Source organism: Pseudoalteromonas sp. C12FD-1, from assembly GCF_037414265.1.
Lineage (GTDB): Bacteria > Pseudomonadota > Gammaproteobacteria > Enterobacterales > Alteromonadaceae > Pseudoalteromonas.
The window spans coordinates 113428-171098 of the sequence record NZ_JBBEVD010000063.1 but is presented as its reverse complement, the minus strand read 5'-3'; the positions used below and the strand labels follow the sequence as shown (position 1 = coordinate 171098).

The 57671-nt window shown below is 40.4% G+C and carries 46 protein-coding genes and 1 pseudogene (1 of these 47 running past the window's edge); 32 read left to right on the top strand and 15 right to left on the bottom strand.

Translation table 11 applies throughout. The features are described 5' to 3' along the window. The first annotated feature begins 295 nt into the window (after nucleotides 1-295). The 3 genes from WDB87_RS09280 (at nucleotide 296) to WDB87_RS09270 (ending at nucleotide 7342) form a co-directional block, all read left to right on the top strand. Entirely contained in the window at nucleotides 296-3184 is a 2889-nt protein-coding gene (locus WDB87_RS09280) for a two-component regulator propeller domain-containing protein (RefSeq protein ID WP_337849721.1), read from the top strand. 59 nt (nucleotides 3185-3243) lie between these two features. Beyond that, the gene (locus tag WDB87_RS09275; RefSeq protein WP_337849720.1) at nucleotides 3244-4068 is read left to right on the top strand and encodes a M90 family metallopeptidase; all 825 of its coding nucleotides are present in this window, start codon (nucleotides 3244-3246) and stop codon (nucleotides 4066-4068) included. Between the two features lie 97 nt (nucleotides 4069-4165). Beyond that, nucleotides 4166-7342, top strand: a complete 3177-nt coding sequence (locus tag WDB87_RS09270) for an amidohydrolase family protein (RefSeq protein WP_337849719.1) — start codon at nucleotides 4166-4168, stop codon at nucleotides 7340-7342. A 38-nt stretch (nucleotides 7343-7380) separates the two neighbouring features. Here WDB87_RS09270 and WDB87_RS09265 read toward each other — a convergent pair whose 3' ends face one another. Continuing rightward, nucleotides 7381-7953 carry a TetR/AcrR family transcriptional regulator gene (locus WDB87_RS09265; protein WP_286244729.1) on the bottom strand — a complete coding sequence of 191 codons (573 nt, stop codon included), beginning with the start codon at nucleotides 7951-7953 and terminating at the stop codon, nucleotides 7381-7383. A 310-nt stretch (nucleotides 7954-8263) separates the two neighbouring features. On the opposite strand from WDB87_RS09265, the gene WDB87_RS09260 reads away from it, so the two are divergent. Continuing rightward, the gene (locus tag WDB87_RS09260; protein WP_337849718.1) at nucleotides 8264-8740 is read left to right on the top strand and encodes an HPP family protein; all 477 of its coding nucleotides are present in this window, start codon (nucleotides 8264-8266) and stop codon (nucleotides 8738-8740) included. A gap of 28 nt (nucleotides 8741-8768) precedes the next feature. On the opposite strand, the gene WDB87_RS09255 is transcribed toward WDB87_RS09260, so the two are convergent. Next, complete coding sequence (locus tag WDB87_RS09255; RefSeq protein ID WP_337849717.1) at nucleotides 8769-9137, bottom strand: hypothetical protein; 369 nt, start codon at nucleotides 9135-9137, stop codon at nucleotides 8769-8771. A 150-nt stretch (nucleotides 9138-9287) separates the two neighbouring features. Between WDB87_RS09255 and WDB87_RS09250 the strand changes: the two genes are divergently transcribed. Further along, nucleotides 9288-10040: a Nif3-like dinuclear metal center hexameric protein gene (locus WDB87_RS09250; protein WP_337849716.1), complete on the top strand. Its 753-nt coding sequence runs from the start codon at nucleotides 9288-9290 to the stop codon at nucleotides 10038-10040. 17 nt (nucleotides 10041-10057) lie between these two features. Here WDB87_RS09250 and WDB87_RS09245 read toward each other — a convergent pair whose 3' ends face one another. The 3 genes from WDB87_RS09245 to WDB87_RS09235 form a co-directional block, all read right to left on the bottom strand. Then, the gene (locus tag WDB87_RS09245) at nucleotides 10058-10822 is read right to left on the bottom strand and encodes a YdcF family protein (protein ID WP_337849715.1); all 765 of its coding nucleotides are present in this window, start codon (nucleotides 10820-10822) and stop codon (nucleotides 10058-10060) included. Nucleotides 10823-10873: 51 nt separating this feature from the next. Beyond that, the gene (locus tag WDB87_RS09240) at nucleotides 10874-11761 is read right to left on the bottom strand and encodes a LysR substrate-binding domain-containing protein (RefSeq protein WP_089348014.1); all 888 of its coding nucleotides are present in this window, start codon (nucleotides 11759-11761) and stop codon (nucleotides 10874-10876) included. A gap of 455 nt (nucleotides 11762-12216) precedes the next feature. Continuing rightward, entirely contained in the window at nucleotides 12217-14586 is a 2370-nt protein-coding gene (locus WDB87_RS09235; RefSeq protein ID WP_337849714.1) for an EAL domain-containing protein, read from the bottom strand. A 214-nt stretch (nucleotides 14587-14800) separates the two neighbouring features. Between WDB87_RS09235 and pyrC the strand changes: the two genes are divergently transcribed. The 9 genes from pyrC to WDB87_RS09190 all read left to right on the top strand — a co-directional run bounded on the left by pyrC (nucleotide 14801) and on the right by WDB87_RS09190 (nucleotide 23485). Further along, nucleotides 14801-15850: a dihydroorotase gene (gene pyrC, locus WDB87_RS09230; RefSeq protein ID WP_337849713.1), complete on the top strand. Its 1050-nt coding sequence runs from the start codon at nucleotides 14801-14803 to the stop codon at nucleotides 15848-15850. 464 nt (nucleotides 15851-16314) lie between these two features. Further along, nucleotides 16315-16518 carry a cold-shock protein gene (locus tag WDB87_RS09225; RefSeq protein ID WP_286244722.1) on the top strand — a complete coding sequence of 68 codons (204 nt, stop codon included), beginning with the start codon at nucleotides 16315-16317 and terminating at the stop codon, nucleotides 16516-16518. Nucleotides 16519-17407: 889 nt separating this feature from the next. Beyond that, nucleotides 17408-18178 (top strand): DUF3450 domain-containing protein, encoded by a 771-nt coding sequence (locus WDB87_RS09220; protein ID WP_286244721.1) that lies wholly within the window; start codon nucleotides 17408-17410, stop codon nucleotides 18176-18178. A gap of 7 nt (nucleotides 18179-18185) precedes the next feature. After that, complete coding sequence (locus WDB87_RS09215; protein ID WP_286244720.1) at nucleotides 18186-19550, top strand: MotA/TolQ/ExbB proton channel family protein; 1365 nt, start codon at nucleotides 18186-18188, stop codon at nucleotides 19548-19550. After that, a complete protein-coding gene (locus tag WDB87_RS09210; RefSeq protein ID WP_004588135.1) occupies nucleotides 19550-20074 on the top strand; it encodes a MotA/TolQ/ExbB proton channel family protein in 525 nt (174 codons plus the stop codon). Before WDB87_RS09215 ends, WDB87_RS09210 begins: the two co-directional genes overlap by 1 nt. Nucleotides 20075-20088: 14 nt before the next feature. Further along, nucleotides 20089-20493, top strand: a complete 405-nt coding sequence (locus WDB87_RS09205) for an ExbD/TolR family protein (protein WP_004588134.1) — start codon at nucleotides 20089-20091, stop codon at nucleotides 20491-20493. Beyond that, nucleotides 20493-21107, top strand: a complete 615-nt coding sequence (locus tag WDB87_RS09200) for an energy transducer TonB (RefSeq protein ID WP_126007517.1) — start codon at nucleotides 20493-20495, stop codon at nucleotides 21105-21107. Before WDB87_RS09205 ends, WDB87_RS09200 begins: the two co-directional genes overlap by 1 nt. 11 nt (nucleotides 21108-21118) lie before the next feature. Continuing rightward, nucleotides 21119-22378: a tetratricopeptide repeat protein gene (locus tag WDB87_RS09195; protein WP_337849712.1), complete on the top strand. Its 1260-nt coding sequence runs from the start codon at nucleotides 21119-21121 to the stop codon at nucleotides 22376-22378. 63 nt (nucleotides 22379-22441) lie between these two features. Continuing rightward, on the top strand, nucleotides 22442-23485 hold the full coding sequence (locus WDB87_RS09190) for a hypothetical protein (RefSeq protein WP_337849711.1): 1044 nt from the start codon (nucleotides 22442-22444) through the stop codon (nucleotides 23483-23485). Between the two features lie 4 nt (nucleotides 23486-23489). On the opposite strand, the gene WDB87_RS09185 is transcribed toward WDB87_RS09190, so the two are convergent. After that, nucleotides 23490-23822, bottom strand: a complete 333-nt coding sequence (locus WDB87_RS09185; protein WP_286244716.1) for a TraR/DksA C4-type zinc finger protein — start codon at nucleotides 23820-23822, stop codon at nucleotides 23490-23492. A 57-nt stretch (nucleotides 23823-23879) separates the two neighbouring features. Next, nucleotides 23880-24860: a tRNA-dihydrouridine synthase gene (locus WDB87_RS09180; RefSeq protein ID WP_337849710.1), complete on the bottom strand. Its 981-nt coding sequence runs from the start codon at nucleotides 24858-24860 to the stop codon at nucleotides 23880-23882. A gap of 222 nt (nucleotides 24861-25082) precedes the next feature. Here WDB87_RS09180 and WDB87_RS09175 point away from each other — a divergent pair. The 11 genes and pseudogenes from WDB87_RS09175 to adk all read left to right on the top strand — a co-directional run. Beyond that, nucleotides 25083-25409 (top strand): annotated as a pseudogene (locus WDB87_RS09175) (HvfA family oxazolone/thioamide-modified RiPP metallophore); the annotation flags it as partial. A gap of 88 nt (nucleotides 25410-25497) precedes the next feature. After that, on the top strand, nucleotides 25498-26355 hold the full coding sequence (locus WDB87_RS09170; protein WP_443197906.1) for an HvfB family MNIO-type RiPP peptide maturase: 858 nt from the start codon (nucleotides 25498-25500) through the stop codon (nucleotides 26353-26355). A 13-nt stretch (nucleotides 26356-26368) separates the two neighbouring features. Further along, entirely contained in the window at nucleotides 26369-27121 is a 753-nt protein-coding gene (locus WDB87_RS09165) for an HvfC family RiPP maturation protein (RefSeq protein ID WP_286244714.1), read from the top strand. Between the two features lie 71 nt (nucleotides 27122-27192). Further along, entirely contained in the window at nucleotides 27193-27315 is a 123-nt protein-coding gene (locus WDB87_RS09160; protein WP_004588125.1) for a hypothetical protein, read from the top strand. Between the two features lie 172 nt (nucleotides 27316-27487). Beyond that, the gene (apt, locus tag WDB87_RS09155) at nucleotides 27488-28033 is read left to right on the top strand and encodes an adenine phosphoribosyltransferase (RefSeq protein ID WP_286244713.1); all 546 of its coding nucleotides are present in this window, start codon (nucleotides 27488-27490) and stop codon (nucleotides 28031-28033) included. Nucleotides 28034-28036: 3 nt separating this feature from the next. Continuing rightward, nucleotides 28037-30457, top strand: a complete 2421-nt coding sequence (gene dnaX / locus WDB87_RS09150) for a DNA polymerase III subunit gamma/tau (protein WP_337849709.1) — start codon at nucleotides 28037-28039, stop codon at nucleotides 30455-30457. A gap of 59 nt (nucleotides 30458-30516) precedes the next feature. After that, nucleotides 30517-30843 (top strand): YbaB/EbfC family nucleoid-associated protein, encoded by a 327-nt coding sequence (locus tag WDB87_RS09145; protein WP_286244711.1) that lies wholly within the window; start codon nucleotides 30517-30519, stop codon nucleotides 30841-30843. A 5-nt stretch (nucleotides 30844-30848) separates the two neighbouring features. Next, nucleotides 30849-31457: a recombination mediator RecR gene (gene recR, locus WDB87_RS09140; protein WP_286244710.1), complete on the top strand. Its 609-nt coding sequence runs from the start codon at nucleotides 30849-30851 to the stop codon at nucleotides 31455-31457. A gap of 266 nt (nucleotides 31458-31723) precedes the next feature. Next, nucleotides 31724-33628: an MFS transporter gene (locus WDB87_RS09135; protein WP_337849708.1), complete on the top strand. Its 1905-nt coding sequence runs from the start codon at nucleotides 31724-31726 to the stop codon at nucleotides 33626-33628. A gap of 145 nt (nucleotides 33629-33773) precedes the next feature. Continuing rightward, the gene (gene htpG, locus WDB87_RS09130; protein WP_286244708.1) at nucleotides 33774-35687 is read left to right on the top strand and encodes a molecular chaperone HtpG; all 1914 of its coding nucleotides are present in this window, start codon (nucleotides 33774-33776) and stop codon (nucleotides 35685-35687) included. Between the two features lie 182 nt (nucleotides 35688-35869). After that, nucleotides 35870-36514, top strand: a complete 645-nt coding sequence (adk, locus tag WDB87_RS09125) for an adenylate kinase (protein ID WP_286244707.1) — start codon at nucleotides 35870-35872, stop codon at nucleotides 36512-36514. A 242-nt stretch (nucleotides 36515-36756) separates the two neighbouring features. On the opposite strand, the gene tpx is transcribed toward adk, so the two are convergent. Next, nucleotides 36757-37344 (bottom strand): thiol peroxidase, encoded by a 588-nt coding sequence (gene tpx / locus WDB87_RS09120; RefSeq protein ID WP_337849707.1) that lies wholly within the window; start codon nucleotides 37342-37344, stop codon nucleotides 36757-36759. Nucleotides 37345-37560: 216 nt separating this feature from the next. Here tpx and WDB87_RS09115 point away from each other — a divergent pair, with 216 nt between their 5' ends. After that, on the top strand, nucleotides 37561-38565 hold the full coding sequence (locus WDB87_RS09115) for a response regulator (protein WP_286244705.1): 1005 nt from the start codon (nucleotides 37561-37563) through the stop codon (nucleotides 38563-38565). A 3-nt stretch (nucleotides 38566-38568) separates the two neighbouring features. After that, a complete protein-coding gene (locus tag WDB87_RS09110) occupies nucleotides 38569-39540 on the top strand; it encodes a sensor domain-containing diguanylate cyclase (protein WP_337849706.1) in 972 nt (323 codons plus the stop codon). Nucleotides 39541-39692: 152 nt separating this feature from the next. On the opposite strand, the gene WDB87_RS09105 is transcribed toward WDB87_RS09110, so the two are convergent. From WDB87_RS09105 to WDB87_RS09090, 4 genes are all read right to left on the bottom strand, one after another. Then, nucleotides 39693-41207, bottom strand: coding sequence for a SpoVR family protein (locus tag WDB87_RS09105; protein ID WP_337849705.1), 1515 nt, complete (start codon nucleotides 41205-41207; stop codon nucleotides 39693-39695). A gap of 17 nt (nucleotides 41208-41224) precedes the next feature. Then, the gene (locus tag WDB87_RS09100) at nucleotides 41225-42508 is read right to left on the bottom strand and encodes a YeaH/YhbH family protein (RefSeq protein WP_286244702.1); all 1284 of its coding nucleotides are present in this window, start codon (nucleotides 42506-42508) and stop codon (nucleotides 41225-41227) included. A gap of 26 nt (nucleotides 42509-42534) precedes the next feature. Then, complete coding sequence (locus tag WDB87_RS09095; protein WP_286244701.1) at nucleotides 42535-44457, bottom strand: PrkA family serine protein kinase; 1923 nt, start codon at nucleotides 44455-44457, stop codon at nucleotides 42535-42537. A gap of 209 nt (nucleotides 44458-44666) precedes the next feature. Further along, the gene (locus WDB87_RS09090; RefSeq protein WP_286244700.1) at nucleotides 44667-45248 is read right to left on the bottom strand and encodes a superoxide dismutase; all 582 of its coding nucleotides are present in this window, start codon (nucleotides 45246-45248) and stop codon (nucleotides 44667-44669) included. A 266-nt stretch (nucleotides 45249-45514) separates the two neighbouring features. On the opposite strand from WDB87_RS09090, the gene WDB87_RS09085 reads away from it, so the two are divergent. From WDB87_RS09085 to WDB87_RS09070, 4 genes are all read left to right on the top strand, one after another. Then, the gene (locus WDB87_RS09085) at nucleotides 45515-45853 is read left to right on the top strand and encodes a Grx4 family monothiol glutaredoxin (protein WP_004588110.1); all 339 of its coding nucleotides are present in this window, start codon (nucleotides 45515-45517) and stop codon (nucleotides 45851-45853) included. 637 nt (nucleotides 45854-46490) lie between these two features. Continuing rightward, nucleotides 46491-50948 (top strand): glutamate synthase large subunit, encoded by a 4458-nt coding sequence (gene gltB, locus WDB87_RS09080; RefSeq protein ID WP_286244699.1) that lies wholly within the window; start codon nucleotides 46491-46493, stop codon nucleotides 50946-50948. Nucleotides 50949-50957: 9 nt separating this feature from the next. After that, nucleotides 50958-52373 (top strand): FAD-dependent oxidoreductase, encoded by a 1416-nt coding sequence (locus tag WDB87_RS09075; RefSeq protein WP_286244698.1) that lies wholly within the window; start codon nucleotides 50958-50960, stop codon nucleotides 52371-52373. 217 nt (nucleotides 52374-52590) lie between these two features. After that, nucleotides 52591-53610 (top strand): GGDEF domain-containing protein, encoded by a 1020-nt coding sequence (locus WDB87_RS09070; protein WP_286244697.1) that lies wholly within the window; start codon nucleotides 52591-52593, stop codon nucleotides 53608-53610. 361 nt (nucleotides 53611-53971) lie between these two features. Here WDB87_RS09070 and recN read toward each other — a convergent pair whose 3' ends face one another. From recN to nadK, 3 genes are all read right to left on the bottom strand, one after another. Beyond that, a complete protein-coding gene (recN, locus tag WDB87_RS09065; protein ID WP_337849704.1) occupies nucleotides 53972-55645 on the bottom strand; it encodes a DNA repair protein RecN in 1674 nt (557 codons plus the stop codon). Between the two features lie 75 nt (nucleotides 55646-55720). After that, nucleotides 55721-56287 carry a hypothetical protein gene (locus WDB87_RS09060; RefSeq protein WP_337849703.1) on the bottom strand — a complete coding sequence of 189 codons (567 nt, stop codon included), beginning with the start codon at nucleotides 56285-56287 and terminating at the stop codon, nucleotides 55721-55723. 75 nt (nucleotides 56288-56362) lie between these two features. After that, the gene (nadK, locus tag WDB87_RS09055) at nucleotides 56363-57247 is read right to left on the bottom strand and encodes an NAD(+) kinase (RefSeq protein ID WP_286244693.1); all 885 of its coding nucleotides are present in this window, start codon (nucleotides 57245-57247) and stop codon (nucleotides 56363-56365) included. A 279-nt stretch (nucleotides 57248-57526) separates the two neighbouring features. Here nadK and WDB87_RS09050 point away from each other — a divergent pair, with 279 nt between their 5' ends. Next, nucleotides 57527-57671 carry the 5' end (the start) of an HrcA family transcriptional regulator gene (locus WDB87_RS09050; protein WP_286244692.1) on the top strand. Its footprint extends 821 nt past the window's final position, so the window shows 145 of its 966 coding nt (coding positions 1-145); it begins with the start codon at nucleotides 57527-57529; its stop codon lies off the right edge, out of view.

Genomic DNA, 57671 nt, shown 5'->3' with positions numbered 1-57671 from the left:
GGGTATAAGTTAATTTGTAACGATTAGCTGATACGTTTAAAGCATAACGTTTTAATAACTTATTATAAGGTGTGTTTAGCACGTATTATTTGTTGTTGCCGCTATTGTTTAGTTTAAATTAAAGCGCTTGTTAGCGCTTAAACAAACCATAGTGTATTCACCCCGTGCGTATAGGGATTTTAACACTTTGTTGGACGCACAGTTTAGATGTGCCCAGTGCCGAGTAAATTCTTTCCTGCTACGTTTAAATAACGATAAAACGCTTACACAAGTAAAAGAATAACTAAGGCAGTTGATGATGAGACAATTAAGCATTATATGTTCTTTTTTCGTCATGTTTTTATGTGAAGCTCAAGAGCAAACCCGTTTACCGTTAAGCGATTATTTTTCTGAAACATGGAATACTCGCTCTGGATTACCGCACAACAGTATTAACAGTGTTACGCAAACTAAAGATGGCTACTTATGGGTCGCTACGTGGGAAGGTTTGGCGCGTTTTAATGGGCAAGAGTTTACAATACTAACCCGTGCCCACATTAATAACTTACCCGACTCAGGTTTAAGGGCGCTAACACCGACTAATAGTGGAGGGTTATATATAGCGGGCGCGCGCGGAGGAATTAGCTTATATCAACATAGGCAGTGGGATACTAAGCGTTCAGCGCCTACTATGGTTAATCATTTAATTGAAAGTGCTGATAAAAGCTTATGGTTAGCCCTTGAAAACGATGGAGTGTTTTATCGTGCGCACAACAGCGATACCGACCTTGCAATAATTAAAAATGCCAGCGCTTATCGCGTAATAGAAGATAGCGATGGGATCATTTGGGCAGCAACCAGTGCGGGCCTTTATAAAATTCACAATAAAATACCTACCTTAATGACACCACATTTTGGTTTACCTAATGCGCCCGTATATAACTTATTAATTACCCGTGGCGGCTCGCTGATTGTGGGAAGCGAAAAAGGCGCGTGGATCAAAACCAATGCACAGTTTCAGCCGGTACATGAACAGCTTGCAAATGAGTCTATTTCTAGCCTACTAGAAGATAATCATGGTGATTTATGGTTTGGCACAATTAATAAAGGGGTATTTAGGTTATCGCCTGATGGTGTAGAGCAATTAGATGCCAATAACGGATTACCCACCAACCGAATTTTATCTTTGTTACAAGATAGAGAAAATAGTATCTGGATAGGCACTAATGCAGGTCTCTTTAGGCTACGTGAATCACCGTTTTCATCGTGGACCCAAAAAAGAGGTTTAGCAGGGGATTATACCCGCACAGTGCTTTCTCACTCAGATGGTAGTTTATGGGTGGGGGGAAGCTCTGGCTTAAATATAATAAAAAATAACCGCGCGACGGTAGTGTCGGGCTCTAAACAAAGTAGTCCTTATTCAGTTCTCAGTTTGCATGAGGCACCCGATGGCACCGTGTGGGCTGGTACATATACCTCAGGCGTTTTAAAAATAGTTAATAATACCTTTACCCCGTTTATTAATCGTAGCACTGGCCTTGGAAGTAACGAAGTAAGGGCTTTACTATTTGATTCTAAAAACCGTTTGTGGATAGGCTCTGCTATGGGGCTAACGCGCATCAATGAAGATGGTAGTTTAGATCAATTTACAAATAAAAAAGACTTACCCAGTGGGTTTATACTTGCGCTGAGTGAAGATAATACAGGCAATATTTGGGTAGGTACCGGCAATGGGGTGGTGGTATTTGATATTGTTAGTGAGCAATTTACAACCGTTGAATTTCCACGTGCGTTTTCTGCTCAATATGCATTTGGTTTTTATATTGATGATACCTATACCTGGATGGCCACAGATAGAGGCTTAGTGCGCTATGAGCTAACAAGCGCAAAAATGGCAATGCTTGGTTTAGAGCAAGGTTTACCTATCGACAAGCTATTTCAAGTGGTGCCGCACAATGGCTCATTTTGGCTCTCGAGCAATCGGGGCATTATTCAAATTGATAAAAATCATATACAGCAAATCCTCGATGCTCCTGCCTCCGCTAAAGCACCCGTGCTTAACTATCAACTTTACGATGAAGGCGATGGCATGTTAAGTGCGCAGGCTAATGGAGGATCAACCCCTTCGGCTGTAACACATAACGATGGGAGTATTTGGTTTGCAACCGCAAAGGGGGTGAGTACCGTACAACCTGCGCGCTTACAAGCATCAACTCAAATTGCCTTGCCGACGATAATTGAAAATATTTTTGTAGACGGTAAGCCTATTGCTCTTCCGCTTAAAGGGGAGTCGGTATTTTTACCGCCAGGGGTTTCTCGTTTATCATTTCATTATGCAGGGCTGAGCTTTATTATGCCGCAGCGATTAAATTTTCAAACCCAATTAAAGGGCTTTAACGATAAATGGGTTAACCGTCAAAATATGACCAGTGCTGAGTACACCAATTTACCGCCTGGGGAGTATACCTTTATGGTACGAGCAAGTTACCCTAACGCACATTGGCAAGATAATCAGCAAGCTGTAAATATTGTTATTCAGTCATTTTTTTGGCAAAAAGCGCAGTTTAAGTTTGCAGTATTTGTTTTATTTTTAATGATTATTTTTGCCATATACAAATACCGTTTATACCACTATAAAAAAATAGAAATAGAGCTTACAAACCGAGTAGAGAAACAAACGCAAGACTTACAAACGCAGGCCAATGCGTTTGCGTATCAAGCAACACACGACCAACTTACCGATATGCCTAATAGGCGTGCTTTTGATAGCTGGCTTGCCCATAACTTTGCCAGTTACAAACAACAAAACCGACCGTTAGCCATAGCTATACTAGATATTGATCACTTTAAGCGGATCAATGATAACTGGTCGCATATTATTGGCGACAAAGTGATTTGTACAATTGCAGAGCTGCTTAAAAATGGCTGCCAAGAAAACCAACACATAGCACGATGGGGCGGTGAAGAGTTTACGATAGTTTTTGCTGACAAAACCGCTATTGAAGCAAAAATAATATGTGAAGCACTGCGCGAGAGCATTGCACAATATGACTTTTCGGCCATTGGTGAGGGGTTAAGTGTAACAGCAAGCTTTGGCTTGTCTGATTCAACCAACGTAGGTGATTACGACCGCCTTTTATCGCGAGCAGATCAAGCCTTATACAAAGCTAAAAATAGTGGGCGAAATTGTACAGAAATTATCTGATTGAAAATAAGCCCATGCGCACATATTAATAAGGGACTAACTTATTTTGGATGTCCTTAATGATAAATGGGCTACTAATTACCGTATTAGCTGTTTTTGTTATTACCTATTGGCGCTGGCCAATAATACAAAACTGGCTTTGGAATAAAAAATATAAGAATGTTGTATTAAATTCTCAACAAAAAGATATTTTACTGCGCTGTATGCCCATTTATAAAAAGATGACGGATAGCGACAGAGCCAAGCTTGAGCGCCACATAATATGGTTTCTCAATGAAAAGCGCTTTTTAGGCCGCGATGCTCTAAAGCTAACCCCCGCCATGAAGCTGATAGTTGCAGCCGATGCCTGTGTGTTAGTGCTTAATAAACCTTGGCCACTTTATAAAAACGTGAAAGAAATTTTACTCTACCCTAGTGCGTATTATGCGCCGCAATCAACACGCGATAGTGCTGGGCTGGTCAGTTACCACAACGCAGTGCGCTTAGGTGAGTCATGGCCCGGTGGTACATTAGTGCTGAGTTGGCATGATGTACTAGAAGGCAACCGTTTACCAAGCGATGGCCATAATTTAGTATTTCATGAATTTGCCCACCAGTTAGACCAAGAAACTGGCCAAACTAGCGGTACACCATTATTAAAAACCCCCAATGCTTATAAAGAGTGGGCCCGTGTGTTTAGCCGTGCGTTTACTCAATTAAAAAGCCATGTTGCGTATAATATGCCCCATGTTATTCATAGTTATGGAGCAACAAATGAAGCTGAATTTTTTGCTGTGATCACCGAGACTTTTTTAGAAAAGCCAAGCGAGCTGCGCCAATACGACCCTGAAATTTACCGCTTGCTGGTGGAGTATTATCAATTTGATCCTATTGTTTGGCATTAATTTTCGGCACTTGGTCTGATAACACTGGCATGTTAGTGCTGTTTTTGTTGCAATCGTGTTAGAGAATTTAACTGTAATAATAACAAGCGAGAAATGCATGAAAAAAATGCTTCACACTGCACTGGCATTATCAGTGTCATTGGCAATCGGTCACGCGCATGCAAGCGAAGAGCAAGCTAAGTGGCAGGTTGATTCACCTAAAGGCAAATTTGCAGACGCAACAATTAGCGTGCAGCAAGGCACATGGATGAATATTGATGTGAGCCCTGATGGTAAAACATTGGTGTTTGATTTACTTGGCGATATATACGCTATGCCCATTAGTGGCGGTGAAGCAACTAAACTTACATCCGATATTGCTTGGCAAATGCAACCTCGCTTTAGCCCAGATGGTAAACACATTGCGTTTACCTCGGATCAAGGCGGTGGCGATAATATATGGGTAATGGATATTGATGGTAGTAATCAGCGAGCGGTGACTGATGAAACCTTTAGGCTTTTAAACAGCCCCGCATGGAGCCCTGATGGCGATTATATAGTTGCCCGTAAACACTTTACCGCTAGTCGCTCTCTAGGGGCTGGAGAAGTTTGGCTTTATCACAAAGCGGGTGGGAAAGGCGTACAATTAACTAAGCGTGAAAACGACCAAAAAGATTTAGGTGAACCCATGTTTTCGCCTGATGGTCGCTATGTTTATTTTTCTCATGATGCGACACCAGGTAAAACCTTTCATTATTCTAAAGATTCTGTTGCCGGAATTTATAAAATTAAGCGCTTTGACCGACAAACCGGTGAAATAGAAACAATTATTGAAGGCATGGGCGGTGCCATCAGGCCGACCCCTTCACCTGATGGTAAAAAGCTTGCTTATATAAAACGTGATGATTTTCAAACCAGCTTGTACTTATATGACTTAACCAGTGGCGAGCACACTAAGCTCTACGACAAGCTTGAACGCGATATGCAAGAAACCTGGGCTATTCATGGCGTGTATCCGACAATTGCTTGGACTCCAGATAACGAAGAGCTTGTGTTTTGGGCTGGCGGTACAATTCATAAATTAGCCGTTGATGATAAAACAGTCGCCCCAATTGAATTTAAAGTACAAACCACTAAAAAGATTCAAAAGGCAGTACGCTTTACACAAGATTTAGATACCGATGAGTTTGACGTAAAAATGCTGCGTAATGTACAGGTTAGCCCAGATGGCGAAACCGCTATTTTTGAAGCATTAGGGTATATTTATAAACGCGATTTAGACTCAGGTAAAATTAAACGCTTAACCAAACAAACCGATCATTATGAGCTGTTCCCGCAGTACTCCCGCGATGGTAAAAAGATTGTTTACACCACCTGGAATGACAGCAAGCAAGGCACTGTACGTGTTGTCTCTGCGCGCAGTGGTCGTGGTGATACAATTACAACGCAGCCTGGTAAATATGTAGAGCCTACGTTTAGCCCTGACGGCAAAATGGTAGTTTATCGTAAAGCCACCGGCGGAAGTATTTTAAACCCTAAGTGGTCGCTTAACCCAGGTATTTATAAAGTAAGTACAAAGGGGGGAGAGAGCGAGCTTATTTCTAAAAGTGGTTATCAACCTCAGTTTGGTAGCGACAATGACCGTGTATTTATCATGAGCCCTTGGCCTAAGCCTACTTTAAGTGTTGTGGAGCTTGAAAGTAAAAAGGTACGCAAGCTTTATGAGTCGGAGCATGCCACTGAATTTAGAGTCTCACCAGATGGTAAATACTTAGCGTTTGCAGAGCGTTTTAAAGTATTTGTTACCCCGCTGGTACAAAGCGGTTCACCTATCACAATAAGCCCTAAAGATAACCAGTTTCCTATTGAGCAGCTGTCTGTACGCGCGGGTGAAAACATAAGTTGGAGTGCTAATAGCAATAAACTGTACTGGAGCTTAGGGCCAGAGCTATACCATGCAAGCCTTGATGGTATGTTTGCTATAAACAATGCAGACGAGGCCGACTTTAAAGTTAAAAGTGGCGAAAACATTAGCTTTAGTAAAAAAATGGCCGAGCCAAAAGGTATGATTGCTTTAAAAGGTGCAAACATTATTACCATGAATGGCGAACAGGTCATTGAAAACGGCGTTATAATTACCGATGGTAAACACATTAAATCGATTGGCAAAGTGGGTGAGGTTACTATTCCTAAAAATGCCGATGTTATTGATGTTACAGGTAAAACAATTATGCCTGGCATCGTTGATGCACATGCCCATGGCTCTCAGGCAAGTGATGAAATAATTCCACAGCAAAACTGGAAAAACTTTGCAGGTTTAGCGCTCGGTGTTACCACAATTCATGACCCATCAAACGATACATCAGAGATTTTTACCGCCAGTGAAATGCAAAAGGCCGGCATGATTGTAGGGCCGCGAATTTTCTCTACAGGCACGATTTTGTACGGCGCCAATATGCCAGGTTACACCTCGCATATTGACTCCTTAGACGATGCTAAATTTCATTTAGAGCGCCTTAAAAAAGTGGGCGCATTTAGCGTCAAATCGTATAACCAGCCGCGCCGCGAGCAACGCCAACAAGTTATTGAGGCAGGGCGAGAGCTTGAAATGATGATAGTGCCAGAGGGCGGCTCACTGTTACAACATAATTTAAGCATGGTTGTAGATGGTCATACTGGCATTGAACACTCAATTCCGGTTGAACATATTTACGATGATATAAAACAATTATGGTCGCAAAGTAATGTAGGTTACACTCCAACATTAGTGGTTGCTTACGGTGGGATTTGGGGAGAAAACTATTGGTATGACAAAACCGACGTGTGGAATCATCCGCGTTTAAGTAAATTTGTGCCTAAAAATCAATTATTACCGCGTTCAATGCGTCGTGTAAAAGCGCCCGAACATCACTATAACCACTTTAATAACGCCCGTGTTGCTAAAGAGCTGCAAGATTTAGGTGTACTGGTAAATTTAGGTGCGCATGGGCAACGTGAGGGCTTAGGCGCCCACTGGGAAATGTGGATGTTTGCTCAAGGTGGTATGAGTTCACTGGAAGCAATTAGAGCCTCTACGCTTGACCCTGCTAAATATTTAGGGCTTGATAAAAATATAGGCTCGTTAGAAGTCGGTAAGCTTGCCGATTTAATGGTTATTGATGGCGATCCGCTGAAAAATATTCGTGATTCAGATAAAGTCGATTACACTATGATTAATGGTCGTTTATTTGATGCAAGTACCATGAATGAAGTGGGTAAAAAGCAGCGTAAAGCGCTTTATTTTGAAAAGCTATAATTGCTTACACTTACTTAAAGCGGCTATTAGCCGCTTTTTTAGTTTTGTAACAAGTGTTGTATCAGCGATGAACTTGGCATTTTAAGAGTAGTTGTATGCATTACACGAGCTTGACATATAAGCCCTTCTTTTATGGTAAATAGCAAATGCGCAATATATAGGGCTTTGTTTTTATCATTTTTTAGCTCTTCAGTGGTAAGCAGAGCATTAAAAACGATATTCAGTGCTTCTTGTTTATGGGTTTTGCACTGAATTGCAATAGGGTGTGAGTCGTTGGGGTATTCAGCCGCAGCATTTATAAAAAAGCATCCGTTGAAATTGCCCAATTCTGATACTTCATTATTAAACCATTGGTTTAAACCGTCAAAAAGCGCACTGGCAACACCAATAGCATTTGGTTTGTCACATATTTGCTCTAACCATTGATTAAAAGTGGCATCACGCTGTTTTAAACAAGCAACAATTAGCTCATCTTTACTTTCAAAATGATTATAAAGCGTTTTTTTAGCTATCCCCGACACCGTTAAAATCTCATTAATCCCTACGGCGTGAATTCCTTTGTTATAAAAAAGCGTAAGTGCTGTATTTATAATTTTTTCTCGTTTGCTCACACGTCACCTTATTTTTATTCGCAATAATACTTAATCATTTTTATGGGCTAAACGTGTCGCTACCTGCGTTAAAAAATTCTCATTTACAACTGCATGGATGCAGAAGGTAGAGCAATGCAGGAGCAATTGCCGAGAACAACTAAATAGCGAAATTTTTGCCTTGCTATCAACACGCTTTTCCATCCTCAAAATAGATCACTTAATTAGGCGGATTGGTATTGTTTGACTCGTTAAGTATATATTGACAGAGGTAGACCAAGTTGTCTATATTACGAGTGTAGACAAGTCGGTCTACTTTTATGGAGGTTTTATGAAGTGTGAAGATATTCGTTTTGCTTGCATCGCAGGAGTCTTTTCTATGTTAGTGATAGGGTTTCTAGCATGGCTTAATCATTTAGGTGATTACGGTATTTGGCTAATGGCACCGTTTGGCGCAACGGCTGTGCTTGTATTTGGTATTCCAGATAGCCCACTTGCACAGCCTAGGAACGTAATTATAGGGCATTTAATAACAGCCTTAGTTGGTGTTGTGTTTGTAACTTATGTGGGAGATAGCAGTACGTCGATTGCGATAGCTGTAGGCCTTGCAATTACGCTAATGATGTTGACTAAAACAGTTCATCCTGCAGCTGGTGCAAACCCTATTCTAATTATTGTATCTGGACAAAGCTGGGGGTTTTTAGTGATGCCGGTTTTGCTAGGCACAGTATTTATTGTATTGTGCGGATTTTTAGCTAAATGGTTAGATGTCCAATTACTAAATAGCAGGCATAAAAAAACCGCTTAACGCGGCTTTTTTATTTATCACATGATGTTTAAACAACACCGCGTGGTAAACGACAATCGTGATCTTTGCTTGCAAGCTCAACAATCCAAAGCTCTTCAGCTGTGTAGCCGTCTTCGCTTTGTGTTACAACAGTAAACGGCGCTGTTTTATTTGCTTTAACAGGCGCAGCAGTTTTTGTTTTAGTTTTTTTCGCAGGCGCTTTTTGTTCAGCTTGTGCAGCTGGTTTGCCAGAGGCTAATTCTTTCGTTAGCTCCGCTACATCAGCTAGGCGTAAGTTTTTGCCGCCATCGATGCTGTACCAGCCAGGTTTTGTAGTGATTTCAGGTTTTTTACCATTAGCAGCTTCATATGCAGCTTCAAAGGCAGATAAAACTTCTGTTTTGTCTAGTTTGCTCATCAGAGACCCTATACGTTGTGAACACAGATAAAGAAGCCGTATTTATACCTATTTTCCAACTGTTTTTCAATTTTTTGCGATTTTCCTTCCATTTTAGCCCCATAAACGCCAAAATTTGCACAAAATTCAGTGCTGAGTAAGGTAACAATAATGCAACGAAGAGAATTTAACCAACTGTTAAACGACATTTTAAAACCTCACACAATTAAAGATTTTTGCCCTAATGGGTTGCAAGTCGAAGGTAGAGATGACATCACCACTATTGTAACAGGGGTGACAGCAAGCCAAGCACTCATAGATGCAGCGATAGAAAAAAAAGCCGATGCTATTTTGGTTCATCATGGTTATTTTTGGAAAGGTGAATCACAACCTATTACAGGCATGAAAAAACGTCGTATAGGGGCTTTGTTAACGCATGATATTAATTTATTTGCTTATCATTTACCGCTTGATATTCACCCCGTTGTAGGTAATAACGCCCAGCTTGCTAATTTACTTGATATTGAAATAGAAGCAGGGCTTGAACCTGTTGCTAACAGCGTTGCTATGAAAGGGCGGTTAAAAACCCCGCTAACAGGTAGTGAGTTTGCAAATAAAATTGCCAAGGTTTTAAATCGTAAGCCTTTAAGTAGCGTTGTACGTGATGAGAAAATTCACACCATTGCGCTGTGTACTGGAGGCGGGCAAGGTTATATCGATTTAGCAGCAGAGCAAGGAATTGATGCATACTTAACAGGCGAGGCCTCTGAGCAAACTATTCATAGCTCGCGTGAGCAAAATATAGACTTTTTTGCGGCAGGGCACCATGCAACCGAGCGTTACGGAATTAAAGCGCTTGGTGAACTACTTGCCAAAGAGCATGGCTTTGACGTGAGCTTTATAGATATAGATAACCCAGTATAAATAAACTTATTTATAGCCTAAAGCGCCTCTGGGTTTATCCGGCGGCGCATGCTTATCCAAGCACTCCCAATCACTTCATGCATGTATTGCGTTACTACACGTAATGCCTCAGCATTTGGTATAAATTGTTTATACAAAGGTAAAGCCGCAAAATTGTGATAATCCGTAGCGGCAGGAATTACCTCAATGCCTTGGGCATTAAACAAGTTTTTTGCGCGAGGCATGTGCAGTACAGACGTAACCAGTGCAACCTTAAAATCAACGAGTTTAGGCGCGAGGAGTTTGGCTTCTGCGGCGGTATCCATTGCCTGTGGGTTTTGTTTTATACGGCTTTTACTCACCCCTAAATTTATTGCTGTTTGGCTCATTAATGCGCTATTTGTTACTTTGTTATAGCCACCGCCAGATACGAAAAGCGTTGCATTAGGGTATTTTTTTGCAAGTTTGACCCCTTCTACCAAGCGAGTAAGCGCACAGTTTCCTAGCTGATTATTAGCGCTTAAAGCGGGGTTTGGGTTTATATCGCAACCCAGCACAACAATTTTATCAAGGGTTGGGTGTTTTAAGGCATTAAATGCCAATGAAACGGGCTCATTGTTTTTAATAAGTTGATGCGCAGCAAACGGTGTACTTAACACTAAAAGTGCCAATATACTCAAACTTGCGAGCACTAAAGCAGGTTTACGTCCACGAAACGCCAAAGCTAGCATTACAAAGGTAAGTAAACCAAATAGCGGTAGCGGCATAATCAAGCCACCTAATAATTTTTTTAATTCAAACATAATAAGTAACATAAAGCACAATAGGCCTTATGTTACTTATTCGTCTGTAATTTATCGACCGTTATTTTGCTTACAGGTATTTAAAAAGTGGCGATAAACGGGGTTGTCTTTCATGTCTTTTTTCATTGCTAGGTACATAGGGCGGGTTAGGCCAAGTGCACCAAGTGGAATTGATTTGATTAAACCTTGACTTTCATAAGGTGTAACCAACCAATCAGGCAGCGCTGCTACACCCATTCCTGCACTCACTAGCTGAAAAATTAATAAGCCTTGATCAACATTTTTAAGTGTGCCGTCAAAGCGGGCGTTTTGAATAAAGTGTTTAAATATATCTTGCCGCTCGCGCGGAATAGGGTACGAAATGATGGTTTCGTTTTTTAAGTCAAGCGCCGTTACATATGCTTTTTTAGCTAAGTCGTGATCAGGGGCGACAATTAGCTTTAATTTAAAATCGAACAGGTGAGCATATTCAAGTTTATCAGGTTCACGTATATCTGAGGTTAATACTAAATCGAGCTCATCATTGAGTAAATCTGGTATAGCGTCGTAACTAAAGCCACGTTCGTAGTCAATTTTAATGTCTGGCCAAAAATTATTAAATTCTTTAATTGTTGGAAGCAGCCAATGAAAACACGCATGGCATTCAACACTTAAGCGTAGTTGAGAAATAGGTTGATTAAGGCTTTCTTTTAAGCGGCACTTTGTGGCTTCTACTTTAGGCAAAACTTCGTTAGCAAGTTCAAGTAAAAGCATTCCTTGAGGCGTAAAGCGTACAGGCTGCGTTTTTCTTTCAAATAATTGGCAGTCTAATTTGTTTTCTAAGTCTTTAATTTGATGAGATAAAGCTGATTGCGTTAAAAATAATTCGCGGGCTGTATTAACTAACGATCCGGTGTCTTTTAATGTCGCAATAGTTTTAAGGTGTTTTATATCAATCATCTTTAATAATTCTCAAGGGAAAAGTGAGTTTGGCTCAGATTGACTACATACTACGCCTTTATAAAAAACGTTTCAACGTCTAGATGGCTAAAATAATCTGTTAATTACTAAAACACCCCCTTAAAGTTAAATTAACTAATGTGGGTACTATATTTGCTACTGGTTTGATGAGTTTGCTATGAGTTTAGCTCAAGTTGCTTGTTGGGTTATGCAGTTGCTGTGTAAAGCAGCGTTTCGAGCAGGGCAGCTTCATAAATGACATTGGTTTTTAAGAAGGATAAGTGATTATACCAACCCGCAATAACAGGTATGTTTTTAATGGGCTAAAGTTTAAACAGTAACAACCTATTTTTATTGCTAAAAAGCTGAGCGCTTAAGTAAACGAATGGGTATTACGGGGCTTACTTTTTACATCTTTGTGGCCTTGAAAAAAGTAAGCCCACGGATAGCAGCTACTACAGAGGTTTATTGATAAGTTGAATAGCGCGTTGTGCTGTAACGGGTTTTGACTTTAAAAAGCCTTGCCCGTAATTACATTGGGTGGCTTGTAAAATAGTGAGTTGCTCTTGGGTTTCGATCCCCTCAGCCACAACTTCAAAGTTTAGTGATTGCGCTAATGAGAGAATGGCCTCTACTAACGGGTTATTGGTTTTATTGAGGTGATCGATAAAGCTTTTATCAATTTTTAAAATATGAATAGGTAATTGGTGTAAGTAACCAAGCGCTGAGTATCCAGTACCAAAATCATCTAAGCATAATTTCACTTTAAGTGGGGCAAGCCCTTCTATTATTTGAGTTGCTAAGTCAAGGTTTGCAATGAGCCCGGACTCAGTGATTTCTAGGCATAATGATCCTAAAGGTAGTTGGTATTTATTATACAATGCGTGAACTTGAGCAACAAAGTCGAGGCTGGCAAAATGACGCGACGATACATTGACCGTTACTTTTAAAAAGCGATGACCTAGTTTGTGCCAATGCGCAATATGTTGCGCAGCGAGTTCCAGTAAGTGCAAGTCGAGGTTAATAATTTGCCCAGTGGTTTCGGCTATCGGGATAAACTCATTTGGCGATACAAACCCTTTTTTAGGATGGTGCCACCTTACTAATGCCTCAAAGCCGACAACTTCGCTTGTCGCGATAGTAAAAATAGGCTGAAAATAAAGTTCAAACTCGTTGTGCTCAATACCGTGTTGTAAGTCGTTTTCTATATCGGCATGGGTTTTAAGTTTTTTACGCATGGTGTTATTAAAAAACTTAACTTGGCCACGCCCGCTTGATTTAGCTTCGTACATGGCAGCATCGGCTTGCTGTAATAACAAATAGGCTTTATCGTCACAACTTTCAGTAAAAGCGATGCCAATGCTGGTTGATGCTTGCAATAAATGACTATCCACATTAAGTGGCTTAGCAAGAGCTATGTTTATTCGTTTTAGCGCTTCGCTAACCTGATTTCGGTGTGTGATGTTTTCCATAAAAATGGCAAATTCGTCGCCGCCAAGGCGTGCAAACGTATCGGTGTTTCTAACGGTGCTTTTTATTAACTCACAAATTTTAATTAAAAAGTGATCGCCAACCTCATGCCCAAGCGAATCATTTATACTTTTAAATCGATCAAAATCTAAATAAAGCAGGGCATGGCTGGTGCCTTTTTTAACACGTGATAAACGCAAAATTGCATGTTTAATACGCTCAATGAGTAACGAACGATTAGCCAGACCCGTTAACTCATCATGCAATGCTTTGTGTTCAAGCTCTTGCCTTGCAAGCTGCCTATCTATGGCCATACTAATTTGCCTACTTACGTAGGTTAAAAGGGCGCTGTCGTGTTCGTTATAATGCAATTTTTTGTCGTAACTTTGAACAACAATTACACCGCTTATTCTATCATTTGCTTTAAATGGTACACCAAGCCAGGACTCTGAAAGACGGCCAACAAGTTTAAAGTCGCCGTTATCTATATGCTGCTGATAATCGTTTTGATTTAATAGCAGTACACGGTCTGATTTTAGTAAGTAATACGAAGCGGTGTCTTTTAATTGTTCTTTTGATATTTTTTTGTGTGCGTGCGTTTGAATGCCTTCTTCAACGATGTAAACCAAGTCAAGTATATCTACCTGCTTATCGTAAAGGGCGATAAAAAAATTATCTGCAGGAAGTAAGCTATTTATTATGCTGTGAAGTGATTCAAAAAAGGTATCTAGGTTACTAGCTTTGTAGGTTAAATTAGCTATTTGCAGTAAGCTGTTTTCAAGCTTTTGGGCATCATTTAGCTGATTTACTGTGTGCTTTAAACTATTGACCGTGTTTACTTGGTTTAGCTTTGCACTTAATAAATGCGCAACGGTGGTTAAAATTTCTAAATGGGCGTTTGTGAAGTAGTTTTTTATTGGGTGTTCACAATCAATAACTCCTAAAACCTGATCTTTGTATATAAGTGGCACGCACAGCTCTGATTGGGCAGGGCGCTCATCAGCAATGTAGCGAGGGTCTTGTGTTACATCGCCAATAATTATCGCTGTGCCCGTACGAGCAACGTAACCGGTTATACCTTCGTTAAAACCAATAACTTTGCGTTCTGCTTGGTATTTGTCTCTTGCATGAGTTATACCCATAGAAGCGACTTGATTAAGCTGTAAACTCGTTTCGTCAGCGAGGTAAATAACACAATCAACAAACCCCAGGCGGTTTACTACTTGCGTGGTTACATACTCAAATAATTCTTCTAGGGTATCGAGCTGTAATAAGCTAGAGGAAAACTGGTTTATTATGCTCAGCTGCTCAGTTTTAACTTCGAGCGCTTTATAGGTATCGATATGATTCGACATAAGGTAATTTTATTCTTTTTATTTGTATTAACACTGATAAGTTAACCCAAATTTAAAGCATGTTCAAAATAAAACGCTTAAATGGGAGTAATCGTCGTTAAACTCAAACCCAATCGTATTTTGCAGCACTTAAAGAAAGGAATAAATTAGATAACACTTTACTAGATCTTCTCATATGCCTATGATCGGATAAATTCAGCCGTGGAAAAAAGTAATGAGCATTAATACCGATTCAAAAAATACATTAACCATAACTCGTCCTGATGACTGGCATGTCCATTTACGCGATGGTGTACAATTAAAAGATACAGTTCGCGATATTAGCCGCTACATGGGCCGCGCCATTATAATGCCAAACCTAGTACCGCCAGCAACGAGCACAGATTTAGCGCTAGCTTATCGAGAGCGAATTATGGCAGCGCAGCCGCAAGGCAACTTTGAACCCTTAATGGTACTTTACCTTACCGATAAAACCACCCCTGAAGAAATCAAAAAAGCCAAAGCAACCGGTAAAATTGTTGCTGCAAAACTGTACCCCGCTGGGGCAACCACTAACTCGGATTCAGGGGTTACATCAGTAAAAAATATTTACCCTGTTTTAGAAGCGATGCAAGAAGTGGGCATGCTATTACTAGTGCATGGCGAGGTGACTGATTCATCAATAGATATTTTTGACCGTGAAAAAGTATTTTTAGAGACGATATTAGGCGATGTTGTAGCAGACTTCCCAACGCTTAAAATAGTGCTAGAACACATTACAACAAAAGACGCCGTTGAATTTGTAACCGCCGCGTCGCAAAATGTCGCCGCAACCATTACTGCTCACCACCTACTTTATAACCGTAATCATATGTTAGCCGGAGGCATTCGCCCGCATTATTACTGCCTACCAATTTTAAAGCGCAATATTCATCAACAAGCATTAATGGCTGCAGCTATAAGTGGCAATAAAAAGTTCTTTTTAGGGACTGACTCAGCACCACATTATAAAGATAAAAAAGAAGCTGCATGCGGTTGTGCTGGCGCCTATACAGCACATGCCGCTATTGAACTTTACGCCGAAGCCTTTGAAGAGGCGGGCGCACTGGATAAGTTAGAGGGCTTTGCAAGTCATTTTGGGCCTGACTTTTACGGACTTGCTCGTAACACTGATACGATTACTCTAGAGAAAAGTCCTTGGCAAGTTCCTGCTAGCTACACATTAGGTGACTCACAAGTAGTGCCAATCAAAGCAGAAGCAACGATTGATTGGCAAGTTAAGTAAAGTAGCTTAAATTAACATTTTAATAAAGCCGTATAGCTTGCTGTACGGCTTTTTGCTTGCTTATAATTTCAGCTTAGTGCTCGTTTTCATGTTACTTGGTAACCCCTTTATTTGTAAGGCTGAGTACCTTGACATGATTTGTTACATTTACAAGCTAAAAACTTACCGTTTATTGAGCAAATTAAGCTTTAAAAATAACCACTTAAATATATCCCTTTAATTATTTTTGTTCTGAGTAAATAAATCTTAATTAATAGAGCCAAAAAAAAATTAATGTGTTAACCTTAACTTGCTTTGAGTTTTTGCGTATTGAATTTACGGATATTGTGCTGCGTTTAAGGTTACCGGTTAGGTTAAAACTTGTTCCTGTACTATACCTCCAGAATTTTGGGCACTGACTCAGGGAGGATATAGCCATAATAATATGGCTGAATTTTAATTATTGACTTACAGGAAAATTTAGTATGTCGGTTACTGGTAAAGTAAAATTTTTCAACGAAGCTAAAGGCTTTGGTTTCATTGAACAAGAAAACGGTCCTGACGTGTTTGTACACTTCAGCGCAATCTCTGGTTCTGGTTTTCGCACTCTTAGCGAAGGTCAAGCAGTGACTTTCAGCATCAAACAAGGTCAAAAAGGCCCTGAAGCTGAGAACGTAGAAGTAGCATAATTTTAATTATGTGAACCTTAGTTCATCTTGGTGAAGCAGTTTTCTGTTTCACCATAATTCCTCAAAATATTTCCCCATTATTTATACTCTCCTTAATACAGCCAATCGTTTAACTTTTATATTTTACTTAACGCTATAGCTTCAAACACGATTAACCTATCTATTTCCTATTTCCTATTTCCTATTTCCTATTTCCTATTTTACTAGTTAATAACCTCAGTATATAGCAACGCCGCTTTAATACGTTAGCAGCGCATAATCAGCATACTCCTACCAAGCTTAAATCATACATTAACCACTTGCATAGTGTGTACCACTAAACCTTGTAGTTAACAGTGCTTTACTGGCTCTGATAAGGCTTAACTTAGGCTTAGTAAAGCTAAAGCTAAAGCTATTAACTTAATTGCAGTAATATTTATACATCATGGTGTAACAAGCAGGGTGTTGTTGTATTTTTATACGATGAAGCGCTTAATTTACAAGTTAAGCTGTATTTTTAGCCTAATTTTACCAACTTTAGTTCATCAATTTTTCACATTTTTATTATTTTTGTTTTTTTTTAAGGTGCAATTCAGTTTTGTTTAGATGTTGCATTTTTGTTTCATGTAAGTGTCTAATTTTTAACTAGTGTTTAATTTTAAAGGGGCTATATAATACTAAAGCGGCCTAATGTTGGTTGCATTTATGTTAACAGTATTTTTTGTAATACTTTAGTTTTAGCTTTTTCAAGGTATTTATTTACTTAGAATAGCTAACATCAAGTTGACAGGGCGTATTGCATTTAGCATTATTGGAGGGTTGATATCTATTAAAAGATATCAGGGTTGTCATCCTTACTAGGGTTGATAATTAAATTATAAAAGTAACATTACTTAATTGGTTGGGAACTATGTCTGTTAAAATCAGAAAGAGTCTTGTAGCATCTGCGTTGGTTGGCGCTTTTGCATTTGCAAGCAGCAATGTGATTGCAGATCCTTTGAATGACGTGCAAAAAGCAGGTCAGCAAATTCAAAAGGCTGCTGTTAAGTCTCAAACTAAAATTGACAACGTATACGGTCAAACTCAAGAGCTAATCGCTGAGTACCGTAGTATTGTTGATGAGACTGAACTTATGAAAGTGTACAACGATCACGTAGCACGTTTGGTCGCTGACCAAAATGCGTCAATCGAATCGTTTGACCGTCAAATCGCTACTATCGACAACACTAAACAAAACGTTGTGCCTTTGATGTATCGCATGATCGATACGCTTGAGCAATTCATCAAAGCGGACGTTCCGTTCAATCTTGATTCTCGTCTTGCCCGTGTAGAAAGACTTCGTGAAATCATGGCTTCTGCGTCTGTTACGACGTCTGAGAAATTCCGCCAAGTTCTTGAAGCATACACAGTTGAAACTGCTTACAGCTCGGCTGTAACTGCTTCTCAAGGCACTTTAGAAGTTAATGGTAAAAACATTAACGTTGATATCGGTCGTTTAGGTCGTATCACTTACGTAGCACAATCTTTTGACTTAAAACACGCTTGGGTGTGGGACAACAACACTAAAGAGTGGAAAGAATTAGGTGAAGAATACCTAAAACCAGTTAAAGAAGTGATTCGTATGGCGCGTAAGCAAGCGACACTAGAACTTGTTAAACTACCAATCTTTGGCGCGGAGTAATCGAATAATGAAGAAACTATTTAAAGGTTTTGCTGTTGCAGCAGTACTATCTGTTTCTGCAGGTACCGCGCTTAATGCACATGCAAATACTGGTGCTTTAGATAAAATTCTTGAGCAAGTAAAGCAAGAACGTATCTCTGAAGGTAAAATCAATAAGCAACGTGAGCAAGAGTTCTTATCAGAACGTGCTGACAAACAAGCATTACTTAACAAAGCAAAAAGCCAATTAGCGTCTGAAAAAGCACGCGGTGACAGCTTAGCTAAGCAATATGCACAAAACGAAAATACATTAGCTGAAAAAGAGCAAGCGCTTCAAAACGCACAAGGTACTCTTGGTGAAATGTTTGGTGTTGTACGTCGTGCAGCGCAAGACGCTATCGGTTCTATCGAAGCTTCACTAGTTAGTGCTGAAAAGCCAGGCCGTGCAGAAGTACTTCGTTCATTAGCAGCAGCTAAAGAACTTCCAACAGTTCGTGAACTAGAAGAACTTTGGATTGCACTTCAAACAGAAATGACTGAATCAGCAAAAGTATCTACTTTTGAAACTGAAGTGTCAGGTCTTGACGGTAACTCTACAGTTAAGCAAGTAACACGTATTGGTAACTTTAACTTAGTTACTGACGAAGGTTACTTAATCTACTCGCCAGAGACAAAATCTATTCAGCCTTTAGGTAAACAACCTGATAGCTACATTTTAGATGGTATCTCTGCTCTTGAAGGTACTTCTTCTGATAATTACGCTGGCGTATACATTGACCCGACTCGTGGTGCAATCTTACGTATCAACACGCAGAAGAAAACGCTTATGGAATACTACGAGCAAGGTGCTGAAGTTGGTTACATCATCACAGTTTTATTAGCTGTTGGTCTACTAATCTTCTTAGTACGTTTCGTTGACTTAGCGCTTACTACTTCTAAGATCAAGTCTCAGCTTAAAAACTTGTCTACACCGAATACAAACAACCCACTGGGTCGTATTCTTAAAGTGTACCATGACAACAAGAGCCAAGACGTTGAAAACCTTGAGCTTAAACTTGATGAAGCTATCCTACGTGAAACGCCACGTGTTGAAGCTGGTATCAATATCATCAAGATTCTTGCTGCAATCGCACCGTTACTTGGTCTACTAGGTACAGTAATCGGTATGATCTTAACGTTCCAAACAATCACATTGTTCGGTACGGGCGATCCGAAGATCATGGCTGGTAACATCTCTCTAGCTCTTGTAACTACAGCGCTAGGTCTAATTGCTGCACTACCACTTATCCTACTTCATTCAATTGTTGCAGGTCGTAGTAAGTCAGTATTACATATCCTTGATGAGCAAAGCGCGGGTATCGTTGCTACTCACGCGGAGAAGGAGAAAGCCTAATGCTAGTCCTGATGGAGATATGGGAATCTATCAGGGATTTTGTTGGCACAGGCGGCCAGGTATTATACGTGGTCGCGATAGCACTCTTTCTTATGTGGGTTTTAATGATTGAGCGCTATTGGTTCCTACTTGCTGAATTTCCTCGTTTGACGAAGGATATTGTAGCGAAGTGGGATGCCCGCCAAGACACTACGTCTTGGTACGCACACAGAATCCGTGAAGCATGGATTTCTGAAGCGTCTGAAAAATTAGATCAGCGTATGTTGTTGATTAAAACATTAGTAGCTGTTTGTCCTTTAATTGGCTTACTTGGAACTGTAACGGGTATGATCGCGGTTTTCGAAACCATGGCAACTCAAGGTACTGGTAATGCACGTTTAATGGCATCAGGTATTTCAATGGCAACAATCCCAACAATGGCTGGAATGGTTGCGGCACTATCTGGAGTTTTCTTTAGCTCACGCCTTGAGGCAAGAGCGAGAATGGTGAAAGCCAAACTTGTAGATAGCATGCCTCATCACTAGAGAGAGAATTAAATATGGCACGTAAACAACGTTTTCGTGAAGAAGAAGAAGCAGCGGTAGATATGACGCCAATGCTTGACATCGTATTTATCATGCTTATTTTCTTTATCGTAACTACATCGTTCGTTAAAGAGGCTGGTATCGAGGTCAATAAACCTAAAGCGGCCCAAGCTACGAAGCAAAAAAATGCTAACATTTTTGTTGCTATTCGCAGTGATGGTGCTATCTGGATTGATAAACAGCAAGTTGATGTTGAACGTGTTTCAGCAAAAATCGAAAGTTTATTAGCAGAACAACCTACTGACGTTGTGATTTTGCAAGCTGATAAAGAAGCAAAACACGGTGTAGTGGTTAAAGTTATGGACCAGATCAAAGCGACGGGTGACAACCTGAGAATTTCAATAGCTGGAGATCAGTAATGATTCGTTTTCTGTTTTCACTGATTGCAGGTGGGGCAGTTACTTTCGGCTTGTTCTACTTCATGGCTTACCTCATCTCTGGTGGGGCTGACCGTAATACTGAACAAAAAGAGCAGATCATAGTCGAAATAATGACGAATCCGCCTGAATCTAAGGTGCAGGAGAGGAAGCGTGTTCCGCCTCCGCCTCCGCCACCGCCAAAGCAGCCGCCTAAACCGCAGCCGCCACAGCCGGAGAATAACAATCCTAATCCTGGTGCTATGTCATTTAACATGGGTAGCATTGATGTAGGAAGTTCGGCTGGTGGGCTAAGTGGTCCAGGTGCATTTGGACGAGATGGTGATGCGACACCTATCGTTCGTATTGAACCAAAATATCCAACGCAAGCAGCGCGTGATGGCAAAGAAGGTTGGGTACAACTTTCGTTCACAATTGATGAGTTAGGTGGCGTAACTGACGTTGAAGTTATTGACGCAGAACCAAAACGTATCTTTGACCGTGAAGCTAAACGTGCACTGCGCAAGTGGAAATACCGTCCTAAAATTATTGACGGTAAACCACAGAAACAAGTTGGTTTACAAGTTCAACTAGACTTTAAACTTAACCAAGGCTAAGGAGGCGAGTAATGAGAAATTTATCTAAAGTAACTGCTCTTGCAATTCTTATGTCTGTGTCAGGTGCAGCTATTACTGCACCTGTATTAGCAGCGCCAGATTACGCTAAAATTGAAGAGCGTAAGAAAGCCAAGACTAAAATCATGGGCGAGCGTACTGGTAAAAAGGTAATTAAAGCGTTTGACTTGTACAATGAAGACAAAGTTGATGAAGCAATTGCCTTGTTAAAAGAGATTGACGCATCTAACGACTTCGATAAAGCGACTGTAAATCGTTACTTAGGTAGCATGTACGCGCAAAAAGAGAAGTACGATGAAGCGATTAAATACTCTAGACAAGCTGTTGCCCCTGATATTTTAAACTTCGCAGATCACGAGCAAACTTTAAAGCTATTAGGTGATTTATACGCAGGTACTGAAAAGTTCCAAGAAGCCAAAAAAGCTTATACAGCTTGGATGGACTTCACCGGCGAAGAAGACCCTAAAGTGTACACTCGTATTGCACAAGCTAACTATCAGTTAGGTCAGTTTCGTGATGTTTTTGAACCTGCAGACAAAGCAATCTCTTTACAAAAGGAGCCTAATAAGGCCCCTTACCAATTAAAATTAGGTTCTTACTTTGAACTTAAAGATTACGCCAATATGGTGAAAATTGGTGAAGAAATTGTTAGAGTTTGGCCAGATGACAAAAAAGCCTGGGTTAGTTTAGGTAAATACTACCTACAAACCGAAGACTACTCTAAAGGTTTAGCGACCATGGAAGTAGCATTCAAAAATGGCTATTTTGAAGCGGAAGTAGATTACAAAGTACTTTCTAACTTTTACTCTTTAAACGAAATTCCATTTAAAGCGGCTAAAACCCTTGAAAATGCAATTAAAGAAGACAAAGTTAAGCGTACTAAGCAAAATGTTAACGCAATTGCTAGTAACTACCACCGTTCTAAAGACATCGAAAAAGCTGCTAAGTATTACGAAGAAGCTGCTAAATTTGACGACGATGCAGAGCTTTACCGCAAAGCAGGTTCGTTACTTTTACAATCTGAGAACTTTAGTGCTGCTGTTGTTCGTTTGAACAAAGCGTTAGAGCTTGGCTCTGACAAAAAGGGCACAATTTATTCAGATTTAGCAGAAGCGTACTACTACCAAGCTAAATACAAGCAAGCTTATGCTGCTATTACTAAAGCAATGGACGACCCGCGCACACGTAAGTTTGCAAAAGGTTGGTCAACATTTATTAAAGATAAAGCCGCTCGCAACGGTGTTAAAATTTAACTTTAATTTGTTTTAGCAATTATATAAAAAGCCCCTTTGGGGCTTTTTTTATTGGAATCTATAATGAAGAAAATGCACCTTTTTTCTGTTCTATTTAGTCTGTTTTTGGTTGCCTGCTCAAAACAACCATTGCCTTTTGAATCTTATGATGCTGCACAACTAAGCATCAAAAGTTTAAACACCGCGCTAAAACCTGCGGGCACTACACGTGTATCCACTGAACAGGTATTGCCTTTTTCCTCAGCATATTTATCTCTTCGTCACCAGATGTATCAGCGCCTACAAGCGATGACACTTTCAAACGCGCAAACGCAGCAGCTAAATTACTTAATTATTGCTGAGCGTTTTCCTGAGCGGTTTTTTAGCTGGCCTGCCCAAGTCAATGTGTTAGACAACTTATTCTCAGCGCAAATGCAAAGTACTCAGTCTAGTGAGGTCATTGAGTGGCTTAAGTTTACACAAGATCAATTAGACAGTGCGCTGCAAAGCAATTTAAGATTGAACAAGGTTGAATTAAATCTTTTACAGGGGTACTTAAAAACATCACTATTAAAACACGCTAGCGCAAACGATTTAAAAGCCCAGATTGCAGAGTTTAATGATTACTTGGCCAAGTACAAACCAAGGGGAAGCATTGGTTTAAGAGGGCTTGCTAATGGCAGTGAATGGTATCAAAGTAAACTAAATTACTTCAGTGGGGCAGTTAAGTCACCGCTGCAATGGGTTGATATTATTAATCAGCACATTCACAGTGATTCATACACGGCACCTAATTTGAACTACAGCATGACCCATCATACTTCGTTTATTAGCCAATATTTAAGCAAGGCGCCTAAAATAAAGGGGATTGATTGGCAAACTGATTACATGCTATTGCCAGCTATGGCTAAAAATAGCCAGCTAAGTCCAGAAGATAAGAGGCTAATGCTTGCGCTGATGGAGACCGATGTGGGTATACACTACCATGCATGGACTTTATCTCAGGCAAAAGTGAACTTAGTAAAACGATTAGCTATTTCAGAGCGCAACGCCCAATATTTGGTTGAAGATAGTGTACTTTACCCTGCACACGCTTTTAGTTTTGCCGAGCAACTCTTAACACTTTAATAGCTTATGTGCGCTTAGCGCACATTTCACAACGTTGTGTTGCAGGGTCTTGTTTAAGTAACTGCTCTGAGATTGCTTCTTCACAATCGCAACAATAGCCGTATTGGCCAATTTCAATTTGGCTGATTGCCGCTTCTAATTCTGTCAGTCTATTTACTAAGGTTTGATATTCAGCACCTAAGTTGTGCGTGGCTGTGTCAAGCCATTCATTATGCAGGCTAGTCAGTATAACGTCATGTAGCTTAAGATGGGCAGGGTGTGCAGATTGGCTCAACATTGCTAATATTGTTGATTTAACGTGTGCTACTTCACTGTGCAGTTGTTGCTGATAAAGCATGTTGGTATAACCTTTATTTAGCGTTTCGTTATACCTGTATTATCTGAGCTGTGCTGCTTATACGTTATGATTTGAATCAAGTTGCGGAGACTTAGCATATTTTTTTAAAACCTCGGCTACATCACTTTTTACTTTAAGACGTCTTATTTCATCAAAGAGTACATTTGCTTGTGGGTATTGGCGTTTAAGATAGCCAAGCCATTGTTTAGTTCGCGAGGCAAAATATTTTTCATCTTGTGTGGGGTCTTGATGAATAGCAGAATGAATTAAATGATAAATTATATGTTCCCACTCTAGGCCATTGTATTGTTCATTATTAACATGAGCTTTAATTTTTTTCGCTAAATCAGGGTGAGAAAGCGCACCGCGCCCTAGCATTAAATCGCTACACTGGCTGCGTGTTTGGCAAAGTAGCGCATCTTCTACTTGCCAAATTTCACCGTTGGCAACCACTGCTATGTTTTTACCTTTTATTAGCGGAGGTATTTTTTCCCAATATGCAGGAGGGTTATAACCGTCACGCTTGGTACGGGCATGTATTGCAATACTATCTGCGCCGGCGCTTACAACTGCATCTACAATCTCTTGGCTATTGCTATCATCATCAAAGCCTAAGCGTATTTTAGCGCTTACTTGTTGTTTACTATCTACCGCATCCCTTACCGCTTTGATTATGTTATACATATGATCAGGGTCTTTTAGCAGTACAGCACCACCACGACTTTTATTTACTGTTTTTGCAGGGCAGCCAAAATTAAGATCTATACCGTGGGAGCCTAATTCGATAGCTCTAACCGCATTTTCTGCTAATACGTCTGCCACTTGCCCTAACAACTGTATGCGCACAGGAGTCCCAGCTTTTGTTAAACCATTATTATTGAGCTCAGGGCAATAGCGATGAAAAACTTTAGCCGGTAAACGTTTATCAATTACTCTAACAAATTCAGTTACGCATAGGTCAAAGCCACCAATATTAGTAAGAAGTTGGCGCATTTTAAAATCAACAACACCTTCCATAGGCGCTAAAACAAGTTTCATAAAGTATGTTTATTGAAAAACGGGTGCGTAGTGTACCTGCAAAGTATGGTTTGATAAAACTTAAATTACAGTCCATATTTGTTTGTACAAATTTAAAAGTAAAAAAAATGAAAATAAATGAAAGTTTTTATTTTCTATCAGGTCTATTTAATCATACAAGCAACGCATAATTGACAATAATTAGCTTGCATTATTTTAATACTTATATAAGAGAGTCATACAATGAACACAGTAAAGAAAAATTCAATCGCGTTAACCTTAGGTGCAGTAGTTGTTGGCTCTGCAAGTTTTGCCTCTGCAGATGCACAAGCAAACCCATTTGAATTCCAACAGCTAGTGACGGGTTATCAACTTGATGCTGCAGAAGGTAAATGCGGTGAAGGTAAATGTGGCGGCGACGCAAAAGGTAAAAAAGAAGGTAAATGCGGCGAAGGCAAATGTGGCGGCGACGCAAAAGGTAAAAAAGAAGGTAAATGCGGCGAAGGCAAATGTGGTGGCGACGCAAAAGGTAAAAAAGAAGGTAAGTGCGGCGAAGGTAAATGTGGTGGCCAATAACACGCTGACTTAACTACCTGAGTTACTCAGATATACGTTATGCTAAAGGGCCAAAAGGCCCTTTTTGTTTTAGGAGATAATGATGAAAGCTGCACAAAACTCAGCATTTGGGATGGTTGGCTTAGGCCTTCGTCGAGAGATGCTTGATGAATTACTAGCGCATATACCCAAGCAAATTGATTTTATGGAAGTGGCGCCAGAAAACTGGCTTAAGCTAGGAGGCCGCTTTAAAAAACAATTTAAAACATTAACTGACGCCAATAATTTTGTTTGCCATGGTTTATCGCTTTCTATCGGTTCGCCTGAACCTCTTGATATTGACTTTGTTAAATCGCTAAAAACGTTTTTTGATCAACACAATATTAAACTATTTAGTGAACACCTTAGTTACTGCTCGGGTAAAGGACATATGTACGATTTAATGCCAATCCCTTTTACTGAAGATGCCATTGCACACGTTGTACCTCGGATCAAACAAGTGCAAGATATTTTAGAGCGCCAAATAGCCATCGAAAATGTCTCTTATTATGCAGCGCCTGGCCAGCAGTTATCTGAGCTTGAATTTACTAATGCGATTTTAGAGCAAGCTGATTGTAAACTACTACTTGATGTAAATAATATTTATGTTAATTCAATTAATCATGGTTACAATGCAGATGCGTTTTTATTAGGGCTACCTACAAACAGAATTGCATATGGGCACGTAGCAGGTCACTACAATGAAGCCGATGATTTAATTGTTGATACCCATGGCGCTGATGTTATAGACCCCGTTTGGGACTTGCTTGATAAAGCATACCAAGCGCATGGGGTGTTTCCTACCTTATTGGAGCGTGACTTTAATATTCCAAGCATAAATACACTAACAAAAGAGCTTGATATTATTCACGATTTACAAAATAAAAACGCAAGTTCAACGCTTACTCAGCAAACAGCGTAAATAAGGAAGGTAAATGAACTTTATTGACACGCAAAACGAATTTATGGCGCACATTCGTGAGCCTCAGCTCAACCAAAAGCCTAAAGATATCGAAGATAGGCGCATGGCGATTTACCGCGATTTATTTTTTAACAATATTGCCGGGTTTATTTCATCTGGTTTTCCGGTACTCAAAACGTTATACACACAGCAGCAATGGCAAAAATTAGTAAGAACATTTTTTAATGAGCACGACTGTAAGTCGCCTTATTTTTTAGATATTGCAGGGGAGTTTATTAATTACTTATCGAACGGCTATACAATGCAAGAGTACGATTACCCATTTATGTTGGAGCTGGCACATTATGAGTGGATTGAGCTTGATGTTTCGGTGGCTAATGAAGACGTTAATGATCAACGCTTAAAAAGTACCGAACTGACTAGTGCCGAGCTTTACTTGTCGAGTGTAGCACGTAATTTAAGCTACCAGTATGCAGTTCAAAATATTAGTACAGAATATAAACCTAGCGTGCCATCAGAGCAGCCCAATTACTTTGTGGTTTATAGAGATAATAACGACGACGTACAGTTTTTAGCCACCAATGCAATGACCGCTTTACTACTTTCTATAATAGAGTCAAATACAGGCATTGACTTTGAGAGTGTATGCCAACAGGTTTTAGCTCATGCGCCTAATTTTACTCAACAACAAATTGCACATGGAGCATTAAGTACGCTCAATGCAATGTGCGAGCGCGGGATTATCGTGACAAAAAATCAACATTAAGGGCTTTATAGATTTTTTTACTTCGTCTATCATGGCAGCCTTATTTGTCGTGCTTAAAAAAGGTTATACCAATGTCAGATGATAAAGACTTTAAAGATCCGTTTAATGCTACCTACTTTATTGCTTTTTTAGCAGTTTTTGTGGGTATTGGCTGTTTAAATGCGATTTTAGGCTGGATCACAAGCCTAACCTAAAGCTCCTTGCTTTATTAAGGCTGTTGTTTTTATCAGCCTTAAGCTTCTTTTCCTCCTCCACCCTTATAATTTTCAAACCACCTCGGTATTAATGACAGCAAACTCGCATTTTAACGTCAGTTAAGGTTATAATCAGCTGCTTTGAAATATAAACTATTGAGCAATTAAACTTATGACTCAAGTAACACCCGCTATTATTAAAAACAGTATCGCAACCATTGCCGACTATCCTAAACCAGGCATTATGTTTCGTGATGTAACAACACTAATGGCAAATCCAGAAGCCTTTAAAGCAACAATTGATGCTTTTATAAACGAATATAAAAACCAAGGCTTTACAAAAATTATTGGTACAGAATCTCGCGGCTTTATTTTTGGTGCGCCGCTATCTTACGCGTTAGGGATCCCTTTTATTCCTGTTCGTAAGCCAGGCAAGCTACCGCGCGAAGTGATTCGCCAAGATTACCTACTTGAATACGGTGAAGACACATTAGAGCTTCATGTTGATGCTATTGTCCCAGGCGACAAAGTATTATTAGTTGATGATTTATTAGCTACCGGTGGCACAATTGAAGCCACAGCAAAGCTAGTTGCAAAATTAGGCGGCACAGCCACTGATGCTGCGTTTGTTGTTTCATTACCAGAGCTTGGTGGTGAGCATCGTATAGAAAAAATGGGTATTAAAATCTTAAAACTGGTTGAGTTTGAAGGCGAGTAATTGATGAGTTATCAGGTTCTAGCTAGAAAATGGCGTCCGCAAACCTTTCATGAATTGGTTGGCCAGTCTCATGTAAAGCAAGCGCTTGTTAATGCGCTTACACAAAATAGACTGCATCACGCTTATTTATTCACTGGAACCCGTGGTGTGGGTAAAACCACCATTGCACGCATTTTTGCTAAAAGCTTAAATTGTGACGAAGGTATATCGGCATCTCCATGTGGGCAATGTAGTAGTTGTACTGACATCGAGTCAGGGCGATACATTGACTTACTTGAAATTGATGCCGCTTCTCGCACCAAAGTCGAAGATACTCGTGAAATTCTTGATAACGTTCAATACGCACCAACACGCGGACGTTATAAAGTATACCTAATAGATGAAGTGCACATGCTTTCTAAGCATAGCTTTAATGCGTTATTAAAAACGTTAGAAGAGCCGCCTGAGCATGTGAAATTTTTACTGGCAACCACCGATCCGCAAAAGTTACCTGTTACCATTTTATCGCGCTGCTTACAGTTTAACTTAAATGCACTTTCGCAAAGTGAAATTAAAACTCAGCTTGAACACGTACTTACTCAAGAGCAACTAAACTTTGATAAAGATGCACTAAGTATTATTGCAAAAGCCGCTGATGGCAGTATGCGAGACGCCTTGAGCTTAACAGATCAAGCTATTGCGCAAACCAACGGCGACATAAACAATCAAGCCGTGCAAGCCATGCTTGGTTTAATGGACACACATTATAGCCAAAGTTTGCTTGCTGCTTTGTTAGCACAAGACGGTGGTGCACTCATGGATGAAATAGCCCAAGTAGCGAGCCGTAACCCTAACTATATTGCCCTACTTGATGATTTAATTGCATTAACTCACCTTGTTCAATTAACTCAGCTTGTCCCTCAAGCCGCGCAACTTGATGATAAAAATGCCGATTATATAAGCCATGTTGCACAGCACACCCAGGCTCAACAAATACAGATTTATTACCAGTTACTATTAAACGGTAAAAAAGACTTACAATGGGCGCCAGAGCCTCGTTTAGGCTTTGAAATGATAATGCTGCGATTGTTAGCATTTGAATCGGCAGGTACAACCTATGCTCATTCGCATCCTGAGCCTAGTGACACACCGAGTACAGCAACGCCTGCGCCTACCAGTAGTAAAGGCCGTGCCGATGCGCTGCGCGATATATTAAATAAGAATAAAACACCGTCGCAAAACGAAACCTCTGCTACACAAGCAATGGTTGAGCAAAGCCAAAAAATTGATGAACCCGCAGCGCGGCCAACAAGTTCGCCGAATGAACAACACAACAACAGCGCACCTTCTACGGTTCAAAACACTCCAAACGACACGTCCAGCTCTGTGCAGCAAGGCGAGAAAATGGCCAAAACTGATGAAGCTGCTGAGCGTCAAAGTGAAGACGACGCTTACCTGCAACACAGTAATATGGAGCAAAATTTAGCGGCACAATTTGATGATGTTATGAGCAGTGCTGTAGATCAAGGTTATAACCCTACACCTGTAGAACAACACGAGCCAGGCATAGCCGATGATGAAAATATCACTGTGCGTGAACAAGAAGCCCAAGCACAATCAGCAATTGCGCGAATTTTACGGGATAGAAATATATCGGGTGCAGGTAGGCTTTCAGGGGGCAGTACAAATACCACTGAGCAAGCGCAAACATCAAAAACACCTGCTCAAGCTACGCCTGACAACCAAGCAAAGCCACACGATACAAGCATGCAAGCGAGTGAGTCACAAAACGATTCACCGCCATGGCAAGACCATCCGCAAGGCGATAGCGAAAAAAAGCCAACGCTCCCAGTAACAGGGAGCCAAACGCCAGCTGAGCCAGTAACGCAAAGCCAGCCAGCGCGTAAGGTTGATTTTCAACAAAAGCACCAAACGATTACAGAAAACTTAGCCCCTGAGTTGCTTGAGCAAATTAACCCGCAAAAAAAGCCTGAGGTAATAGAGCAAGAGCCCGCTATACCGGTTCCCGATGACTTTCAAAGCCCAATTAGCGAGATTAAATTTGCGCATCAGCAAGATGAGTGGGCTTATTTAATTAAGCGCATGGGACTTGGTGGGCGGATGCGCCAATTTGCATTACACTCGATTTTTACCAAGCAAGGCGACAGTTTACATATTGACGTGGATGAATCACAAAAACACTTAGATACCCCTATGCTTAGGCAAAAGCTCGATGCGGCGTTATCAAGCATATACGCTCATAACGTTTCGCTGAGTATTAACTTTGCAAAAGGGGTGATTGACTCGCCTTATTTAATTCAGCAAAAAATAGATGCAGGACGGCACCAGCAAGCAATTGATGTGATCACAGCTGATGAAAACATAGTACAATTTCAGCAGCTATTTAGCGCCGAAATTGACGAAAACAGTATTCAGGCATTGTAATTAAATACAATCGCCCTTATCTTCATGACAATTAGAGTTTAAAAGAAAGAGAGAAAATTATGTTTAAAGGTGGAATGGGTAACATGATGAAGCAGGCGCAGCAAATGCAAGAGCGCATGCAAAAGGCCCAAGACGAAATCGCGACGATGGAAGTTGTTGGCGAAGCCGGCGCAGGCCTTGTAAAAGTAACCATGCTTGGTAATCATAATGTGCGTCGTGTTGAGCTTGATGAAAGCCTGATGGAAGATGACAAAGACATGATTGAAGATTTACTTGCTGCAGCATGTAATGACGCCGTTCGTCGCGTAGCTGACGAAACGCAAGAGCGTATGAGTAAAGTGACTGGCGGTATGCAATTACCACCAGGTATGAAAATGCCGTTCTAATAAATATGCAACTTTCAGATAGTCTAACACAGCTTATAGAAGCACTTCGCTGTCAACCGGGTATAGGTCCTAAGTCTGCTCAGCGCATTGCGTTTCATTTATTAGAGCGTGACCGTAAAGGGGGCACTCAGCTTGGTAACGCATTGACCAAAGCCATGAGCGCGGTTGGGCATTGTCAGTCGTGTCGTACTTTTACTGAGCAGGCACAATGTGATATTTGCTTAAGTACAAAACGCCAAGACACTGGTGTGCTTTGTGTTGTTGAATCGCCTACGGATGTGTTGGCAATAGAGCAAACAGGTCAGTACCTTGGTTTATATTTTGTACTGATGGGGCATTTATCGCCCATTGATGGTATTGGCCCTAAAGAAATTGGCCTTGATATACTTGAACAAAAGCTCTCGCACGGCGGTATTAACGAAGTGATTTTAGCTACCAACCCCACGGTTGAGGGCGAGACCACTGCACATTACATTGCCCAGCTTTGCCATAAATATAAAGTAGGGGCCTCGCGTATAGCGCATGGTATACCTGTTGGTGGCGAGCTTGATTTAGTAGATGGCACAACGTTAATGCATGCATTTAGTGGCCGACGAGCTGTTATGCAGGACTAATACGACTGTCTGAAATCGTTTTAAAAGCCTACATAGTAAAATATGTGGGCTTTTTTGTGTTTGCTATTTAATTACCGTATAACGTGTGTGAGCGGTTATTAATCATATTAAATTAATAAATGAGTTAAATTTAGCGACATTGTGTTATAAATTGTTGGCTTACAACAATTTATAACGTGAAGGTGGCACGGCTCACGCGCCCTAAAAATATGGCGCTAGTTGGTATAAGCAAACATCAGGATTTTATCTGATTAGTAAGGAGTACTATGCAAAATAATAAACACGACAATAAAGGTGGTTTACTCAGTAGTAAACGCTTTTTACCGCTATTTGTAACACAGTTTTTGTCGGCTATGAATGATAATGTGTATAAGCAATCTGTGCTTATATTGTTAGTGTTTCAAGCTGCAAGCCTTGGCGATGGTGCGCTGTATTCAAACCTTGCAGCGGGCTTATTTATATTACCGTTTTTTTTATTTTCAGGAATGGCAGGGCAACTTGCCGAAAAGACCGAAAAATCAAAATTGATCCGGCTTGTTAAATTTTGCGAAATACCAATTATGGTTATTGGTGCAGCCTCTATTTTTACGCAATATGTGTGGCTAATGCTGACCACCGTGTTTTTTATGGGCTTGCAAAGTACTTTTTTTGGCCCGCTTAAGTATTCGATATTACCGCAGCATGTGGCGCCTAACGAATTAACAAAAGCCAATGGTTTGGTTGAGTCTGCCACTTTTGTGGCTATTTTAATGGGGACTATTTTTGGCACCTATTACATTACTCAAACAACAGGCCCAACAATTATTAGTATTGCAGTGCTGATACTTGCGGTACTTGGCTTTTTTGCCAGCCGCTTTATTCCTATAAGCCAAGCCAATAATCCTAATTTGCACTTTACTTATAATATTTTTTCATCCACTAAAAATGTATTCAAAGCGCTTAATGCTCAAACAGAATCGGTTGGTAAATCGGTGTTGGGCATAAGCTGGTTTTGGCTAATAGGCGCGGTTATTTTAACTGCATTGCCTAATTATGTTAAGCATGTAATGGGTGGCGATGAACTCGTAGTAACCAGTGCGCTGGTGGTGTTTTCGCTAAGCATTGCCGTAGGCTCTTTGTTGTGCGAAAAGCTTTCGCGCTCACGTATTGAGCTGGGAATCGTTCCTTTTGGCGCTATTTTAATTACGCTATTTTTGTATTTATTGAGCCAAGAGCCTGCTATTGGTGTGTATATCGCGCCCTCTGAAAACTTATTAACGCTTAAGCAAGTACTCAATACGGGCGATATGGTATGGCATTTTGTTTGGATGGCCGGTATTGGTATTGCATCTGGTTTTTATACTGTGCCGCTGTATGCGCTTATTCAGCAGCGTACCGAGGAGGCAAGTCGTTCGCGGGTGATTGCTGCTAATAACGTGCTTAATGCGCTCTTTATGGTTGGCAGTGCCATATTAAGTATTGTAACGCTCTCTGTTTTACAGTGGCATATCTCGTCGTTACTGTTACTTTTGGCGGGGCTTAACCTGCTTATCTCTATTTATATTTACACTAAGGTGCCGGAGTTTTTCTTACGCTTTGTTATCTATATTTTAGCTATATGCATGTATCGTGTGCGCACAAAAGGGCATGAAAATATTCCAAGCGAAGGCGCAGCAGTTATTGTAGCTAACCATGTTAGCTTTGTAGATTGGATGTTTATTTTAGCCACCTCGCCAAGGCCTATACGCTTTATGGTGTTTGCGCCCATTTATCATTCAAAAGCACTGCATTGGTTATTTAAAATGGCAAAAGCTATTCCAATTGATAGCGAAAAAGCTAACCCAAAAGCGTTTGCAAAAGCATTTGATGAGGTTGCCACAGCGCTTGAACGTGGTGAATTGGTGGGGATCTTTCCTGAAGGAAAACTTACCAGTAACGGTGAAATGGACATGTTTAGGCGTGGCATTGAGCGCATAATAGCGCGTACACCAGTGCCTGTTGTGCCCGTTCACTTAGGTGGCTTGTGGGGCAGTGTGTTTAGCCGTAAAGCCAAATGGCAACTACCACGCCTTAAATGGTCATTAGTATCGGTGAGTGTGGGAGAGTCGATTGAAGCTGAGCAGGTAAGTGCTAATTATTTACACGAACAAGTTAGCGCTTTAAAAGACCAGTACGCTAAAAATACGCCGTAATTTAATGCTAAAAGCCACATTTCTATGTGGCTTTTTATTTATGTAAGCACAAACGCTGCTTTTTTAAATTTTTCCCTTGAAGTTACTCCACCTCACCCCATATTAAGTGCATAACGCAGACACTTTGCTAATTGGAGATACATAAATGACTGCAGCACAAAAAGAAACATTAGGCTTTCAAACAGAAGTAAAACAACTATTAAACTTAATGATTCATTCGTTATATTCGAATAAAGAAATATTTTTACGTGAGCTTGTATCAAATGCATCAGATGCTGCCGATAAGCTACGCTTTTTAGCGCTTTCTAATGGCGATCTTTACCAAGGTGATGCCGATTTACGTGTACGTATTAGCGCAGATAAAGAGGCGAACACAATTACCATTTCTGATAATGGTATTGGTATGACACGTGAAGAGGTAATTAGCTCTTTAGGGACTATTGCGAAGTCGGGTACTGCTGAATTTTTCAAAAACTTAACCGGCGACCAAAGCAAAGACTCGCAATTAATTGGTCAATTTGGTGTTGGTTTTTACTCAGCATTTATAGTGGCTGATGAAGTGACAGTACGCACGCGTAAAGCGGGTGAAACACAAGCATACGAGTGGCAATCACAAGGTGAAGGTGAGTACACGTTACAAGAAATTGAAAAAGAAGGCCGTGGTACGGATATTATTTTACACCTGCGTGAAGAAGAAAAAGAATATGCGGATGAATACCGCCTGCGTAGCATCGTTACTAAATACTCAGATCATATTTCTACGCCTGTACAAATGTATAAAGCAGAAGTGCCTGAGTCTGAAGGCGAAGACGGCGAAAAAATCCCAGCAGTTCCAGGTGAGTGGGAAAGCATTAACCGTGCAACTGCTTTATGGACACGTGATAAATCAGAGGTTTCTGATGAAGAATACAAAGAGTTTTACAAGCATGTAAGCCATGATTGGGAAGAGCCGCTAAACTGGGCGCACAATAAAGTAGAAGGTAAAACTGAGTACACAAGCTTATTGTATATCCCTAAAAAAGCGCCGTTCGATTTATGGAACCGTGAGCGCCAAAGTGGTTTAAAACTGTATGTTCAACGTGTCTTTATTATGGATGACGCTGAGCAGTTTATGCCAAGCTACCTACGCTTTGTAAAAGGCTTACTTGATTCAAACGATTTACCGCTAAATGTATCGCGCGAAATTTTACAAGATAACAAAGTAACGCAAGCAATTCGTAAAGGGTGCACATCACGCATATTAAAAATGCTTGAGCGTATGGCTAAAAACAAAGCTGAAGATTACCAAACATTTTGGAATGAATTTGGCCAAGTGATCAAAGAAGGACCTGCAGAAGATACTGCAAATAAAGAAGCCATTGCTAAATTGTTACGCTTCTCATCAACACATACCGACTCAGAAACACAAGATGTATCGCTTGAGCAATACATTGAGCGTATGAACGATGAGCAAGATAAAATTTACTACGTTGTTGCAGATTCGTTTACAGCGGCTAAAAACTCGCCACATTTAGAAATCTTCCGCAAAAAAGGCATCGAAGTATTATTACTAAGTGACCGTGTTGATGAGTGGATGATGAGCCACTTAACTGAGTTTAACGAAAAATCGTTCCAGTCAATTACACGTGGCGACCTTGATTTAGGTAAACTTGACGACGAAGAAACGAAAAAAGCACAAGAAGAGTCTGAAAAAGAAGTCGCAGGCTTAATTGAGCGCATTAAAACAGCGCTTGGCGAAGAGGTTAAAGAAGTGCGCTTTACGCATCGCTTAACAGATTCTCCAGCTTGTGTTGTGAGCGATGACAACGACATGAGCTCGCAAATGCAAAAACTTATGGAGTCGGTAGGTCAATCTGTTCCAGAGGCCAAGCCAGTGTTTGAGCTTAACCCTGAGCACCAATTAGTTAAGCACTTAAACGATGAGCAAGACGAAGATAAGTTTGCACAGTGGTCTCATGTATTACTTGACCAAGCTTTACTTGCTGAACGTGGAACATTAAAAGATCCTACTGGGTTCGTAACACGTTTAAACAAGTTAATGCTTGATTTAAATAAGTAAGGCTAACAGGCTCTTTTAATTACTAAAAGAGCCTAAATTATAACCATTATTATAAAGGAAGCGTATGCTTCCTTTTTTTATGCGCTCTAAAGTAGGCAATTAGTATAAGTTGCTTGAGTATCTGCAGCGCTTGTGGAAGAATTCAGGCTTTAAAATAACTATCCATACTAGGGGACAATGATATGCGCATTATTCTTTTGGGCGCGCCAGGTGCTGGTAAAGGTACTCAAGCTCAGTTTTTAATGGACAAATACGGTATTCCACAAATTTCTACCGGTGATATGCTTCGTGCAGCCATTAAAGAAGGTACACCACTTGGTTTAGAAGCTAAAAAAGTAATGGACGCTGGTCAGTTAATTTCTGACGATATCATCATAGGTTTAGTAAAAGAGCGTATTGCTAAGCCTGATTGTGAGCAAGGCTTTTTACTTGACGGCTTCCCACGCACCATTCCACAAGCTGATGCAATGAAAGAAAATGGCGTTGTGGTTGACCATGTTATTGAGTTTGACGTTGCTGATGAAGTAATTGTTGAGCGTATGGGTGGACGTCGTGTACACCCTGGCTCTGGTCGCGTTTACCACGTAGTTTACAACCCACCAAAAGTGGAAGGTAAAGACGATGAAACAGGCGAAGAGCTTATTATTCGTGCAGATGACACGGAAGAAACAGTACGTAAACGTTTAGGTATTTACCACGAGCAAACAATGCCATTGGTTGATTATTACCAAGCCGAAGCAAACGCAGGCAACACGCAGTACCATAAGCTTGATGGTACGCAAGCTGTTGAAACAGTAAGCCAGCAACTAGCAGAGTTATTAGGTTAATATAATCTAAACACAGCTAAGGTATTAAAAAACCGCCCTCGGGCGGTTTTTTGTATTTATTAGCTTTTAATACCAATCAGCAATAATACTTAATCATGTTGGCGAGGCCAAACGTGTCGCTACCTGCGTTAAAAAACTCTTATTTACGACTGCATGGATGCAGAAGGTAGAGCAATGCAGGCGCAATTGCCGAGAACAACTAAAAGCAAATTTTTTGCCTAGCTATCTACACGCCCTGTTACCTACAACGTTTTTAGCTTTTCTATTACTGGGTCGTAGTTTGGCTCGGTAGATAAATTAGACACGAGTTGTTTGTATATCACTGTATGGCTTTTATCTAAAATAAGCACAGCGCGGGTTAGTAGCCCCATATCTTTTATTATTAAGCCATATTTTTGGCCAAAGTCTCGCCATACAGAGTCAGAAAGGGCGGTTACTTTGTCGATGTTCTCAGCATTACAAAAGCGTTTTTGAGCAAAAGGTAAATCGGCACTGATGGTCAGTATTGCGATAGCAGGAAATTGCGTTGCGACTTTTTCGTTAAAATGCTTAGTTTGTAAACTACAAATGCCAGTATCTAAACTTGGCACTACGCTGATTAATACAGCTTGCCCTTTATAATCATCAAGGTTTACGGGCGTAAAGCCTCCATCAACTACTTTAAAGTCTGGCGCGTTATCACCTACACTTACACCTTTACCTAATAGAGTAACAGGTTTACCTTGAGCAGAGACTTTACCTGCATCAAGTGTGTTTTCTTGGAGCTGTGATGCATAGCCAACTGAGCTCAAAGCCAGTGTGCTTAATGCAAAAATAAGAGGGCGTACCATAGGTTATTTCCTTTTAAATTAACGCAATAGGTTTGAGTGTATTATACTCAATATCACTGACCAAGCGATTAAATATCACTGTAAAAGTAACAATAAGTTCTGTGATATATAAATTGTAAACTGTAAGAACTTTTATTAACATATAGTTACAAAATGTATCTTTAATAAAGTCATAAGGCCTATTGACATCATTGGGTTAAATAATAGAGAGATAGTATGTCAACATCCGTATTAATATGTGACGACTCCAAATTAGCGAGGCGCCAGCTAGCTCGCTCTTTACCAGATGACTGGGATATTAAAGTAGAGTTTGCTCAAGATGGTGTTGATTGCATCAAAAAACTAAAAATAATCGAGCCCGAAATCCTTTTTCTTGATTTAAATATGCCTGAAATGGACGGTTACGAAGTTCTTATGGCCATGAAAGAGCAAGGCCTTAATATTCTAACCGTGGTGGTATCTGGCGATATTCAGCCAAATGCGCACCAACGCGTACTTGAATTAGGTGCCATTGATTTTATCCAAAAACCTTGCTCACCAGAAAAACTTGCCGATATTATCGAACATCATGGCATTAAAGATAAAGCCATGCGTGAGCGTCTTGCCCACTCTTTAGGAGAGCAAGTAGACCCAGATGTACGCGATATATACCAAGAGCTTACAAATGTTGCTATGGGCCAAGCTGGCGATTTGCTTGCTCGGCTTTTAAATGTGTTTGTAGAGTTGCCAATTCCGAATGTGAATGTGCTTGAAGTTAATGAGCTGGATATGGCATTGCAGTCAATCGACAATAATGCTGCCACCTCAGGGGTTTGCCAAGGCTTTATTGGCGGTGGCGTATCGGGCGAGGCATTACTTTTACTAAACGACTCAAGCTTTAAAGAAATTGCGTCACTGATGAAGTACGACGGTGAGCTGAACGACAAAGTTGAGCTTGAGCTACTAATGGATATTAGTAATATTTTAATAGGCTCAATTTTAACGGGGCTTTCTAAACAGCTAGATATGTCTTTTAGCCAAGGTCATCCCATTGTACTTGGTCAACATCGCGATGTATCTGAATTGGTTAAATCAAATAAATCTCGTTGGCAAAGAACCTTAGCGATAGAAATAAGCTACGGTATCGAAAACCACGATATTAACTGCGATCTTATGCTGTTATTTACCGAAGATTCACTCAAAACTTTGAAATACAAAGTTGCTTACCTATTAGAAGACTAAGTTATGGCCGCTGATTTAGAAATGAATGAGATCCATTGGTTAATGGATATGTTTAACACGGTTGATGTGGGCCTGGTTGTACTGGATAGAAATTATAAAGTGTGTGTGTGGAATGGCTTTATGGAAAACCATTCTGGGCTATTACCAAGTGCTGTAAAAGACAAAGACCTATTTGATTTATTCCCTTCAATTGATGAAAAATGGTTTAGAAGTAAATCAGAGTCTGTATTTGTACTTAAAAACCGCTCTTTTACCATCTGGGAGCAGCAACCTTACATCTTTCGTTTTAAAAACTATCGTCCCATTACCGGTAAAGCGGATTACATGTACCAAAATGCGACCTTTATTCCACTTACCAACACATTGGGCGAGGTAAGTCATATTTGTATTATTATTTATGATGTTACCGATGTGGCGGTCAATAAAAAAGAATTAGAAGATTTAAATAAGCGTTTAGAGCAAGTAAGCCAAACCGACAGCTTAACGCAACTATTTAACCGAGGGCATTGGGAAAGTACACTGCACCAAGAGTTTTTACGTGTTAAGCGCAGCGGTGGCAGCAGTACATTATTGATGTTTGATATTGACCACTTTAAAAAAATTAATGATGAGCATGGCCATAGCTGTGGCGATGAAGCATTACGCCATCTTTCAGAGCTGCTTCGAACGACACTTCGAGAAACCGATATAGCAGGGCGTTATGGTGGGGAGGAGTTTGTTGTTACTTTACTTGATACCGACAAGCAAGGCGCAGCAATATTTGCTGAGCGCATAAGAGCAATAATTGAAGCCAACCCTTTTGTTTATAAAAACATAAAAATAGAGATGACCGTAAGTGTTGGCTTTGCAGGAAATAGCCCTGACTTTGCAAAACATGAGCGGTGGATTGAAGCCGCTGACAAAGCCTTGTATCACTCAAAAGAGCATGGGCGTAACAGAGTAACCGATTTTGAGGATATAAAAAATGACGCATAAGCGTCATTTTTTATGCGCTGTTAAAATTAAGGCAGCGCTAATATTAGTCCTAAATTTAAGTAACCATCTGTACAGCTAATTGCGCCGTACGCCTTGGTAGTAAATACTTAACAAGGGCTTGGTTAAAGTGCCATTTTTATCAGCCGTTTTATTTACTCTGTAGTATGGCGAGTATCATCTGCTGGGCATTGGCAAAGAGTAGAAACATCGCCTGTACTTGCCTCTTGTTGTAATTGAACCTTGAATCCCCATAACCTGTATAGGTGTTTTAGCACTTCTTTATGCGAGTCAGCAAGGGGGATGTTATTGTGAGGAACATAACGCAACGTTAAAGAACGGTCGCCTCTAATATCAACATTATACACTTGAATGTTAGGTTCGTGATTACTCAAATTATATTGCGCTGAAAGTGCTTCGCGTACAGCCTGATAACCGCTATCATCATGTATTGCGCCTACCTCTAAATGTGGATTACGGCTGTGATCGACAATAGTAAATAACTTAAAATCACGAATCAACTTAGGTGATAAAAACTGGCTTATGAAGCTTTCATCTTTAAAGTTTTCCATCGCAAAATGCAGTGTGTCTAGCCAATCAGTCCCCGCATACTCAGGAAACCAGCGTCTATCCTCATCTGTTGGGTTTTCGCAAATACGGCGAATATCCACCATCATATTAAAGCCCAATGCATACGGGTTTATACCTGAATAGTAATTGCTGTTATAAGGTGGCTGGTAAACCACATTGGTATGGCTTTGCAAAAACTCCATCATGAAGGAGTCGGTTAATTTACCTTCATCATACAAATGGTTCAAAATGGTGTAGTGCCAAAAAGTCGCCCAGCCTTCGTTCATCACTTGGGTTTGTTTTTGCGGATAAAAATATTGCGATATCTTTCGCACAATACGTATTATTTCTCGTTGCCAAGACTCTAATAAAGGCGCATTTTTCTCAATAAAGTATAAAATGTTTTCTTGTGGCTCTTGCGGGAAATGCCTTTCTTGCTTTTTAGCTTCTTGCTGTTGAGCGGGGATAGTGCGCCATAGCTCGTTTACTTGAGACTGCATGTAGTCTTCACGCTCTTTTTGACGTTTTTGTTCTTCAAAAAGGGATATTTGCTGTGGGCGTTTATATCTATCTACGCCGTAATTCATTAATGCGTGACACGAATCAATTAAGCTTTCTACTTGTGTTATACCGTATTTTTCTTCGCAGCGACTAATGTAATTTTTAGCAAATACTAAGTAATCTATGATGGAGTCAGCATCAGTCCATGTTTTAAATAAGTAGTTTCCTTTAAAAAATGAGTTATGGCCATAACAGGCATGCGCCATAACCAGTGCCTGCATAGGGAGTGTGTTTTCTTCCATCAAATAAGCAATACAGGGGTTTGAATTAATCACAATTTCGTAAGCCAGCCCCATTTGCCCACGCTTATAATTTTGTTCGGTTTGAATGAATTTTTTACCATATGACCAATGGCTGTAGCCTATAGGCATGCCTACGCTTGAATAAGCATCCATCATTTGCTCAGCTGTTATTACCTCAATTTGGTTAGGGTAAGTGTCCAACCGGTAATGCGCTGCAACACGGGCTATTTCAGTTTGGTATTGCTCAAGCAGCTCAAAGGTCCAGTCTGGGCCATCGCTAATTCGTTCAGTGCTCATAGTAAACCTCGCTTAGGCTAAGCAGCCCCTTGTTGTTGACGATTTTTTTTAAATAGCTCCCTAAACATAGGGTAAATGTCTTCAACACTTTGAATATGTTGTATTGCAAAGTTGCTATGGGTTTGGGTGATGTTTTGGTATTCGCGCCACAAGCTTTGATGCGCACGCGTGGTAATTTCTATATAGGCAAAGTAGCGTACCGCATTAAGTAGCTTATTACGCAATATTTCACCGCAGTGTGGAGTATCGTCTGCCCAGTTATCGCCATCGGATGCTTGCGCTGCGTATATATTCCACTGCTCTGAATCATAGCGCTCTTTTATTATTTCGTTCATTAATTTAAGGGCACTGGAGACAATAGTGCCGCCAGTTTCTTGAGAATAAAAAAACTCTTGTTCGTCGACCTCTTTAGCTTGTGTGTGGTGGCGTATATACACCACCTCAATGTCTTTATAGCTTCGGGTCAAAAATTGATACAGCAAAATGTAAAAACGCTTTGCCATATCTTTTGTGGCCTGATCCATCGAGCCTGATACATCCATAATACAAAACATAACGGCTTTGCTGGTGGGGTGGGGGCGCTTTTCGTAGTTGCGAAAGCGTAAGTCGTAATTATCAATAAATGGTACGGCTTTTATTTGCTGTTTAAGTTGCTCAATTTCCTCTTGTAATAACGCAATGATGGCTTGGTCGCAGTCATCTTGCTCACGCTCCATCGCAAGTTGGCCTTCAAGCTCTGCTAGGCGCCTTTTTTTACCCGCACTCATGGCGACTCTTCTGGCAAGTGAGCCCTGTAATGAGCGTACTATATCAATGTTACTGGGCATACCATCGCTACAAAAACCAGCCCGGTGCGTTTTCATTTGTACAAGCTTATCTAGCTGATTTTCTTGTAAGTTGGGCAGCTCTAAGTCTTCAAAGAGTAAATCAAGGTATTCATCTTTCGAAATAGAAAACACAAAGTCGTCCTGGCCTTCGCCTGAATCACTTGCATCGCCATCGCCTACGCCACCACCTTGGCCGCCTTTAGGGCGCTCAATTTTGTCACCTGTTGAAAATTGATCATTGCCAGGGTGAATTTGTTCTCTGTCGCCCCCTTTACCTTGGTGAAAAATGGGCTCGCTAATATCTTGTTGTGGGATAGATATACTCTCCCCTGAACTTGAATCGGTAACGCTGCGTTTATTAACCGCATCAGACACTGCTTCTTTTATTTGTTTTTTATAGCGCCTAATAAAGCGCTGACGATTAAGCGTGCTTTTGTTTTTACCATTTAAGCGTCTATCTATAAAATGCGCCATAATGTTCCCCCTAAACTACATGAAGGTTACTGCGATTTTCTAACCCGTAAATACCACTCAGAAAGTAAACGCACTTGTTTTTGCGTGTAGCCTTTTTCAACCATGCGGTTAACAAAGTCCTCGTGTTTTTGTTGATCCTCAGCGGAGGTTTTTGTATTAAAGGAAATAACAGGGAGTAGATCTTCGGTATTTGAGAACATTTTTTTCTCAATCACAGTGCGTAGTTTTTCGTAGCTTGTCCATAACGGGTTTTTACCATTATTGTGAGCGCGTGCACGTAATACAAAGTTAACTATTTCGTTCCTAAAATCTTTGGGATTAGAAATGCCGGCCGGCTTTTCTATTTTTTCTAGTTCTGCATTTAACGAGGCGCGGTCAAATAACTGTCCTGTATCTGGGTCTCTGTATTCTTGATCTTGTATCCAAAAATCAGCATAAATCACATAGCGGTCAAAAATGTTTTGGCCATATTCAGAGTATGACTCTAAATACGCGGTTTGTAGTTCTTTACCAATAAACTCAACATATTGCGGAATTAAATAGCCTTTTAAAAAACTTAAATAGCGCTCTTCTACTTCGGCGCTAAACTGTTCACGCTCTATTTGTTGCTCCAAAACATAAAATAAATGCACTGGATTAGCTGCAACCTCGGTGGTATCAAAATTAAATACGCGCGACAAAATCTTAAAAGCAAAACGCGTGGAAAGGCCGGTCATGCCTTCATCTACTCCTGCATAATCACGGTACTCCTGATAAGACTTTGCTTTAGGGTCGGTATCTTTTAGGGTTTCACCATCATAGACCCGCATTTTTGAGTAAATACTAGAGTTTTCCGGCTCTTTTAATCTAGATAAGGTAGTAAACTGTGCTAGTGCTTTAAGCGTACCTGGTGCACACGGCGCACTGGCAAGTTCACTATGTTGAATAAGTTTATCGTATATTTTTATTTCTTCGGTGACGCGCAAACAATAAGGGACCTTTACAATATAAACCCGATCTAAAAACGCTTCGTTGTTTTTGTTATTTTTAAATGTTTGCCATTCTGACTCATTTGAGTGGGCTAAAATCATACCATTAAACGGAAGGGCGCTAATGCCTTCGGTGCCGTTGTAATTACCTTCTTGTGTGGCTGTAAGTAAAGGGTGTAGCACTTTTATTGGTGCTTTAAACATCTCTACAAATTCCATTAGCCCTTGGTTTGCAAGGCATAATGACCCCGAATAAGCGTAAGCATCAGGGTCATTTTGTGCAAAATGCTCAAGTTGGCGAATATCTACTTTGCCCACTAATGCAGAAATATCTTGGTTGTTTTCATCACCGGGTTCGGTTTTGGCAATACCAATTTGGTTTAAAATAGAGGGATAGCGTTTAACGACTCTGAATTGGCTAATATCGCCGTTAAATTCTTTTAATCGTTTACCAGCCCATGGCGACATAATCGTTTTTAAATAACGAGGTTTAATACCGTATTCTTGCTCAAGCACTTTGGCATCTTCAACTGGATCAAACAAACTGAGCGGGTGATCGTTTACCGGAGAGCCTTTAATTGAATAAATAGGCACTTGTTGCATTAAATATTTTAGTTTTTCTGCAATAGATGATTTACCGCCCCCTACAGGGCCTAATAAATAAAGAACCTGTTTACATTCTTCTAGGCCTTGAGCCGCATGCTTTAAATAAGAGACAATTTGTTCTATGGCATCTTCCATGCCGTAAAAATCTGCAAAGGCAGGGTAGCGTGCAACCACTCTATTAGAAAATAACCGGCTTAAACGTGCATCGGTTGCAGTATCAACCATTTGCGGCTCGCCTATTGCCATGAGTAAGCGCTCAGGGGCGCTGGCATAAGCTGATTTGTCATTTTTACAAATTTCTAGAAATTCGCTAATGCTGTATTCTTCTTCTTGTGCTGCTTCGTATCGTGCTTGGTAGTGCTCAAAAATAGTCATAATAACCTCCGAAACCCGCTTTAAAAAGGTGCTTACTTTTTAAAGTTTAGTCAGAGATTACTATTTTTGTGCAATAAAATTAAAAATTTAAGTGAAAAAAGATCATGAGGCTAAATTAGCAATTTATCGCGTATAAAGGCGGTTATAATTTTATAAAGGCATAAAAAAAGACGCCGAGGCGTCTTTTTAAATCAGCGTATAATGGCTAATTAAGCGAAGTTAGCGTTCGCGAATTCCCAGTTAACAAGCGCCCAAAAACCTTTAAGGTAATCAGGACGAACGTTACGGTAATCAATGTAGTAAGCGTGTTCCCATAAATCCACAGTTAGGATTGGTGTAACGCCTTCGTCTGTAAGCGGCGTAGCTGCGTTAGACGTGTTTACGATATCTAATGTACCGTCAGCTAGCTTAACTAACCATGTCCAGCTAGAACCAAAGTTATTAACAGCTTTGTCGTTTAATGCATCTTTAAACGCGTCAAATGAGCCCCATTTAGCGTTAATAGCGTCAGCAATAGCACCAGTTGGCTCGCCGCCGCCATTTGGAGATAGGCTGTTCCAGTAGAAAGTGTGGTTCCAAATTTGTGCTGCGTTATTAAACACGCCACCTTCAGATGAACAAACAATCTCTTCTAAAGATTTGTTTTCAAACTCAGTACCTGGAATTAAACCGTTTAATTTAACAACGTAAGTGTTGTGGTGCTTACCGTGGTGATACTCAAGAGTTTCTTGTGAAATATGAGGCTCAAGTGCATCAATTGCATAAGGTAGTGACGGTAGTTCAAATGCCATTTTTTATCTCCATTTTCTTTTGGTTGATAACTCGCTTGATAGTACGTAATGCCTGATAGAACAGACCACTTACCTATACCAAACGAAAATATAGTGTTACTATAATTGTTGAGTATTCTACTCAAGTTTAAGCAAACAGCAATGCTATTGCTAAAGACTATTTCAATTGCGGCTTTATTTGCCCATTTTAAGTTATATATCTGTGGCCACAATGATTTATTTTCAAGCCCTAGGTATATCAAGCTATCGTCATTTTGAGGTTGTAGATGGAAACCATTGATAAAATTAAACAGCAGATTTCAGAAAATCCAATTATCCTTTACATGAAAGGGTCACCAAAATTACCTAATTGTGGGTTTTCTTCACAAGCGTCGCAAGCTCTAATGTCGTGTGGCGAACCATTTGCCTATGTTGATATTTTACTTAATCCAGATATTCGCGCTGAGTTACCAGCATACGCAAATTGGCCTACTTTCCCACAGCTTTGGGTTGAGGGCGAATTAGTAGGTGGTTGTGACATTATTATTGAAATGTTTCAACGTGGTGAATTACAACCACTGATCACTGAAACAGCAGCTAAATATAAAGAAGCTGACGCAGAGTAATAACTACTTTGCTAAACTATTAAAGCCACGTTTTACGTGGTTTTTTTGTACCTGTGTTATTTATTACGTTTTAATTTCTTGAACAGCTGAACAGCTGAACAGCTCCTTGTTTAGATGCACGCAGTAACTATCAGTAAACAACAAAACTGCTTATGTAAGCGCAAGCTTTAATGAAAGTATGTACTTTAAATAAAAATTCACTCAATCTGCACTAAAAATGACATAGTAATTAATAACTATACTAATGAACGCAAAAAAAGCGTGATCCTAAACCTCTAATCTATTTAAAACGCATTAAACTATCTAAATGTTAACTGAATCCATAGGGGTTCAATGAATATTTATTCATTTAAATCCACCTTTACGTTTACGTAAAGGGTATCGCTTTGACGCCTTTGTTTTTACAAAGTGTTAAAATTGACACCAGTGTCATAAAAAAATAACGCGTAAATAAGCGCTAATTGTTAACAATTATGAGTAAAAAAGAAATCTTGCCTTGAAGTGAGAAATATTCAAGAATGTGAATATGTATTCAAAATAATATTGACTCTATTTACTATAGAGGCTAGTTTTGTGCGTCTGTTAGCAAATCGTCGAGCAGTTCATTCACGTTAACAGTGCAGCAAGGGAGGGGTCTATGTTATACGACTCAACATTAGAAAAAGATAATTGTGGCTTTGGCTTAATAGCCCAAGTTAATGGTCAGGCTAGTCATCGGCTTATTCGTACAGCTATTACTGGACTTGATCGCATGCAGCACCGCGGTGGTATTTCTGCCGATGGTAAAACAGGTGACGGCTGTGGTTTATTACTACAAAAACCTGACAGTTTTTTCCGCGCTATTGCTAGTGAGCATAATTGGCATTTAGGTAAAAATTACGCCGTAGGCATGGTTTTCTTAAATTCAGATCCCGTTTTAGCACAAGCTGCAAAACAGGTTTTATGTGAAGAATTAGAACAAGAAACACTTAAAATACTCGGTTGGCGTGAAGTGCCTACTGACCCTTCAATGCTAGGGCCAATTGCTACACAGCAATTACCTGGCTTTGAGCAGATTTTTGTTAGTGCGCCTGAAGGCTGGCGCTCTAAAGATTTAGAACGCCGTTTATACGTAGCACGTCGTCGTGCAGAAAAGCGTTTAGCAGAGGATGAGTCGTTTTATATTGCGAGTTTATCGGGGTTAGTAACTATCTATAAAGGCCTTATGATGCCTGCAGATTTGCCTAACTTTTATTTAGACTTAGCTGATATTCGTATGACCAGCGCTATTTGTGTATTCCATCAGCGTTTTTCTACTAATACTCAGCCGCGTTGGCCTTTAGCACAACCATTTAGGTATTTAGCGCACAATGGTGAAATTAATACTATTGAAGGTAATCGCCAATGGGCTCGTGCCCGTTCGTATAAGTTTTCATCGCCACTTATCCCTGATTTACAAAGCGCAGCACCGTTTGTAAACGAAACAGGCTCTGACTCATCAAGCTTAGATAACATGCTTGAGCTATTTTTAGCTGGTGGTATGGATTTATTCCGTGCTATGCGCATGCTTGTGCCACCTGCATGGCAAAAAAACCGTGCAATGGATGATGATTTACGTGCATTTTACGACTTTAACTCTATGCACATGGAGCCGTGGGATGGCCCTGCAGGCATTGTTATGTCTGATGGGCGCTTTGCAGCCTGTAATCTTGATAGAAATGGCCTGCGTCCAGCGCGCTATGTTATTACCCAAGATGGCTTTATTACACTTGCCTCTGAGGTAGGGATTTGGGATTACACTGCAGATGAAGTGGTTGAAAAAGGCCGTGTAGGACCAGGTGAGCTTTTAGTAATTGATACAAAGCTTGGCAAAATCTGGCACTCAGATGAAATCGACCAAGATTTAAAATCGCGTCATCCTTATAAATCATGGCTTGAAGAAAACGTTAAACGCCTAACCCCGTTTGAAGAGCTTACAGAGCAAGATGCGGGTAATCGCTCGTTTGATGACGAAACGCTTGCTAAGTACCAAAAAATGTTTGGCTATACTAATGAAGAGCTAGATAGTGTTATTCGTGTAATGGGTGAAAACGGCCAAGAAGCAACAGGCTCAATGGGTGATGACACACCATTTGCAGTACTCAGCGAAGGGCATCGTTCATTGTACGATTACTTCCGCCAAAAGTTTGCGCAAGTGACTAATCCGCCAATCGACCCGCTGCGTGAAAACCACGTAATGTCACTGGCAACGTGTATTGGTAGTGAGCAAAACGTATTTAATGAAACCACAGGCCACGCTAAGCGCCTACAGTTTGATACGCCAATTTTAATGTATGCAGACATGCAGCAGCTACTCAATGCCGATGACGAGCATTACAGCTACTGTAAAATTGATATTACGTACACAGCAGAAGAAGGTTTAGAAAAAGCGGTTGCACGTATTTGCGACGCTGCACAAGAAAAAGCAGCTGCGGGTTGTGTAATGCTTATCTTATCTGACCGCAACTTTAGCGAAACCCAATTACCGATTCCTGCTGCTATGGCGGTAGGTGCTGTACAAAAACGTTTAGTAGATAACAACTTACGTTGTGAGTCTAATATTATTATTGAAACGGGCAGCGTACGCGATGCACACCAATTTGCCGTATTACTTGGGTTTGGTGCAACAGCGATTTATCCATACCTTGCCTACGAGTCACTGGTTGCGATGAGCGACAGTAAAGTGATTGATAAGTCGTACTGCGAAGTGACGCTTTCGTACCGAAAAGCCATTAATAAAGGCTTGTACAAAATTATGTCTAAAATGGGCATAAGTACGGTTGCATCGTATCGTTGTTCAATGCTTTTTGAAGCGGTTGGTCTATCTGATGCTATGGTAGAAATGTGCTTTAAAGGGGTGGCAAGTCGTATTAAAGGCGCGTGTTTTAGTGACTTTGATGGTGATCAGCAAAAGCTACATAAACTTGCTTTTAGTAAGCGTAAATTACTGAGCCATGGCGGCTTATTAAAATATGTTCACGGTGGGGAATACCACGCTTACAACCCAGATGTTATTCAAACGCTACAAAAGGCCGTGCGCTCTGGTGATTATAAAGACTATGGTGCATACGCCGACTTAGTTAATAACCGTCCAATTGCCACTTTACGCGATATGCTGGCGCTTAAGTTACCTGCAAAAGGCATTAGTATCGATGATGTTGAGCCGGCTGAAAACCTATATAAACGTTTTGATTCAGCTGCGATGAGTATTGGGGCACTTTCTCCTGAGGCACACGAAGCGTTAGCTATAGCGATGAACCGCTTAGGTGGGTGTTCAAATTCAGGTGAAGGTGGTGAAGATAAACTACGCTACAACACAGAGAAAAACTCACGTATTAAACAAGTTGCCTCGGGTCGCTTTGGTGTAACGCCGCATTACCTTCGTAATGCCGACGTAATTCAAATTAAAGTGGCGCAGGGTGCTAAACCAGGCGAAGGTGGGCAATTACCGGGTGAAAAAGTAACGCCTTATATTGCTAAACTTCGCTATTCAGTCCCGGGTGTAACACTAATATCACCACCACCGCATCACGATATTTACTCGATTGAAGATTTAGCTCAGCTAATATTCGATTTAAAACAAGTAAACCCTGAAGCGATGATATCGGTGAAGTTAGTGTCAGAGCCAGGTGTAGGTACAATTGCCACAGGTGTAGCTAAAGCGTATGCCGACTTAATTACCATCTCAGGTTATGATGGTGGTACCGGTGCAAGCCCATTAACGTCAGTTAAATACGCAGGTAGTCCTTGGGAGCTTGGCCTTGCAGAAACTCAGCAAGCGCTTGTTGAAAATGGTCTTCGTCATCGTATTCGTTTGCAAACAGATGGTGGCTTAAAAACAGGTTTAGACATTATTAAAGCGGCTATTTTAGGTGCAGAAAGCTTTGGCTTTGGTACAGGCCCAATGGTTGCGCTTGGTTGTAAATACTTACGTATTTGTCATTTAAATAACTGTGCGACCGGTGTGGCAACGCAAGATGAAACACTTCGTCAAAAGCATTACCACGGCTTACCAGAAATGGCGATGAACTACTTCAAGTTTATTGCCCAAGAAGCACGTGAAATTATGGCAAGCTTAGGTGTTGCAAATCTAACTGACTTAATTGGTCGTTTAGATTTACTTGAAGCAATTGAAGGTAAAACAGCGAAGCAAAAGAAAATAGATTTATCATCTGTGATTGCTCAGCCTAATAACCCAACGGGTGAAACATTGTTTTGTAGCGCACCAAATAGCTCGCACTATTTAGGTGAACTTAACGAAACATTATTAGGTAAAGCGCAACAAGCGATTGATACCTCATCGGGTATTTCGCTAGTAAGCCGCATATGTAATACAGACCGCTCAGTTGGGGCAATGTTGTCAGGTTACATTGCATCTAAACACGGTAATCAAGGTATGGCTGCTGATCCTGTTGCAATTGAGCTACATGGTACTGCAGGGCAATCATTTGGTGTTTGGAATGCTGGTGGCCTTGAAATGACGCTTATTGGCGATGCAAACGACTACGTGGGTAAAGGTATGGCTGGCGGTAAGCTTGTTATTCGCCCGCCACTGGGCTCATCGTTTGAAAGCCATAAAGCCACTATTGCTGGTAACACGTGTTTGTACGGTGCTACGGGTGGTAAGTTATTTGCCGCAGGCTGTGCTGGTGAGCGTTTTGCAGTGCGTAACTCTGGCGTGCAAGCCGTTGTTGAAGGCGTAGGTGATAACGGCTGTGAATACATGACTGGCGGCGTAGTATGTGTGCTGGGTAATGTAGGCGTTAACTTTGGCGCGGGTATGACAGGTGGCTTTGCTTATATTTTAGATGAACGAAATGACTTTGAAAAACGCATTAATCCAGAGCTTGTAGAAGTAGTAACACTTGATGATTTAAGTTCGCACCAAGAGCATTTGCGTGGCTTAATTGCTGAGCATTTAGAGCTTACGGGTTCATGTAGAGCAGAAACCATTTTAGCTAATTTTGAACTGTACTTACCTATGTTCAAACTAGTTAAACCAAAATCAAGTGACGTAAAAAGTTTACTCGGGCACCGCGCTCGCAGTAGCGCAGAACTTCGTGTTCAAGCGCAATAAGGGGGCAGTATGAGCGAAAATGTATATCAATTTATAGACGTGCAGCGTGTTGATCCGCGTAAAAAACCAATCTCGTCGCGTAAAAAATCTTTCGTGGAAATTTACGAACCCTTTTCTGAGAATCAGGTAAATTCACAAGCTGACCGCTGTTTAGATTGTGGTAACCCATACTGTGAATGGAAATGCCCAGTGCATAATTACATTCCACAGTGGTTAAAATTAATTAGAACTGGCCGTATTTTAGAAGCGGCTGAGCTTTCTCATCGTACAAATAGCTTGCCTGAAGTGTGTGGACGCGTATGTCCACAAGACAGGCTGTGTGAAGGTTCATGTACGCTTGATGAAGAGTTTGGCGCAGTAACTATTGGTAATATTGAAAAATATATTACCGATACCGCGTTTAAAATGGGCTGGAAACCAGATATGTCATACGTGACATGGACGGATAAAAAAGTGGCCATTATTGGTGCGGGTCCGGCTGGTTTAGGGTGTGCCGATATTTTAGTGCGTAACGGTGTAAAGCCAGTGGTTTTTGACCGTCATCCAGAAATTGGTGGATTACTTACTTTTGGTATCCCTTCTTTTAAACTTGAAAAAGAAGTAATGCAAAAGCGCCGTGAAATTTTCACCGAAATGGGTGTAGAATTTAAGCTAAACGTTGAAGTGGGTGTAGATATCACTATGGACGAAATTTTAGCTGACTACGACGCGGTGTTTTTAGGTGTAGGTACGTATCAGAGTATGCGTGCTGGTCTTGAAAACGAAGACGCGCCAGGCGTACACGATGCACTGCCATTTTTAATTGGTAACACAAATCGCGTTATGGGTTACGATGAAAAAAACCAAGCGTGCATTGATATGGCCAATCAAAAGGTTGTGGTTCTTGGCGGTGGTGATACCGCGATGGACTGTGTACGAACTTCAATCCGCCAAAATGCAGCTAAAGTAACGTGTGCTTATCGTCGTGATGAAGAAAATATGCCAGGCTCTAAGCGTGAAGTTAAAAACGCCAAAGAAGAAGGTGTAAACTTTACGTTTAATGTACAGCCTACGGGTATTGTACTTGATGATAGTGGCCATGTTGCAGGCGTTAAAATGGTTAAAACGCAACTTGGTGAGCCTGATGAAAACGGCCGTAGCCGTGCAGAAGTAGTGCCAGGCTCTGAGCATGTAATTGAAGCAGACCAAGTTATTATGGCGTTTGGCTTTAAGCCACACAAAATGGACTGGCTAGAAAAGTACGATGTAGAAATTAACCATTGGGGCGGCATTAACGCACCAGAGCAAGGTGAATTTACTCATCAAACAACTAACCCAAAAATATTTGCTGGTGGCGATATTGTGCGAGGCTCTGATTTAGTGGTAACGGCTATTTTTGAAGGGCGTAACGCTGCTGAAGGTATTATGGATTATTTAGAGGTTTAATTACCTCGTTAAGTTTTAAAATTTAATAAAAGCAAGCCAATTGGCTTGCTTTTTTTTTACTGTTTTCAAATGAAAAAAGTATTAAACAGTTACTATTAACTAATAATTAACGTGTAAATCTTGCTTAAAATACTATTTCAGTACAAACTAGTTTCTAACCTCTTTTTTATATTTCTAAATAATGAGCCTTTACCGCTAGCTCGAAAAAAATAATAATATGAATGCATACTCAGACAACAAAGAAAAAAAGCTAATTGTTCGCTTTTTTTCGACCATCGGATTTATAGCTACCTTCGTTATGGCGTGTAATGCATTATCTAATGCTAATACAGTGCTTGGTATTATGTTGTTAGTTTCTGCGGGGTTTTATGCGTGGGCATTTAGTCTCTATCGTGCAGTCGAAAAATCAGCGACCACTATATTATATAACCTTTACTGTTTAATGCTGTATTTAGTGATCTCAGGTGGAGCTGAAGGGACTGGACCGATCTGGATATTTATCGTATCCCCGGTAACTTACTCCATTAGAGGCCTTAAAAAAGGAACGGTAGATATTGTTGTTTTTTTATGTGCCGTAATCGCTGGTTTTTTTATTACAGATAACTTTAATATTTATGATTATCAACCGGCGGAACTTCCACTTAGGGTGGTCATTTCTTTTATTATTGTTGCGTTATTAAGTGGATTTTATGAGCGTTCACGCGAAAAATACAATGAAAAAATAGTTGCGCTGAGTCAAAAAAATGAACGTCTTGCTACAATCGATCACCTAACTGATTTACCTAATCGTCGTTTTATGATGAAAGAGCTTGACGAGCTTAAACATCTTCATAAAAAAACTAAGCAGCCGTATGTAGTTTTGTTAGCTGATGTTGATAATTTCAAAAAAATTAATGACAACTTCGGTCATGACTTTGGTGATGAAGCGTTAACACAACTTGCCACCATTTTAAAAAAGAGCATGCCAAAACAAGGTATTGCTTCTCGGTGGGGCGGTGAAGAATTTTTAATGGCATTACCACACAGCAACAAAGAGCAGGGGCAAAGTATTGCAGAAAAAATTCATGCGGAATTACAAAAACACCCAGTGCGCATGAATGGAAAATCGGTGGTATTAACTCTAAGTATAGGGCTTGTGCAAAGCCAGTTAGATACAACCATAGCCCAAGACATAAAGCTGGCCGACGAACGCTTATACAAAGCAAAAGAGCAAGGTAAAAATAGAACTTGCTCTTAACGCTTATGTTAGTTAATCCATAGAAAAACTATCAAGGTTGGGGCGACTTTTACTTTTTCGCCGCTGCACACTTAAATAGCACATTACACTACAAAGTATTTGTGCTAATAAAAGTAACCATTGGTTATTAGCCACTATGTTGCCAATAATAAACCACTGCCAAACACTCACCGTTACTTGATAAACCAATATCAGTTTTAAAAAGCTAAAAAGTTTTAGCTTAAATTCTGCGTGCTTAAACTTACTAAAACCGATGAGCAAAAAGCTCAAAACAACAAGTAGCCACCCAATAACATGGCAAAAATTTATCAGCATGCTTTGCATTTAAAACGTCTCTCCACTTTTGCAGCAAAAGTATAACTTAGGCGTGAGCCATAATAAGCTCTTTAGCATTTGCTTTAGCGGTTTTACTTATATTATCGCCACCAAGTAAGCGTGCAATTTCATTAATACGGCCGTCTTTGTTTAGGCTGAGCATTTGGGTAAAGGTTTCGCCTTGTGCTATTTCTTTTGCTACAAAAAACTGCTGATGAGCACTACTCGCTACTTGTGGTAAGTGGGTTACACAAATAACCTGTGTTGATTTTCCTAGTTGGCGTAGTAGCTTCCCAACAGAGGAGGCGGTTGGGCCTGATATGCCGACATCCACCTCGTCAAAAATAAGCGTTGGTGTTGTCACTTTTTGGGCAATAATAACCTGTATGGCAAGGCTAATACGCGAAAGCTCACCACCCGATGCTACTTTGGCTAAAGGTTGTAATGGTTGCCCAGGATTAGTAGAGACCAAAAACGAGACACTATCAAAACCCAGTGCGTTAGGCTGGCGATCAGCTTCTTGGGTAAGCTGAATTTCAAATACTCCATTTTCCATCGATAAATTAGCCATACTTTCACTAATTAATTGATTTAATGTATTAGCGTATTTGTGGCGACTTTCACTTAGCTGATCACTGGCGTGCTGATACGCGCTTAGCGCATTGCTTATTTCATCGTCTAATTGCGCCAAACGTGAGCTATTGTTACTAATTGACTCAAGCTCTTGTGCTAAACCTTGGTGAAACTCAACCAGCTCTTGAGGCTTTATATGATGCTTACGGGCTAAGTCCATTGCCCCACTTAAGCGCGCTTCTACTTCTGTTAATCGAGCGGGGTCTAAGTCGGCTTGCTCTGCGTAGTTTCTTACTTCTCTACTTGCTTCTTCAACTTGAACTGCGGCTTCATCTAGTAATGCGGCTACACTTGCTAAACTTTCGTCATAATTTGCAAGCTCGGCAAACTGCTGAGCGCTGTGTTGAAGCATTGAACAGGCATTTTGCTCATCACTTTCGTAAAGGTGTTGAAGTTCACGCTGACAGGCTTCTAAAGTGGTTTGACTATTACTTAGCTTGTAATGCTCGGCTTCTATTTGTTCAAACTCGCCCTCTTGTAAGGCAAATTCGTCTAATTCGGCAACTTGGTATTCGAGTAATTGTTTTTGAGCAGCTTGTTGTAATTGCTGTTGCTCAAGTTGTTTAAATTCTTTTTGCAGGTTTGCATATAATTTAAAGCTTTGACCCACCGATTTTACAAGCTGATTGTGTCCTGCGTACGCATCAAGCAGTTGCAACTGGTGTTCAGCTTTTAAAAGGTGCTGATGGGCATGCTGTCCGTGTATAGAAATTAAATACTGGCCTAGCTCTTTAAGTTGGGCAGCAGTAACAGCGCTGCCATTAATATAGCTCTTACTGCGGCCATTTTTACATACAACGCGTCTGAGTAGGCATTCGTTGTCGTTACTCGTTAGCATGTGTTGTTCTAAAAATGCTTTAGCAAGAGGAAGGGCAGTTAAATCAAATTGTGCGCACACTTCTGCTTTATCTGTGCCAGGGCGAACTGCCGATGCTTCAGCGCGCTCGCCTAAACACAGTGAAAGTGCATCAATGGCAATCGATTTGCCTGCGCCGGTTTCACCCGTTATCGCCGTCATACCGCTGTGCCATTCAGTGCTTAAGTTACTTACAATTGCAAAATTTTTAATTTCTAAACCAATTAACATACTGTTCATCCATCCAGTGAATTAACTGTTAATTTATACAGTGTTTAGGTTTTTTGCAAATTAATTTTTTACTTTTTAAGCAACACTGGTATTTTGAGAAAACTGCGTATCCGCATCAGTACTTTCATCAGAAGGGGATTCGTCAGTGTTTTCAAGGCTTTCGCTTGGGTTGACCGGTGAATCAGTTTTAATTTGTACTATTAATGAGGGTAAAATTTCGTGATAAAACGCCTTATTATAAAGTATGCCTTGCTGGGGTAACTCACTCACAAAGTACTGTATATTATCTTGTAGTGCTTGGGCGTTTTCACTTTGCAGTGCTTTTTGAAACTCAATCGAAAGCGTGCTCACTAGGCTGTCGCTAACATCTTCTAAATGTTGAAGGTTTTCATCAGTATGAGGCTGAACCACAAAAAAATTGGTCACAATTGCCTGAATTTGCGCAACATATTTAGGCCTTATTATTTTGGCTTCTAATAAGCTATTAAGTTTAGTTTTTAGGCGAGTGCTCACTTGAGCAACACGTTCGTTAAATTGTTTTTTCTTGGTTTCTAACGCTTTTTTTCTATTGTTTTCAACCCTAATATAAGCGCCAAGCAAAGTGATAAGTAATAACAAAGCAAAGATAACAACATACGTCATTGCTAGATATTCCTAGTTTAATTAATTTTTATTTGTTTTGTATTTTGCGCTAAAGCACTACACATGGCAATAAAATTAGTATAAACGGCTGCCCCAATTAAGTTTAGTACGTAAAACGTTGTAGTAAGAGTAGTTTTTGGGGTGAATTAAGCGCAGTTTTCTGTCGGCTTTTTTAATAACCACTTCATCCCCAGGTAAAACGGCAAGCACTACATGGCTGTCGCAACTTACTTGTAAGCTGTCGGTGTTCTCAAGGCTTAACTTTAAGCGCACCTCGTTATCGGCATCAACAACTAAGGGTCTGCTCGATAATGTATGCGGAAACATTGGCACTAACGATATGGCATTAAGCTCAGGCGTTAAAATGGGCCCGCCACCGGATAAAGAATAAGCTGTAGAGCCAGTAGGGGTTGATACAATTAAACCATCAGAGCGCTGAGAAAACACAAAGTCGTTATTGATAAAAGCTTCAAACTCAATCATGTGGGCAACTTTGTCTGCATGTAGCACGGCTTCGTTAACGGCTGAATTTGCGCTTTTCAGTTCGCCATGGCGATATACTTCTACTTCAAGCAAAAAGCGTTTTTCCTCTAAATATTCGCCGCTTAACACTTGCTCTAAGCTACCTTCAAAGCCTTCTGGGTTTAAATCGGTTAAAAACCCTAAGTTACCTCTGTTTACGCCTATTACTGCTACATCAAAGCGTGCCAGAACCCGTGCTGCACCAAGCATATTGCCATCACCCCCTACAACAATAGCCAAGTCGGCTTGCTCGCCTAAGCTAACAAGGTCAACTTGATGAGCTTCAGGGACGTCAGATAATTGCCCGCCGGTGCGCTTTTCTACAATCACAGTAAAGCCAAGTGCCGATAAAAAAGTATGTAAACGCTGTAACGTAGCCGCAGCTTTAGGGTGGTTTGGTTTACCTATAAGGCCAATAATTTTAAACGGTGAATGCATAACGGCTGCAGTTAAAAGAGATAATATTTTTGTAGGGTAACTCAAAATAGAAGTGTTTGAAAACACAGAATTACCAATATGATAATGATTCAATTAAGCCTGCATATTATAACGGTAAGTACTGTTTGTTGGTCTAACAAATTCAATCACAGGTTTAACTTTTGTATTTAATGTTTAAAAATAGCGGTAGCAGTATTTTGCTGTAATGCATGCAGCAACATATTCACTTAAAGCGTGCTTTAGGCTTGAATTTATTTTAACTGCCCCGATATCTCTTTCATGCAACAAGATGTAGATAACATGAATATAAACCCGCGAGATCAACAAATTTTTTCAGCAGTAATGAGCCTTTATTGTAATGGTGAAGGGTTACCCGTTCCATCAACAAAAATAGCCAAGCAAAAAGGCATGGCAGTGTGTTCTG

Coding starts and splice junctions, on each gene's coding strand:
- WDB87_RS09275 (WP_337849720.1), top strand. CDS start 3,244: ATGATAAATGGGCTACTAATTACCGTATTAGCTGTTTTTGTTATTACC.
- WDB87_RS09270 (WP_337849719.1), top strand. CDS start 4,166: ATGAAAAAAATGCTTCACACTGCACTGGCATTATCAGTGTCATTGGCA.
- WDB87_RS09280 (WP_337849721.1), top strand. CDS start 296: ATGATGAGACAATTAAGCATTATATGTTCTTTTTTCGTCATGTTTTTA.
- dnaX (WP_337849709.1), top strand. CDS start 28,037: ATGAGTTATCAGGTTCTAGCTAGAAAATGGCGTCCGCAAACCTTTCAT.
- WDB87_RS09115 (WP_286244705.1), top strand. CDS start 37,561: ATGTCAACATCCGTATTAATATGTGACGACTCCAAATTAGCGAGGCGC.
- WDB87_RS09245 (WP_337849715.1), bottom strand. CDS start 10,822: ATGTTTGAATTAAAAAAATTATTAGGTGGCTTGATTATGCCGCTACCG.
- WDB87_RS09070 (WP_286244697.1), top strand. CDS start 52,591: ATGAATGCATACTCAGACAACAAAGAAAAAAAGCTAATTGTTCGCTTT.
- WDB87_RS09165 (WP_286244714.1), top strand. CDS start 26,369: ATGAACTTTATTGACACGCAAAACGAATTTATGGCGCACATTCGTGAG.
- WDB87_RS09220 (WP_286244721.1), top strand. CDS start 17,408: ATGTCTGTTAAAATCAGAAAGAGTCTTGTAGCATCTGCGTTGGTTGGC.
- gltB (WP_286244699.1), top strand. CDS start 46,491: ATGTTATACGACTCAACATTAGAAAAAGATAATTGTGGCTTTGGCTTA.
- WDB87_RS09085 (WP_004588110.1), top strand. CDS start 45,515: ATGGAAACCATTGATAAAATTAAACAGCAGATTTCAGAAAATCCAATT.
- WDB87_RS09100 (WP_286244702.1), bottom strand. CDS start 42,508: ATGGCGCATTTTATAGATAGACGCTTAAATGGTAAAAACAAAAGCACG.
- pyrC (WP_337849713.1), top strand. CDS start 14,801: ATGAGCATTAATACCGATTCAAAAAATACATTAACCATAACTCGTCCT.
- WDB87_RS09090 (WP_286244700.1), bottom strand. CDS start 45,248: ATGGCATTTGAACTACCGTCACTACCTTATGCAATTGATGCACTTGAG.
- WDB87_RS09110 (WP_337849706.1), top strand. CDS start 38,569: ATGGCCGCTGATTTAGAAATGAATGAGATCCATTGGTTAATGGATATG.
- WDB87_RS09135 (WP_337849708.1), top strand. CDS start 31,724: ATGCAAAATAATAAACACGACAATAAAGGTGGTTTACTCAGTAGTAAA.
- WDB87_RS09145 (WP_286244711.1), top strand. CDS start 30,517: ATGTTTAAAGGTGGAATGGGTAACATGATGAAGCAGGCGCAGCAAATG.
- WDB87_RS09185 (WP_286244716.1), bottom strand. CDS start 23,822: ATGCTTTATCAGCAACAACTGCACAGTGAAGTAGCACACGTTAAATCA.
- WDB87_RS09215 (WP_286244720.1), top strand. CDS start 18,186: ATGAAGAAACTATTTAAAGGTTTTGCTGTTGCAGCAGTACTATCTGTT.
- WDB87_RS09060 (WP_337849703.1), bottom strand. CDS start 56,287: ATGACGTATGTTGTTATCTTTGCTTTGTTATTACTTATCACTTTGCTT.
- WDB87_RS09105 (WP_337849705.1), bottom strand. CDS start 41,207: ATGAGCACTGAACGAATTAGCGATGGCCCAGACTGGACCTTTGAGCTG.
- WDB87_RS09235 (WP_337849714.1), bottom strand. CDS start 14,586: ATGTCGAATCATATCGATACCTATAAAGCGCTCGAAGTTAAAACTGAG.
- WDB87_RS09260 (WP_337849718.1), top strand. CDS start 8,264: ATGAAGTGTGAAGATATTCGTTTTGCTTGCATCGCAGGAGTCTTTTCT.
- WDB87_RS09250 (WP_337849716.1), top strand. CDS start 9,288: ATGCAACGAAGAGAATTTAACCAACTGTTAAACGACATTTTAAAACCT.
- recR (WP_286244710.1), top strand. CDS start 30,849: ATGCAACTTTCAGATAGTCTAACACAGCTTATAGAAGCACTTCGCTGT.
- nadK (WP_286244693.1), bottom strand. CDS start 57,247: ATGCATTCACCGTTTAAAATTATTGGCCTTATAGGTAAACCAAACCAC.
- WDB87_RS09160 (WP_004588125.1), top strand. CDS start 27,193: ATGTCAGATGATAAAGACTTTAAAGATCCGTTTAATGCTACCTACTTT.
- WDB87_RS09180 (WP_337849710.1), bottom strand. CDS start 24,860: ATGAAACTTGTTTTAGCGCCTATGGAAGGTGTTGTTGATTTTAAAATG.
- WDB87_RS09255 (WP_337849717.1), bottom strand. CDS start 9,137: ATGAGCAAACTAGACAAAACAGAAGTTTTATCTGCCTTTGAAGCTGCA.
- WDB87_RS09075 (WP_286244698.1), top strand. CDS start 50,958: ATGAGCGAAAATGTATATCAATTTATAGACGTGCAGCGTGTTGATCCG.
- htpG (WP_286244708.1), top strand. CDS start 33,774: ATGACTGCAGCACAAAAAGAAACATTAGGCTTTCAAACAGAAGTAAAA.
- WDB87_RS09225 (WP_286244722.1), top strand. CDS start 16,315: ATGTCGGTTACTGGTAAAGTAAAATTTTTCAACGAAGCTAAAGGCTTT.
- WDB87_RS09240 (WP_089348014.1), bottom strand. CDS start 11,761: ATGATTGATATAAAACACCTTAAAACTATTGCGACATTAAAAGACACC.
- WDB87_RS09210 (WP_004588135.1), top strand. CDS start 19,550: ATGCTAGTCCTGATGGAGATATGGGAATCTATCAGGGATTTTGTTGGC.
- WDB87_RS09170 (WP_443197906.1), top strand. CDS start 25,498: ATGAAAGCTGCACAAAACTCAGCATTTGGGATGGTTGGCTTAGGCCTT.
- adk (WP_286244707.1), top strand. CDS start 35,870: ATGCGCATTATTCTTTTGGGCGCGCCAGGTGCTGGTAAAGGTACTCAA.
- WDB87_RS09095 (WP_286244701.1), bottom strand. CDS start 44,457: ATGACTATTTTTGAGCACTACCAAGCACGATACGAAGCAGCACAAGAA.
- WDB87_RS09200 (WP_126007517.1), top strand. CDS start 20,493: ATGATTCGTTTTCTGTTTTCACTGATTGCAGGTGGGGCAGTTACTTTC.
- WDB87_RS09205 (WP_004588134.1), top strand. CDS start 20,089: ATGGCACGTAAACAACGTTTTCGTGAAGAAGAAGAAGCAGCGGTAGAT.
- WDB87_RS09195 (WP_337849712.1), top strand. CDS start 21,119: ATGAGAAATTTATCTAAAGTAACTGCTCTTGCAATTCTTATGTCTGTG.
- apt (WP_286244713.1), top strand. CDS start 27,488: ATGACTCAAGTAACACCCGCTATTATTAAAAACAGTATCGCAACCATT.
- WDB87_RS09190 (WP_337849711.1), top strand. CDS start 22,442: ATGAAGAAAATGCACCTTTTTTCTGTTCTATTTAGTCTGTTTTTGGTT.
- recN (WP_337849704.1), bottom strand. CDS start 55,645: ATGTTAATTGGTTTAGAAATTAAAAATTTTGCAATTGTAAGTAACTTA.
- tpx (WP_337849707.1), bottom strand. CDS start 37,344: ATGGTACGCCCTCTTATTTTTGCATTAAGCACACTGGCTTTGAGCTCA.